Genomic DNA, 57,671 nt, shown 5'->3' with positions numbered 1-57,671 from the left:
GGAAGAAATTTAAGAGTCGGATGCTTATCGTGCATCAGGCATATAACCGCACTCTTATCAAAATGTTTACAGGTTGAACAGAGGGTGTTCCGGATAATTTCTTTATTCTCTTCAATAAAGAGCCGGTATTGAATAACCGACGGATGAATAATAACGCCGTAAATTGCCATTATGCCGAACCACCACCAGTATTTATACTCCATTAAACCCTGCATTAGCCAGAGCGCGGGAATTAATACTGCTGTTCTGATTATAGCCCAGAAAATAATTCCGCCCATAAACATCTTTCTCTTTCAATTAAACTTAGTTATTGTAACCTGCAGTGTCAAACCAATAAGAACGAATCTTTATTGAGGGGTTAAATTGCTTTTAGTAATCACTTATTTTAACTTTGAACAGCACAACAATTTTTAGATGATATTAGAAAAATTTCAGGAAGAACAAATTGGAAGATCAGCAAAAACCGGAAGCAGCAGCTAATCAATCCCGGCCTGAACCGCAAACCCGGTCATCATCAAATTCAGGAAAACAGGAACAGCAGAACCGGCGACCAGGCAGAAAAAATTATTATTACAGAAAAAAATTCAAACCGGCTCAGAGCCAGCAGGAATATCCGGTCAAAGAACAATTAAAATTTTCATTTAAAAAAATCTCGGTTGTTGTTCCTCTCTACAACGAAGAGGAATCCTTAAAACCATTTTATTCGGAACTCAAAAAAGCATTAAAAAGTTATTCATGCGATTGCGAAATAATTTTTGTGGACGACGGGAGTACCGATAAGTCGCTTTCTATAATCAAAGAACTGGCGCGAACCGACAATAAAATAAAATACCTTAGTTTCAGAGCCAATTACGGTAAATCGGCAGCGCTCCAGATGGGCTTCAGATACGCTACCGGTGATGCGGTTATTACAATGGACGCTGATCTTCAGGATGATCCGTCGGAAATCGTTAATCTGCTTCGTAAACTTGAGGAAGGTTATGATCTTGTATCGGGATGGAAAAAGAAGAGATACGACCCGTTTATAAAAAGATATTCATCGAGATTCTTCAATTTTGTAACCCGGATATTAACACGTATAAAGATTCACGATTTTAACTGCGGTCTGAAAGCTTACCGAAAAGACGTTGTTCAATCGATAAGTGTTTACGGAGAGCTTCACCGTTACATTCCGGTGCTTGCAAAGTGGAAGGGATTTACAGTTTCTGAAGTGATTGTAAAACACAATCCGCGCAGGTACGGAAAGACCAAGTTCGGCATTTCACGTTTCTTCAAAGGCTTTATAGATCTTATAACTGTAATATTCACTACACGGTATATAAAGCGCCCTATGCATCTGTTCGGTTTTGTAGGATTGATTGCCGCAATAGCCGGATTTTTAATAAGCCTTTACCTTACTTACGAAAAGTTCTTTCTTGGCAGAGGAATTAATAATCGCCCTGTCTTCTTCCTGGGAATTCTGCTTATTATTGTCGGCATACAGTTCTTTGCGATCGGATTAATCGGCGAGTTGATAGTTCATGCTAATCAGGACGAAAAGGAATACACCGTAAAAGAGAAAAAGTAAGAGCTAAAACAAAATCTAATTAATATTCTCCGGTAGATTCTACAAATCTGATCTCCTACTCAAACAGATTTGTAGAGCGGTAAGATAAATTTGATTCTCCGAGGCAAGACAGATTTCGAATAATTTGTTGCCAAATTAGGACAACATTAAACATCTTCATCCTCTGAATTACAACTAAAAATTGTAGAATATCGAATCGCCGATGTGACCAATTTCCTTCTTGAAACCTGCAGCAATAATGAATAGTATTAGGTTATTTCTCCCCCATCGACAGATTTATCCGTAACAGATCCTCTCCTTTATAGAATGAAGTGTATTTAGTTTTTCTCAATGCGCCGATAATCTAAACAAAAATTCTTATTTTTAAGCACAACAATGGATACAAATAATGAAATTTCATCTTGTTTCGGGAGGATGCGGATTTGTTGGACGTAATACGGTCAAACAGCTCCTCAAACGCACCAATGATAATATTTTAATGATTGATGACCTGTCGGTAGGGACTCACCCTTCAACGTGGTTTCCGGAATTCAAATCAAAAATGAAAAAGGATATTGAGGTTATAGGTAAGAATGAAAGGGTCTATTTCTGGAAAGGTGATTTTAGAAAATTTCTTCAACGAATTCAGGATGATACGGAATGGCTGACGAGAGAATACGGTTTAAAGATTGAGTTCGGCGACGCATTTCATTTTGCCGCAATAGTAGGGGGACGTGCAAAGATTGAAGGGGATCCGATGGCCGTAGCGCTCGACCTTTCAATTGATGCTGAGTTTTTCAACTGGATTGCAAAAGCACGGCCGGAACGGGTTCTTTATCCAAGTTCTTCAGCCGCCTACCCGATTAATATGCAGACAGAAAGCGATGCAGTTGCACTTAAAGAAGGTGATATAAATATTGACGGTTACACGCTCGGAATGCCCGATCTTACTTACGGATGGACGAAACTGACAGGTGAATTCCTTGCAAAAATTGCCGCCCGTAATTACGGAATATCGATTGTATGCATACGTCCCTTTTCCGGATACGGTGAAGATCAGGATCTCAGTTATCCGGTTCCTGCTATTGCAAGGCGGGCTGCAAAAAAGGAGAATCCTTTCGAAGTGTGGGGCTCTGGAAAGCAGGGCCGCGACTTTGTCCATATAGACGATGTTATGGATTGTATGTTCACGGCATTGGATAAAATTCACGACGGTACCGCAATAAATATCGGCTCCGGAAGATTAACTTCTTTTCTCGACCTTATAAAAGTATTCAGCGGCTTTGCGGGTTACAATCCGACTATCAAACCGCTGCTCGATAAACCCGTTGGTGTTCATTCCCGATACTGCGATATCAGTTTTGTAAAAGAACTTATTGGATGGGAGCCGAAAATTTCCCTGGAGGAAGGAATGAGAAGGGTTTATGATGTTGCTGTTGAAAATTTAAAACGAGAAAGTAAAATCCGATGATCGGCCAGATCGAAAAAATTATTTCGTCATTCATTCTGCAATTCTCTATTAAACTATGAAGAGAGTGGTAATATTCGGACCCGGTCCGCAGTTTAAAGGGGGGATTGCAAATTATACTACTTCGCTTGCAAGAGCTCTCGCTAGTCAGAAGGCCGAAGTGCATGTGGTCTCCTGGACACAGATGTACCCTTCAATATTTCCTCGCGATCTGATCGACCGGAGCAGTAAAAAAAATCTGCTTGAAGGATCGAATGTCACAGTTCACTATATAACAAATTATAACAATCCGGCTTCTTGGAGAAGGACTGTTAAACTGATTGAAGAACTTGAGCCCGATATCGTTGTTGTACAGTGGTCGGTTTCAATTCAGGGGCTTCCCATAGGCTATATTGCGGGTCAACTCAAAAAATCGGTCGGTGCCGAGATCATTTTCGATCTCCATGTAGTTGCTCAGAAAGAAGTGAGCCTTATAGACAACGTGATGCTTCGATATGCTCTTTCAAAACCGGATTCATTTATTGTCCACTCATTAAAAACTTTTGATGAATTAAAATTTGTCTTCCCCAAGAAGTCATTCAACCTGATTCAGAGCGGAACCCGTAAAAAAGACAGCAGTCTATGCAATGTAATTAAACTTTACCACCCCGTTTACGACATGTTTAAACCGGATCCGGATTTCAATAAGGAAAAAGTGAAGGCCGAGCTGGGACTTAATAAACATGTCTTTCTCTTCTTCGGTTTCATAAGGAAATATAAAGGCCTGCATAATGTAATAAAGGCCTTTGCCCTACTGGCAAGGGAAAGGGACGATGTTTCTTTATTAATTGTTGGGGAATCCTTCTGGGAAACACTTGATCCGAAAAAAATCTCGACAAAAATTAAAAAAAATCTATTCGGTATGCTGAAGAAGATACTTGTAAGAAAAGGCGATGACGAAAAAGACTACCGTCCGCTAGAATTGATAAGCCAGCTCGGCCTGGGCAAAAGCGCAGTTGTAGTAAACCGTTACGTTGGAAACGAGGAGGTCCACCGGTTTTTTCAGGTAGCCGACTGCAACGTGTTATTCTATCACGTAGCAACCCCCTCGGGTGTTGAATCGATCGCCTATAATTTCAGTCTTCCTTCAATTGCAACGCATGTAGGACATTTTCCGGAGACCATAAATGACGGTTACAATGGCTATCTTGCAGAACCGGAAAATATTGAATCTATGTATAATGCTATGAAAAAGTTTTTAGATAATCCGATACCGCCTGAAAGAGTTGATGAGAAAGCAAAAGAAATGAGCTGGAAAAATTACGCGGAGACAATATTATCTTAGCAAATCAGGGGTTTATTTAAACTAGTTAATTTTTTAAAGGAGTATAAATGACAAAGCAACAGAAAAAATCGGAAACGAAGAAGAGTACGGAGATCGGTTTTTCATTCAGCAGGATTATTCCGGAAAAATACCAGACACCCTTCTTTCTAATTCTTCTACTTCTGCTTATCGTACTTTTCTTTGCTCCGGTAATTTTTAGCAGCAAGACAATTGCTTCGGGGGATTTTTTACAGGGCAAGAGTCTTCGTGAGTATGCTACAAAAGAGAGGGACGGATTTTCATTATGGAATCCGCATATTTTCTGCGGAATGCCTGCAGTTGTTACGGCCGTCTCGCCAAGGTGGTTTGATCTTACATCTGCTACTTATTCAATAATTTCGCTCGGTTTCTACTCCATTACGAACGACTACAGCATTACATACATAGTAAGTTTCATCATACTTGCTTTTTCAACTTTCTTCCTGATGCGGGAATTCGGATTGAGCCGCGGTGTCAGTTTTCTCACTGCTGCGGCAGTAACATTCAGCACCGGTATAAGCGTTCTTTATTTCATCGGACATATTACGAAATTAAAAAGCCTCGCTGTTTTCCCATTTATAATTATGATGCTTTTCCGGTTCCAGAGAAAGATCAAACCGGTTGATATACTTTTCTTTATAATCGGTATTCACCTCCTCGCACTCGGAGCGCATGTTCAGATTGTATTTTATTTCCTGCTTACGATACTGATCTATTTTATTTTCTATTTCATCAGGTCATTTTTAACTAAAGACAAACCTCTTCAAAAACAGCTTTTTAAAACCCTTGGAGTTTCTTTCATTGCGGGAATTGTTGCTTTAATGATGTCGTTCGATACTTATTCGCAGCTATACGAATACAAACCTTACTCTACAAGAGGAACAAAAAGCGTAACCGAATTGCAGAATCCCGGCGCTCCTGCTCAGGCAAATTCGTATGAGTACAATACCAGCTGGTCGTTTTCGCCAGGTGAGGTAATGACATTTATTATCCCATCGTTTTATGGATTCGGAAAGTCTACATACAACGGTCCTCTATCCGGGAATCAGGATGCTGAAGTAAATACATATTTCGGACAAATGCCTTTTGTAGATGCGGCAATGTATATGGGTGTAATTGTATTTGCACTTGCAATATTTGCTATGATAGCAAGAAGGAAGGTGCCGGTAGTGCAATTCCTTGGAGGTGTTGTAATATTATATATACTCATTTCTTTCGGTAAGAACTTCCCGGTTATTTATGATTTCATGTATTACTACTTCCCTTTCTTCGATAATTTCCGTGTTCCATCAATGATTCTTCATGTTGTTCAGATAATAATTCCTGTCCTGGCGGGATTCGGTGTAATGAAACTGATAAATCTGAGAGAGGAGAAGAACGAGAAAATTCAGAAGGGATTAAGAGTAACTGCAATAACATTTGCCGTGATTTTCATTATCACGTTATTATTCAGCAGCAGCTTCTCGTCCTGGTTTACATCACGGGTATCGGAATATGCATCTTCGCTCGGGAACAATCAGCAGTCGCAGATGTTTCTCGCACTTCAGAAATATATGTCCGATATGTTTACAGGTGATCTTCAAATTGCATTCGGACTTCTGGCATTATCATTCGGATTGATGATTGCGTTTGTTTCATCGAAGATAAATAAAGAACTTCTTATAACCGGTATAACGATATTAATCCTTTTCGATCTATTCAGGATAAGTAATCGTGGTGCCGCCTATGAGGATATTTCCAATATCGATCAGCTATTCAGGGAACCCGATTATATCTCTGTTATCAAGCAGCAGAACGAAAAAGAACCGTACCGAATAATGAACATGAAACAGGATGGTACGATAGGAAGCATAGGACAAAATTCCAATTTCAATGTTTATTTCCTGATGGAGGATTTTTACGGTTACTCGGCTGCCAAACCAAGAAGTTATCAGGACTTAATGGACGTAATCGGTCCTACTAATTATACGCTCTGGAAAATGCTCGGCGTAAAATACCTTGTTACCGACAGGCCATTCCCTTTCGAGTTTTTTACTACTGTTTACACATCGCCGGATTCGACAACATTCGTTCACCTGAACGACAATTCTTTATCCAGGATTTATTTTGTTGATAGTGTCGGCCAGAAGGCACCGATGGATCTTCTCAACTCAATAAAAGAGAACCGGTTTGACCCCGAGAAAATAGCTTATGTGGAAAATCAGGATTTTAAAATTGATAAACCGGGTCCGGACGCTTTTTCAAAAATAACCGAATATAAGGATGAATATTTGTCGGCGGATGTTAACGCATCAGGAAACAACTTCCTTTTCTTCGGGACAACTTATATGCCCGGCTGGAAAGCTTATATCGACGGATCAGAGGTCAAAATTTATAAAGCTAATCATGGATTTCAGGGAATTGTTGTTCCGGAAGGAAAACACAAAGTAGAATTTATTTATCAGCCGGCAGGATTTGCTCTCGGAAAATATCTTTCGTTAATTCTGAATATCCTGGTAATTGGCGGAGTAATTATTCTTGTTCTTATCAATAAGAAAAAAGAAGGATGAAGGAAAAAGTACTAAGCACCTTTAAACACTCTGCAATTTACAGCATCGGTAATATTGCTCTTAAGGGAATGGGGATAATTACACTTCCTATTTACCTTAACTACCTTACAAAGGCGGAAGTCGGAATTTTCGGACTTCTAGATATCACAATAAATATAATTACCGAGGTACTGATTCTTGGTCAGGCTAATTCGCTAATACTGCTTGAGAACAAATCAGATTACCGCGAGAAAAAAGGTTCCGTTTTCTTTTCAATTACTTCTCTTATTTTGCTTGTAAATTTATTTTTTATTTTCGCAGCGGAGCTTTTCGGATTTTCATTATTAAATCTCTCCGGTTCAACACGCGACCTGGCTGCATATCTCCCCTTCATTATTTATATAAGTTTCATCCGCGTCCTCAACAATTTATTCCTTAATAAACTGAGGGCTGAAGAGAAATCGAAATTTTATACGTTTCTTACGCTGTTGAAGATAATTTCATTTGTCGGACTGGTTTTTTATACGGTTGTGTACCTGCAATTATCTGTCTATGGAATTTTTTATTCATACCTTATTAGCGAAGTGATTGTTCTTGTTGCAATTCTTCCCGGTATGATAATGAGAATGAAACCGGTTTTCGAATTTGGGGCATTGAAGGAGGCTTTAAAGTTCGGACTTCCCCTCATTTTCAGTACCATAGGAATAATGATATTGAATTTGAGCGACCGTTACCTTATTAACTTCTATCTGAACCTGGAAGAGGTAGGGACATATGACATCGCGTACCGGATTGCGGGGATTGTAAATATGTTTTTAATTCTTCCATTCAATCAGGCAATGCTTCCTTCGGCATTTAAGGAACAGAACAATCCTTCCGGTCAAAGGTACCTGAGTAAATTGATGACGTATATGTGCTTTTTAACCGTATGGGGCGGACTCGCTATTTCGATATTCAGTGAAGAGATAATTTTAATACTCGGCAACGAAAACTATGCCGCTGCAAATCAATACGTACCGTTGATTGTATTTGCATATGTTTTAAGCGCGATGAGAAATGTAGCTTCCAACGGTTTGCTCTTTTCTGAAAAGACCTACATTGTTGCTCTGATAACAATTTTTGCGGGCCTTTTAAATATTCTGCTTAATATAATCTTTCTGCCTATATACGGAACAATCGCCGCCGCATATACCACTCTTGTTTCGTTCGCAATATTCTATATTGTCACTTATATCTTTGCCGACAGAAATTATAAGATCCGTTACGAAAACTTTAAGATCTTCCGATTGATTCTAATTGCCGTACTTTTCTTTTCAGCTCAGGAAATGATAATAACCGGAAGTTCTTTTTTAACGGTTCTATTAAAACTCTTATTTGTTGCTTCCTTCCCGGTAACGCTATTAACGGTAAGATTTTACGAACAGGTAGAACTCGATACTATTAAGGTCAGCATTAAATCCTTAAAGAGTCCTTCCAAGATTTTCAGAGAGCTTCTTAACAGATGACAGGAACGCCCAAAATATCGGTTATAATATGTACCCGTAACCGGGAGAAATTTCTGCCGGGTGCTCTGAACGCTCTCGTAAAACAGTCGCTCATTCAATCTGATTACGAAATCATTATAATCGACAATAATTCAACCGACAACACCGAAATCATAAGCAGTAATTTCATTGAATCGCACCCTGAGCTTAATGTCAGGTACTTTCTTGAAAAGGAACCGGGATTATCATCTGCACGGAACCGTGGAATCAGGGAATCAGCCTCTGATCTGATTGCGTTTATCGACGATGATGCCGAAGTATCTTATAATTATTTAGAAACTGCCCTGGACTTTTTTAATTCCTACCCTGATATAGATGCACTCGGCGGGAAAATCACACCGGTTTACGAATCCGGAATAGAACCGGCCTGGCTCTCAAAGTATATGTGGGGACTTGTAACTAAAGCGGATTTCGGAAGCAAAATCATCGAATACCCCGATGCAAAATTTCCTTACGGATGCAATATGGCGTTCAGAAAAAAAGTCCTGTATGAAGCAGGCCAGTTTAATACCGAACTCCTTTTCCGGAGTGAGGACAAATATATCTTTGCCCAAATGAAAAAAATGGGGAAAAAGTTTTTATATCATCCTGAATTTTCGGTCAAACATCATATTGATAACAACCGGATTACTCATGATTCTATAATGAGTATTTCGCGGGCTGTAGGCGCCGGCGAACGGGACCGGCTGAAAAATGAAGGATTATTGGCAAATGTTTTAAAAGTTGTCGAATATATATTAAAATTGTGCGCAGCAGTTGTAATTGCTCTCGGCTTTTTTATTAAGTTTGAATTCAAAAAAGGCGAATACCTTCTCAAGAACAGATGGTTAACGTTAGCCGGCTTCTTTAAAAGGTAAATGAAGATGAACAGGATCCAGAAATTATTATCTGAAATATTTCAGTCATTATTTTCATTTGTTAAGATAGTATTGCTCTCACACTTTGCAGTTCAAATCAGAAAAAAGGATGTGGCTGCAAGCGAAGTGGTAATACTTGCAAACGGACCCGGACTTAAAAACGATCTATTACAATCCGGTTCTCTCATTAAAGAGAATCTAAAATTCTGCGTCAATTTCTTTGCTCTATCGAATGAATATCAATCGTTAAAACCCGAATATTATATTCTCGCTGCGCCGGAATTCTGGCTGGAAAAAACGAGTGAATATTTCCGGACTCAAAAAGAATCTCTTATAACCGCTTTGCTTACGAAGACCGACTGGAAGATGAATCTATTTATTCCATTCCAGGCCGTTGATTCCGAATTTCATTCAGCTGTAAAAAAAAATCCGAATATCAAATTCATCTTTTACAACAATACACCGGTAGAAGGTTTGAAGTCGGTTTCACATTTATTATTCAGAGTGAATCTCGGGATGCCCCGCCCTCACAATGTATTAATCCCTTCAATCTTCCTGGCGCTTAATCTCGGTTTCAAAAAGATTACGCTTTTCGGTGCAGATCATTCCTGGCATGAAGAAATTAAAGTAGACCCGCTCAACAAAGTAACTGTTAATCACGAACATTTTTATGACGGAGAGAAGATCCGGATGCCAATGTATAAACTCGAAGGCGAGGAATATTATATACACGACATTTTCCGCAAACTCCATTTTGCCTTCAAAGGCTATTTCGTACTAAAGACTTATGCCGAATCAATCGGCGCTTCAATTCTTAACGGCAGTAATAAAAGTTATATCGACGCCTTCGAAAGAATCATTTCTACCGATGTGCCGAAAAAGATTACCGACTGACCGGATTTCGTTTTAACTTCCGTTCAAAAATTATAATTTTGCACAACCCGATACAGACAAGGAGGTATTATTGAGTACAACAAAATTCGCATCCCGCATTTTCAACAAATCACTTGATTACATTGAAATCATTGGAAACAAACTTCCCCACCCGGCAACACTTTTTGGTATTCTTGCATTAATAGTAGTGGCCGTTTCATGGCTTGGAGATCTGCTGGTTTGGCAGGCAGCACATCCGGCGGACGGATCTATTATCAAAGTCAAAAGCCTGCTGGATGGAGACGGGCTTCGCTGGATTTACACTAATGTGACGCATAACTTCGTAAATTTCCCTCCGCTTGGATATGTACTTGCAGTGATGATCGGAATCGGTGTTGCTGAGGGCTCCGGATTATTTACATCAATGATCCGCTCGCTCGTTCTCAACGCACCAAGTAAACTTATAACCGGCACTATTGTGTTTGCAGGAATAATTTCACATCTGGCTTCGGAAGCCGGATATGTGATATTAATTCCATTGGGCGCGCTTATATTTCACGCACTCGGCAGACATCCAATGGCAGGACTGGCTGCCGCTTTCTGCGGTGTCAGCGGCGGATTCGGCGCAAATTTTTTGATTGGTTCTGTTGATCCGATTCTTGCCGGCCTATCGCAATCGGCGGCTCAGATAATTGATCCTAACATCACAATTAATGCGGCAGTTAATTTTTATTTCATGTTCGCCTCCGCTTTCCTGATTGTCGTTGCGGGAACCTGGATTACTGAAAAGATAGTTGAACCCCGATTAAAAAAATACGAGGGAAATGCTGAAAAGATTGCAATTGAGGAAATGACGCCGGTTGAAAAAAAGGGATTGCGATGGGCCGGAATCAGTCTGCTGGCTGTAATTGCATTACTTGCATTTACGATTATTCCGGAGAACGGGCTTTTCAGAAATCCAGAAACAGGCGAAGTACTTCATTCACCCTTCTTTGACGGTATTATTACAGGAATACTCGTTTTCTTCCTGATACCCGGACTTGTATACGGAATTGTTGTTAAATCGATACGTAATGATAAGGACATGATGAAACATATTATTAAGTCGATGGGTACTATGGCTACATACATCGTTCTTGTTTTCTTTGCGGCACAGTTCGTCTATTTTTTCCGTTACAGTAACCTGGGACTAATATTCGCGATTGAGGGGGCGGAATTTCTTAAGAATATCGGTTTAACTGGAATCCCATTGATAGTAATGTTTGTTCTCCTTGCAGCATTCATAAATATGTTCATGGGAAGCGCATCGGCTAAATGGGCAATTATGGCGCCTGTTTTTATACCGATGTTTATGCTGCTCGGATATCATCCGGCATTAACACAGGCAGCTTTCAGGATTGGCGATTCCGTTACAAATCTTATTACACCGATGATGAGCTACTTTGCTCTAATAGTAGCCTTCGCACAAAAATATGACGAGAAGTACGGTATCGGTACAATAATTTCCACAATGATTCCCTACACAATCCTCTTCACTATTTTCTGGACATTACTTCTCGTAGTCTGGATGTGGCTCGGGCTCCCGACCGGTCCCGACGGCCCCCTTTTTCTGAATTAACAAAATGATGAGGCGCTTTGAAGAGCGCCTCTCTTCTAAATATTTCTCCCATTTTAACGTCAATTAGACTGATAATTTTCCTAAATTTGCTCTTGTTCAAACAAGAGGATTTATGAACGGAAAGACAATTTTAATAACCGGAGGAACCGGTTCGTTCGGTAAAAAGTTTGTTGAAACGGTTCTTAAAAAATTCAATCCGAAAAAAATAATTATCTACAGCCGTGATGAACTGAAACAGTATGAGATGCAGAATGATCCACGGTTCCGTAAAGAAGGAGTCTTAATGCGCTACTTCATCGGCGATGTTAGAGACGAAAAAAGATTGATCCGCGCAACTGAAGGAGTTGACATTGTTATTCACGCTGCCGCGCTCAAGCAGGTTCCCGCTGCGGAATACAATCCGTTCGAAGCTGTTAAGACTAATATTATAGGCGGACAGAATGTTATTAATGCGTGTTTCGAATCAGGTGTAAAAAAAGTAATTGCTCTAAGTACTGATAAGGCTGCAGCACCTATTAATCTCTACGGCGCTACAAAACTTACTTCCGACAAATTGTTCATAGCCGCGAACAATTACAGGGGGACACACGATATCAAATTCTCGGTTGTCCGGTACGGAAATGTTATGGGGAGCCGTGGCTCGGTGGTTCCTTTCTTTCTGGAAAAGAAAAAGAGCGGAGTCCTTCCAGTTACAGACCAGCGGATGACCCGATTTAATATAACTCTTCAGGAAGGTGTTGATTTCGTTCTAGTATGTCTGGAAAAGATGTGGGGAGGCGAACTCTTCGTACCCAAAATTCCGTCATTCAAAGTTACAGATCTTGCCGCAGCAATTGATTCGAAATGCAAAATGGAAATAGTTGGAATCCGTCCGGGCGAGAAAATTCATGAAGAGATGATAACTGAAGCGGACGCTCTTAACACAATCGAGTTCGAAAATTATTTTGTTATTCTCCCTTCGGTTCAGCTTGGCGACAACGACGCTCTGAAATTATGGGATACCGAGAAATTCAGAATGGACAGCAATGGAACACAGGGCAAATTTTGTGATTTCGGATTTAAATACAACAGCGGTACAAATCCATGGTTTTTATCCATAAATGAATTGAAAGAATTGATCAGAAATAATGTGACAGGTTCTTAAATATCACACAACAATTAATTGATTAATAGATTCCTTAAAGACAAAATTCAAATGAAGAAAAGACTGGCTGATAATAAATCACAAATCCTAAAAACATACTATTACGGTAAACAGACTATTGATTCAAGGGATATAAAAAACGTAGTAGATGTTTTACCTTCTCAATTCATTACTCAGGGACCTGTTTCCAAACAATTCGAAAAAGCCTTGTGTGATTATTTTGGTTCTGCATATTCTTCTGTTGTTGCTAATGGCACAGCCGGCCTGCATATGATTGCATTAGGACTCGGTTGGAAAAAAGGTGATATCATAATCACTTCTCCAATTACATTCCTTGCCAGCGCAAACTGCGCTATATTTGTAGGCGCTACGGTCGATTTTGCTGACATAAACGAAAAGACATATACACTCGATCCGGTTAAACTTGAAGCCCGGTTAAAATATTATGCTGAACGGAATATAAAAGTGAGAGCCGTTGTGGCTGTTGACTTTGCCGGCCATCCGTGCGACTGGGAATCCCTTCTCAAATTAAAAAAGAAATTCGGATTTGAACTGGTTAATGATTTCTGCCACGCTCCCGGAGCAGAATATAAAAAAGATCTTCATTACGCCGTTAAGTATGCCGACGCAGCAAATTTAAGCTTTCACCCTGTTAAACATATTACTACGGGCGAAGGAGGCGCAATTCTGACTAATAATGAAGCTCTCGATAAAAGGATTAAGATACTCCGGACACACGGAATGACGAAAGATGAAACAACACTGGAAAAGAACGACGGGCCCTGGTATTACGAAATGCACGAGGTTGGATTTAATTACCGCATAACAGATTTTCAGTGTGCACTTGGAATAAGTCAACTGAAAAAACTTAGCAGATTTCTCAAGAAGCGCAGAGAAATTGCCGAGTACTACGATAATTTTTTTAGGGGCGATAAAAGATTTATTATTCCTCAAACGGCCCGTTACGCAAAGCATGCTTATCATCTCTATCCGCTTCAAATTAAATTTGACAAACTGAAAGTTGACAAGAATATTTACTACGAGCGATTGAAACAACTGGGCGTGGTTTTCCAGGTCCATTATATTCCGGTCCACCTTCAGCCTTATTACAGGAAGAATTTCGGCTTTAAGAAAGGTGATTATCCCGTCGCCGAAAAATTTTACGAAAGAGAGATTTCTCTTCCCCTTTACCCGGAATTAAACAAGAACGACCTTAAGAAGATAACCAGAGCGGTAGTAAAAGCTCTCGAGATCAAATGAAAGTATCAATTATTACCGAAGGATTCGTGAATACCGGTCACGGTCATATAACACGATGCCTTTCTATCTATCAGGCATTTACAGAGCACAATATTTTCCCCACAATTTATGTTAACGGCGACAGGCACGCTCAATCACTTCTTTTAAATTGCCGGTACGAAATAATAGACTGGCTTACTCATCCCGCCAGAATCGTTGCCGAAGTAAACAACAGTGATTTAATAATCATAGACTCTTATCTCGCCGGAAAGGAGTATTACAGTAACCTAACAAAACTAGCGGGTCATTCGCTTTTTATTGACGACAATTTGAGAATCGAGTACCCCGAAGGTACAATTCTTAACGGTACTATTAATGCAGAATCATTTCCTTATAAGAAAAACGGGAATGAGTTTCTTCTCGGTGCAAAATATATTCCGATAAGAAAAGAATTCTGGAATGTACCTGCGCGCAAAGTTAATAAAGAGATTGAATCTGTCCTCATTACTTTCGGAGGCCAGGATATCAGAAACCTGACTCCCGGAATTCTTAAGGATCTTATTGATAATTATCCTGCTGTAAAAAAAAATGTGGTAATAGGCAGCGGATTTAAAAATAGAGAAAGAATTGAAAAGCTTGGAAATGATTCAGTTGTATTTCATTATTCGCCCGATGCGAACCGGATGCTTGATTTAATGCTCTCATCCGATCTGACAATTACTGCGGCCGGTCAGACACTCTACGAGCTCGCCGTTACGGGAACACCTTCTATAGCTGTTGCCGTAGCCGAAAACCAGATGAATAATATCCGTGAATGGAAAAAGAAAGGATTTTTACTCGATATAATTCTTCACAGCGATCATTTTCACCTTCGTAAAATTCATGACCAGCTGAAGAAACTCGAGAGTATTACTTTAAGAAAAAAATTGAGCCGGATCGGCAGAGGAAGTGTTGACGGACAGGGCTCCAGACGTGCGGTAAAATACATGTTAGAAAGAGCATGCGGCACAGATGGATTCTATTTTAGAAAAGCCGTTGAATCAGACTCTGAAATGGTATTCAATCTATCTAACGATCCTGATGTAAGACAGAATTCAATAAACGTGGAACAGATTTGCTGGGAGGACCACCGGAACTGGTTTGCAGATAAAATAGTTGCGGATAATTACAGGTTCTTCCTTCTTTTTGACAGGAACGATGAGTTTATCGGCCAGATTCGTTTTGAATTATCCGATGATCAGGCAGTAACAAGCATTAGTATCTCCGGAAACTACCGTGGAAAAGGACTCTCTAAAAAAATAATTAAGCAGGGCTGTGCCAGAGTCTTCGCAGAGAAAAAATCACTGAAGAATATTATTGCATTTATTCGTCCCGAGAATAATGTTTCGATCAATAGTTTTACTTCTTCCGGATTTATACTGGCTGGGGATGAGATGATCAGGGGTCACATTTTTCTAAAATACATTTTAGAAAGGTCGAAGTGATGAAACTAAAAATCGGGGATTTCGAAATAGGCGAGAGCGGCAAAGTGTTTATAATAGCAGAGCTTTCCGCAAATCATAACCATGATTTCAATATTGCCGTAGAGTCAATAAAAGCAATTAAAGAATGCGGTGCCGACGCTGTTAAACTGCAGACTTATACGCCGGATACTCTCACGCTTAATAGTGAAAAAGACTGTTTTAAAATAAATCAAGGCACAATCTGGGACGGCACAACACTCTATAAATTATATGAAAAAGCTTACACGCCCTGGGAATGGCAGCCGGAGTTAAAAAAGATTGCCGATCAGCTCGGCCTTATTTGCTTCTCATCCCCTTTCGACAAATCCGCAGTTGATTTTCTTGAAAAGATGAATGTTCCCGCATACAAAATTGCATCATTTGAAATTGTTGATTTACCATTAATTGAATACACTGCTTCCAAAGAAAAGCCGGTAATAATTTCAACCGGAATTGCGACTGAAAATGAGATTGAAGAAGCGGTTGATGCCTGCCGCCGTGCAGGTAATAACCAGGTTGCATTATTAAAATGCACTTCCGAGTATCCGGCCAAAATTGAAGATGCAAATCTTAATTCAATCCCCTTTCTAAAAGAGAGATTTAAAACGGTTGCTGGATTATCCGATCACACTCCCGGAATAACAGTTCCGATTGCCGCCGCTGCCATTGGCGCACGAATAATTGAAAAACATTTCATAATTGACAGGAGAATCGGCGGGCCGGATTCCAGTTTCTCCCTGGAACCGTCCGAGTTTAAATTTATGGTCGATTCAATCCGTACTGTTGAGAAGGCGCTTGGCAAAGAAGGAATCGAATTAACCGAGAGAGTTAAAAAAAGCAGAAAATTTGCGAGATCCCTTTTTGTTGTTGAGAATATTAAAAAGGGGGAATTGTTTACAGAAAATAATATCCGTTCAATCAGACCGTCCGACGGCCTCCCGCCGAAGTTGATCAATGAGGTGATCGGGAAAAAAGCCAAGATGGATATAGAAAAAGGAACACCGCTCAGCACAGATTTAATAGAGTAAGTAAATGAAAAAAGTTGCGATAATACAGGCAAGGTCCGGTTCAACACGGCTCCCCGGGAAAATATTCAAGGAAATCTGCGGTAAGCCGATGTTGTGGCATGTAATCAACCGGCTCTCGTATTCCGTACAGATAGATAAGATGGTAATCGCAACCACTACGGCCCCCGAAGACGATAGTACTGAAAAGTTCTGTATCGAAAATAAAATTGAATACTACCGCGGAAGTGTTGAGAATGTTTTGTCGCGGTATTGTGAAGCGGCTCTGCAATCGGGAGCGGAAATTATTATTCGCATTACATCCGACTGTCCGCTTATCGATCCCTCAATTATCGATAGAATGCTCGAGCAATTTATTTCATCCGGTCAGACCATTGATTATATGAGCAACGTGGTTGAACGAACTTTTCCGAGAGGGCTCGACACAGAAATAATGACATTCGATTCACTCTCTAAAGCTGCCAAAGAGGCCGTTAGTACATTCGACAGAGAACATGTTACTCCATACATATACAATAATCCGGATAGATTTAAAGTGACAAACTTTAAAAATGAGAAGGATTATTCCCGTTACAGATGGACGGTTGATACAATTGAAGATTTCAATCTGATCACCCAGATTTATAATGAGCTATACGTCCCGGATAAATTATTTTTACTCGATGACATTATTGATCTGATGAACAGGAAACCGGAGCTGAATAAAATCAACGAAAATATTAAGCAAAAATCGAACTAATAATTAATTAAACTCCCGGAGAGAAAATGAAAATCGATCGCAGGAAATTTCTTAAAACCGGTGCCGTTGCCGGCGGCGGATTACTTCTAAACCAGTTGCCTACATCAAGGGTCTTTTCGAATACAGCAAGCGCCAATGAGTTGCCGATTGTAGTATCAACCTGGGAGCCGAATCTAAAATCGAATGCTCGCGCAATGGAATTGCTGAACGGCGGCAATTCCTCTCTCGACGCAATAGAACAGGGAATCCGGGTTACCGAAGCAGATCCAAACGATACATCGGTGGGATACGGCGGCCTCCCCGATGCCGATGGAATAGTCACGCTCGACGCATCCGTAATGGACTGGAACGGGAACGCAGGTTCGGTAGCTTTTCTTCAGAATATTATGCACCCGATTTCAGTTGCCAGGCTTGTAATGGAAAAAACAAATCATGTTATGCTTGCAGGAGAAGGGGCCAGAAAGTTTGCGCTTGAAAACGGATTCAAAGAGGAGAACCTATTGACTGACAGGGCGAGAGAGGCCTGGTTAAAATGGAAAGAGCAAAAAGAGAAAACAGAGAATCATGATACGATCGGTATGCTTTCAATTGATAAATTCAGAAATATGAGCGGTGGTGTTTCAACAAGCGGAATGGGGTTTAAACTTCACGGCCGCGTAGGCGATTCACCGATTATCGGAGCCGCAATGTTTGTAGATAATCAGGTTGGCGGCGCTGTTTCTACCGGAAACGGTGAATATGTAATGAGAACTCTCGGGAGTTTTTTAATTGTAGAAAAGATGAGGGATGAATACTCCCCACAGAAAGCTTGCGAACTAGCCGTTGAAAGAATCTATAAATCCAGCAAAAACCTCACGGATGTTAATGTTTGCTACATCGGATTATCGAAGAGCGGTGAAGTTGGGGCTTACTCGCTCCGCAAAGGATTTACTTATTGTGTTACAACTCCTGAATACAACAGGGCATTTAAAAGTGACTATTTAATAAAGTGAAAACCGGTTCATAACTGCTGCGTCTAAAATGGCGTAAACAAATCAGGGTTAGTCATGAGAAAAACACTTTTGATACTTTCGTTTTTTTTATTAGCATCAGTATTTACCAACGCACAAACAAAAGAAGACTCTCTTGCAATCAGACAGACAGCTATGAATTATATCCAGGGCTTTTATGAGGGGAATCCGGAAATGATGGAGAAAGCACTTCACCCGGAACTCGCAAAGAGAATTGTAAGAACCGACCCGCAATCTGGCAGACAGCGGCTCGATCAGATGAGCGCTTTAACACTTATCAACATTACAAGAAGCGGCGGTGGAAAATCGATTCCCACAGATCAGAGAATCTTTGAATTCAGAATACTCGATATTACAGGCAATAATGCGAGTGTTAGAACGGTTGCGAAAGGTTTCTTCGACTATATTCATATGAGCAAATGGAACGGCGAGTGGAGAATTGTTAATGTCCTGTGGGATTTTGTAAAGAATTAATCTTAAAAAAAGGCCGGTAGAGCAACCGGCCTTTCTATTACTTCAGAAAAATTAAAAACTGCTTTGAAGTTTTTCTGTTCTATCGGCAAGTTTAAGTTTTTCAACGAATTCGTCAATGTCTCCTTCCATAACTTCGGAAAGATTGTAAAGTGTTAATCCGATTCTATGATCAGTAACTCTGTTCTGGGGGTAATTGTAAGTTCTAATCTTATCGCTTCTATCGCCGCTTTTAACCATCAATTTTCTCTGCTGAGCAATTTCATTATTCTGCTCCTGGGTTTTCATATCATACAATCTGGCTTTAAGAACCTTCATCGCCTTTTGACGGTTTTTCAATTGTGAGCGCTCATCCTGGCATTGAACAACAAGTCCAGTAGGTAAGTGCGTTATGCGGATAGCCGTTTCAACTTTATTGACATTCTGACCGCCGGCACCGCCGCTTCTATAAACATCAATCCTTAGATCATTAGGATTAATTTCCACTTCAACGTCCTCAACTTCGGGCAATACGGCAACAGAAGCTGCAGAAGTATGAACTCTTCCGCTGGTTTCGGTAGCAGGAACCCTTTGAACTCTATGAACGCCGCTTTCAAATTTTAGATCACCGTAAACACCGGCTCCTATCAAACTGAATACGACTTCCTTTATTCCGCCCAATCCGCCTGATTCGTTTATATCTATCAATTCTTTTTTCCAGCCGCGTGTTTCGGCATACCTGGAATACATCCGGTAAAGATCAGCAGCAAACAATCCGGCTTCTTCACCTCCTGTACCCGCACGGATTTCCATAATTACATCTTTATCGTCATCGGGATCTTTTGGGATAAGAAGCAATTTAATTTCCTCTTCCATACTGATCCTGATTTCCTTAAGCTCTTTAAGTTCGTTCTCTGCAATCTCGTTCAATTCCCTGTCGTCGGATGTTTCCAGAATTTCTTCGTTTCCTTTAATATTTCTGATAAGAGTATCATACTTAATGAAAGCATCTACAATCTCAGTCAGCTGTGTTCTTTCCTTGCTCAAAGAAATATACTTCGACTGATCCGACATAATATTAGGATCGGAAAGTTGTTCGTTGATTCTATCGTACTTTTCTTTAATAGCTTTTAATTTTTGATGAAGCTCCATACATCCTCTATAAACATGATTTCCGTTGAAAAAGCGGGCAAAATATACGAAAGTTTAGTGTAACAAAATTGATGGCCGGCTATCAACGATTGTTAAGAATCCTTAACCCTTTTAAATATTCCAGCTGAATATCAATTGAAGGAATAGAATCGGTTCGGTTAAGGCTGATTTCATAGTTCATTCGTTTAAATAGAAGATCAAGGGCATCGAACATATTTATCAATGGATAGACATTGTCTCTAAGGTGATGGACAAGTTTCATTGTTCTGAATCCGTCGAACCAGATCATTTTTTGTTTTTTGATCTGATCCGGATTCCGAGAATTACTTATTATTGCATCCCACTGACTTTCGAACAAATTCTGTTTAAGAAATGCAGCGATCTCCGGATGAATCGAGTCTGCTTTTTGCAGGTATTCCGCAGCCGGCATAAAATCGGAACCGTAATAAATTTCCAGCCAGGTTTTAAGGAGATCGAACAGGCGCGGATCAAAAAGGAGATATTCGTTATGAGTACCCGCATTGAAACGGTTCATCCTCTGACCTGTACCGAAAGGAACGCGCCAGGACTCCCTGCTTGACGGATGTACCGTTGTACTCTTAATTTTTTTAATCTCGGTTATCTTTGCAAGTTTCTCCAAAAAATAAAAATCCTCAGCTGCTTTTCTTTTATTCATCCCGCCGACTTTGATATAACTTTCGTAATCGCAAACCATCGTAGAACCGACCGAATGATATGCAAACGGAGAGCCCGCATAGAACAATCCGGCCACATAATAACGCAGAAAAATCTCGTAAGCAATTATTCCTCTTCTATCGTTCTCGTTTTCCGGAAGCTGGTGCCTGTATTCTACAACAGCCGCGGAGATCTTTTCATTATTAAAATAATCAACTATTTCAGACAGATAATTAGCTTCTACTCTACAGTCGGCATCAAGACAGATCATCAGTTTTTTGCGAAGGGAGGAATAATCAAAAAGCGTAAGGGCAAGGTCCATTCCGATCTTTCTGGCAAGTCCAACTCCACCCTCTTTGACCGGCATAGAAAGTCCGTTTGAAGAAGCATCGATAAAACCGATTGACAGGTTATTACCGGTGTTGAAATTGTTTAGAAAGTCAATCGATTTAGAATTATCCGATTTCACATCTTCGGGGGAATCATCTTTCGCGTTGATAACAAAAAGAACTAATGTTGATTCAAAATGCTTATCGTCCGACTGTAGCAGAGAACCGGGAAATGATTTAATATTCTGATATTCAGAGATAGCGGGCACTACAATTATATTAAGGAATTTTTTTACTGACGGAAGTTTTACCTTCCATTTTGTGCCCGAGTATTTTCTGAGGTATTTTACAACATCCGGCGGAAGGTTATCCGGGTTAAGCGGGATTTCTATCATGCGAAGTAATTCCGGGCGATAATGTTTTCAGCGGCATGATAATCCGCACCGTCAATCCAGTTAATAATGATTCCCTCTTTTTCCATTTTCCTGAACCACGTCATTTGCCGTTTTGCAAAATTATGGATTCCGGAATTGAGTTGATTAAACATTTCGTCATATGATAGTTCGCCGGAAATATATTTGCCGATGAATTTGTATTCCAGGCCGAAGAAGAGAAGTTTATTCAATGTAATGCCGCCATTTATCAGACCCTGAACTTCTTCAATCATTCCGTTCTTCAATCTCTTCTTCAGTCTCTCTGTAATTCTTTCTTTAATAATGTTTCTCTCATTTCTCACTCCAATCGTCAGGGATTTCATTTCAACTTTATTATCGACAGGCGAAAAACTTTTATTCTCGGCAATCATTACAGCTTTTACAATTCTTTCTTTAATGAGAAGATCCGTACTGTTGTGAAGTTTTGGATTCAAAGAAAGGAGCATCTCTCTCAGCTGTTCAATCTTCAGCTTGGATAATTCATTAAATCGTTTCTGGCTGAATTCAATCCGGTTTAACTCATACCCGGTAAGGATTGAGTGTAAAAAGAGTCCTGTTCCACCTACAAGAAAAGGGATTTTATTGCGGTTAACTATTGAATGGCAGGAATCAAAGAACATCGAGTTAAAGAGGAAGAGATTGAACTCACCGCCCGGATCAATAACATCGATTAAATGATACGGAATATTTTTCCCATCAACATTATAATCATCCAGATCTTTCCCCGTACCGATATCCATCTTTCTGTAAACCTGCCGGGAGTCGGCAGAAATAATTTCGCCGTCAAATTTGTTGGCCAGCAGTGCGGCTAATCCTGTTTTTCCCGAAGCGGTAGGTCCCAGAATTGTAATCAGGTTATACGACATAGTCTTCAATTTAATTCAGGAATGTGAACTAATTTGTTTAAAAGGAAAACCGCTATCATATTGAAGAAGCAGTTGGAAGCGTAATAATAAATGTGGCGCCTTCGCCCAGAGAGCTCTGAACATCAATTTTACCGTTGTGGCTTTCGACGACCTTTTTAGTTATGGAGAGGCCGAGGCCGGCACCTTCTTTTTTACCCTGTGTAAAAAACGGTTCGAAGATTTTTGATTTCAGACTATCGGCTATACCGAGGCCGTTATCCCTTACAAATATTTTAATCTTTTTCTCTTTATCGTCCCGTTTAGTAGAGACATAAATATTGCCGCCGTCAGGCATAGCATCGCAGGCATTTTTAACGAGATGCATATAACACTGATAAAATTCTTTCACGTCAAGTTTAACAGTAATATCCTTATCATATTCTGCAACAATCTGGCAGTTTCTGGATTCAACATAAGCTCCTATTCTCGAAGCATAGTCGGCCAGCGTATTATTAATGCTAACCGTAAGAGTGCGCAGAATCGTTTTTCCTTCCGAATAGCTTGATGTAGTCTGAACAAGATCCGCCACCTGACTCAACTGTTCGTGAAGCATATCGACAATCTGAGCGTTATCGGGAGAAAGGGATTTACTTTTAAGGTGTTCAACATACCGTTTGCTAACGAGAATCGGCTTTTTAATATCCTGAATAAGGAAGTTCGCCATTTTGCCAAGAGACTGAACTCTTTCCACCTGAAGAAGTTTTTCAACCATTTCGGCATTCTGAAGAGCGAGAGCCGAATGAATCGACATAGCATTCAACAACTCTTCATCAAGTTTGGAGAACTCGCCATTTCTGCTGTTCAGCAATTGCAGAACGCCAATAATTTCGTCTTTATTATTATGAATCGGAAATGTTAGAGCGGTTTTTGTAACATATCCGCTTGTTTTATCAAAATCCGAGCGCCATCTCGGATCGCTGCGTGCGTCTTTTATATTTAATATTTCTCCTGTCTTAGCAACAAATCCGGATAATCCTTCGCCTAATTTTACCCGAATCTCCTTCCGTTCGCTTCCCATGGCTATAAGAGACCAGAGTTCGCCCTTTTCTCTGTCAACCAGATATAAAGTTCCCCTGTCTGCATTAGTAAGATTACTTGCAACCTCAACAATGTTTTTCAATACTTCATCGATCTTGATAGTTGAATTAACAAGCTCGGCGGCTTTTATAATCATCTGAAGCTGATCATTATTCATAGCGTCTTCCTTATTAAATGATGGAAGTATTTTTTCCGGTTCATCTGGTTGAATAAGCTGAGCAAGGTTCTTATCTGCTTCCTCAAAAATTTCTTCGGATTCAAAATCGTTAAACGATGGAAAGGTCTCAACCGGTTCAGAGGATTCAGAAATTGGTTCCGGCTCTGGAATAATTTCTTTAATTTCTTCCGGTTCAACAATTTTCTCCAACGGTTTTTCAGCCGGTATCCGGTTTACATCGAAGAATTCCTCTGCCGGGTTTGCATCGTGTAAATTTCCGGTAACATCGGGTTCAGGGAGAGTCGCTTCACCGCTAAGCAGGCTGAACAGAGCTTCATCAAGATCATTAAAAACCGGTTCGGGCGGAGGTTTTATATTTTCTGTTTCGGGTAATTCAAATTCAGGTTTTGGAATACCGTCTTCATTCAGCATGGTGTATTCATTGAACAGAAAATCTTCCTCTTTCTGTAATACTGATCCGGTTTCAGCCGGAGTTGAAGATTCTTCTGTTTCAGTAAGGTCAACTTCCGACTTTGGGATCCCGTCTTCATTAAGAAAGGCATTCAGTTCAAAATCCGGGCTTTTTTCGTCAACCGGTTCCGGCGTTGTCTGATCCGGAACGCTCGATTCTTCTATAGGTTGAATCAGGTTAGATGTATCGGGTCTGGTTGTATCGGCAATCGATTTAAAAAAATCTTCGTCCCCGGTTGCCGGTTTACTCTCTTCCGAAAGCTGAAAATCCTCCTTTGTAGAACTTCCGATTTTCAAATCATCTACTGAGGAAGTTGGTTTTAGATTTTCTATTTCAGTGTCGATTTCAACAGCCGGCAAACGGAGATTTTCATAAACCTGGTCATCCTGTTCAATCAGGTTTTCAATCTCATTTTTCGAAAGTGCGATTATGTAAGAGTCCCTTAATGCAACGGCGGTTGAGAATCGGGATGTTTCTTCAAAATATTCATCGTTGCCAACAAATTCATCCTGTGAAAAGATATATGATTTAGGTTTGCCCAGCATTCTTTTTTTAAGGAGATTTATTTCGCCTGAAATAATCAGGTAGATGGTATCTGCATTGTCTCCCTCGCGGTACAGGATTTGTCCTTCTGAAATTGTCATAAGTTTTCCCTTAATACCGCTGTAGTCGATTCTATTAATATCAACATTTTTTAGTAATTTGTTTCTGCTCAACACTATAGATAACTGATTTTCCATCTAACCCGGTTTTGAAAGTTTATTAATGAATAATTCCGAAATAAATAATTCCTTAAAACATCTCTCAAGAAACGACAAAATTATGTCGTCATTAATCAAAAAGTTCGGCAGGTGCAATTTACAACCTCACGGGCAATACTTCAATTCATTGTTGCGCTCAATCATAGGCCAGCAGTTATCTGTAAAAGCCGCAGACTCAATTTATAGGAGGTTTACAGAGCATTTTAAGGGAAATCCTTCTGCCGGTAAAATTCAAAGAGAAGACGATCTAATCCTCCGGCGGATTGGACTGTCGAATGCAAAAGTAAAATACGAAAAGGATCTTGCGCTGAAGGTAAAAGAGGGAATAATAGATATGGATAGTTTAGCAAAAAAGAGTGATGAACAGATTATAGAAGTGCTTACAAAGGTAAAGGGAATCGGATTATGGACCGTACAAATGTTTCTGATATTCACGTTAGGAAGATCGGATATACTTCCTGTAAATGATCATGGAATACGCCGGTCAATTATGCTAAATTACGGACTCAAAAAATTACCCGACGGCAAAAGAATAGAACAGCTTGCTAAAAAGATGGGCTGGCACCCGTACTGTTCCATAGCAAGTCTTTATCTCTGGAAAAGCCTGGATAGTAAATTTGAAACTATAATGGAGTAAGAGCATCATATTGATGGAAGAATTAAAACTAATTGAACTTGCACAGCGCGGCGACAGGAAAGCACTGACCGAACTTGTAAAGAATTACGAACAGACGATCTACAATTTCTCGTTTAAAATCTGCCGTAATAAGGATCGGGCCGAACACACAATGCAGGAGACATTCTTAAGCATGGTTAAGAATATCGGCCAGTTCAGCGGACAATCGAAACTTTCCACTTGGTTATACCGTGTTGTTGCAAACCACTGCCTGATGCTTGCGCGCAGTGAAACAAAATCGGGATTCACTTCATTCGATGACGATGAAGCTTTCATCGACGAAAAGAACATAGCCGACTGGAAAGTTACTCCCGACCGTGTAACAGAGAACAACGAGCTAAAGAATATACTGGACGAATCAATTAACAAACTGGCGCCGGAGTACCGGATTGTTTTTCTTTTGAGGGACGTTGAAGGATTATCGACTGAGGAGACTGCTAAAATTGTAGAGCTTTCTGTACCTGCTGTTAAATCCCGGCTTCACCGGGCGAGAGCTTTTTTAAGAGACGAATTAAACGAGAGATTTAAGTATGAACGACTATAAAACAACAATAAAAACCGAATTGCCGACATGCAAGGATGTAATGACTCACATCTGCGACAACCTCGGCGAAGAATTAAATTCACCAAAGTGCATCGAGATAAAAGCTCACCTTGAAAAATGCGATAACTGTCAGCACTATTTTAAATCGGTTGAAACGACAATTCAGTTTTACAAAAAATATAACGTTGAGCTTTCAGATGATGCACACAACAGACTGCTCGATTTTTTAGGATTGAAGGAATAAAAAAACCCGTACAGCATTGCCGTACGGGTTAAATAAACAATACTTCGGTTTCAACCTTTCTTCAGATAAACATTTCCGTTAATAGTATTGATCTTAACTTTATGTTTACCGCCATCCACAGATGCTTTTCCGGTCAATATTTTACGCGCGGAACCTTTATTTTTTATCCATTCTTTCGACACTTCTTCGTTCAGTTTGAAATCGCTTATAATTTTCACATCTCCTTCATATTTTTTCGTAAAAGCTATTTCAACTTCTATGTCCATCGAAAGGCCTGCAGGAACTGTTAAAGTAATATCGCCCCCCATTGATGTGAGAGAAACGCTTCTTTCCCCTTTATCGGGATCGCCGATCATCCGGGCTTCAATGTCTCCGCCCATTGTCCGGGCTTTAATTGATCCATCGACAGATTTTATTTCAATATCGCCACCCATAGTTTCGGCTTCCACAAATTTTTCGGCATGGTTAATAGTAATTTCGCCCCCCATAGTTTTAACTTTAGCGCCGTTGAGAGCGCGGTCTACTTCTATCGGGCCTCCCATAGTAGAAATATTTACTTCGCTGCCGGTAGATCCGCTGCTGCTTTTCACATTTACCTGTTTAACTTTACCGCCCATTGTTTTAGCGTTCAGATCGCCTGTTACATTTTCAACAAGTACATCACCGCCCATTGTATGAACTTTTCCGTTCACTTCGCAGTCTTTAACGCTAATTTCGCCCCCCATAGTAGAGAGATCGAGATTGCCTTTAAGGTTTTTAAGGTCAATTTCGCCACCCATAGTTTTGCCGCTCATTTTTCCATTCACATTATAGATCTTTACTCCGCCGCCCATGGTATTAAGTTCAACATTATAGTTATTCGGTACTTTCACCACGACTTTTTCATTTGAATTGTAGCTGTCGTCATCACCGTCATAATAAGAGCTGATTTCAACGTCATTACCGCTTTGTTCCATTTCTACAATAATTTCTTCTGAATCGCGGCCTTTAACCGTAACATCCGCGCTTACTACATCTTTATTCCACCCTTCAATAGAAATAGATCCTCCGGTTCTGAGGTCGATTGTAAGAACTCCTCCTGGTTTTACATTAAAATCCTTCTGATATTTTTTCTCGGCCATGAAATTGTTTAAGCCGCTTTTCCTTGAAAGCTTCATCGGATTTTCAAAAGAGAGTGATGCCGGCACAGCCGCAATAAAGACAACACCGATTAATGTAATTACGAATATTAGAATTAACTTTTTCATGATTGGTCCCCCGTCCATTATTACTTAGATAGCTTTTTAATAATTATGTTTTCGTTATTCGAACTCGCATAGATTTTACCGCCACCGCCGTTTATATCATAAAGGGCTCTTATTTTACGCTCCTTATCATCGGTGGTATATGATTTTGCTTCAAACTCGGACTGGATTTTGAAATCATTTTTCATATACTTCCAGTTGCCTCTTACTCTTATTTCAGCCTCGACAGTTGCTTTAGCGTTCGGCAGAAGATTAATTTCTATCCTGCCGTTATTAACCTGGATATTGCTTGAACTGCCTGCCGAAGGATTGATACTAATCGAAACATTTCCCGACGTTGACCTTGCATTCACATTGCCTGAAATATTTTGAAGAATTATATCGCCTGCATTTGTGGAAGCATCAACGAATCCTGAACCGCTTTTAACAACAAGGTTTCCTCCGAAAGTCTGCATTGCGACCCTTCCGTTAAAATTCTCAATTTCAACGCTACCGCCCATAGTCTTAAGCTGGGAATCACCTCCAAGATTTTTAACATCGATATCACCGCCGTAGGTAACTGCTTCGATTCCGGAAAGCGCTTTCGACACCCTAATATCCCCGCCCATCGTATTTACTTTTGCAGTTTCGCCGATAACTTCACCAATAGTAATATCTCCGCCCATTGTTGAAAGAAGTAGTCCTCCTTCAATATTTCCAACAGAGAGGTCACCGCCCTGCGTATTAATTTTTACTTTTCCCTTAACATTTTTTGTTGAAATATCGCCGCCCATCGTAATGAGTTCAACATTTCCTATAACATTTCCTTTTACTAATATGTCCCCGCCGGTAGTTTTAGCATCTATGTTGAATTGCAAAGGAATATTTGCTTCGAGCTCAATTTCCTCGCCCCATCCCCACTCGGAGCTGTATTTTACAACAACATTATTTCCTTCCAGAAACACTTCAACGTTTTTCACTTCATTGCTTTCAACATTTTTAACTTTGACATAGACTTCATTTTTATCCCATGTTGTTAAACTTATCGATCCGGGATTAATATCGATAATCATTTTGCCTCCCTTATTCACCTTAAAGGATTTTGTAAAATCCTGAAGGTCATTACCAATACCGCTTGTATAGACAGCGGAACAGAGGAGTACAAAAAGCACGGTTAGAAAATTTCTCGTTTTCATATTAATTAACCTCCTTAATTAGCGATGCGGCTCTCAGTCTAATAAAATCACTCTGATCACTTTCCGCTTTTCTATTTAACACGTTGATTACTTTTTCATCCAGCGAATTACCCTGAACTTTCAGATTAGCAAGAGCATTGATCGCTGAAACACGAAGTCCGGAATTAGTATCGTTCGAAAGAACGAACAGGTATGCATCGCGGACTTCCGGATCGAATGGAAATTTTTGAAGAACATTAAGTGCCTCTCTCCTGACGGCCGGATTGTCGTCGGTCTTCAGCGCGGTTATAAGTGCTTCTTTAACCTTGGGATCGGGAATAAACTGTTCCTGTTCGATCTGCGTAGCAATTGTATTTACTGTTCTTAATTTTAAACCGGGATTCTCCTGTGTTACAAGGGCGGTTGCCAGAGCACGCTGTATTACCGGGTCGTCTGGTCTCCCTTTATAGCTGATCGGTGAGGTCCCCCCGACTCCGCCGAACAAAACTTCTATCTCTCCACCTTCAAAGAAAGGATTTGGAATTTTTATGTTGGATATTCTGGTTTCGTAGGATTCAATATTATCCAGGTCCACCGATTGAGTATTAGTAGCTACGGGAAGATTATTTGATGAATAAAAGAGGAAGTAACCAACAAAGACGCCGATAAACAGCAGGGTTAAGGAACCGAAAGAGATTTTATAGTTCACAACAAAAATATTTTTGAGCCATGCAAGAATTTTATTCTCTGCAGGTTCCTTTGCCGCTTCATTTCTTATTGACCGCATCAGTTCATTCCTCGCAGATACAAGAAGCCGTTCATCTGTTTCAGGGGGACGGTTCGACTGAAAAGCCTCATAAAACTGTTTCAGTGAATCGAACTCTCTACTAAACTCATCGTTTTCCAAAATAATATTCTCAACTTCGATCCTTTTTTCATTATCGAGTTCGTTCATCAGGTAAAGCTGAGCAAGTTCCAAAAATTTTTCTCTTTTCATTTTATTACTCCTGCCATTCACCTACAATCAGAATGACAATGTTACTTATTTCAAACCTTTTAATTTTTCTCTCATTTTATTTGTTGCTGTAAAAAGGTACCGTTTAATTGTTCCTTCGTTGCACTTCATAATTTCGGCAATTTCTTTAATCTTATAATCCTGATAATATTTAAGAGTGAAAACCATTTTCTGCTGAGGCGGCAATGTTTCGAGAGCATTGTTAATATGTTTCGACAGATCCGATCCCACAGCCTTATCATCTGTTCTCAATTCTCCCGGCAGCTGCTCCGCGAAAGTTGTTGTCGTCTCGTCATCGTAACCGATTTCCCTGTCAATCGATTCATGCTGCTTTTTCCGGTTCTGATATGTGATACAAACATTTGCAGTAATTCTGTAGAGCCAGGTTGAGAACTCGCTTTTGAACTGAAAATTTTTCAGTCCACGGTACACTCTTATAAAGACCTCCTGATAGATATCCTTGGCGTCGTCATCGCTGTTTCTGAACGATTTGGCCATGTTGAGAACATGTTTATCGTACTTAAAAACCAGCTCTTCAAAAGCCGCCATATCCCCCTTCTGTGCATTTGTGATTAATTGAGTATCGTTCAAGCTCATCTTTTTACTTTTCTATTTTGTTTGACTTTGTTGCCAGAAAAAAGGTTGTATATAAAATGCAGAAATTTAGACGCAGAATGAAGAATATTATGGGTTTAATGAGAAAATGTTTAGAAATTAGGGTAAAAGTGAAGGATTTTGAGGAAAAGCTCTTCTTTTAAGTTAGAATTTTTATGCTCTCAATAAAGCAACCTGTATTGCTAGTATCTTCTCTCCGGCTCATAAAAAATCCCACCATTATTATTTAAGCAAGATGTTGACCATAAAAATCGAAATCTCATACTTGAAATTGCAGAAATAATTTCATCTCGCGTAAACGAAAATTAATTATTTCCCCTTACCTTGATTTGCACACTTAGCTATATTTGTATCATTCAATTGGAAAAGTTATCATGAAAAAGAAATTATACCTCTTAACTATCCTTCTATTTATTATTTCTTCTATTATTGCAGCACAGACCGTAAAACTAAAAATTATTGAAAGCACAGATGAACACGGAGCAATTTTTCCATATGATTTTACAGAAATGCGCGGGACAAACAGCTCGGTCGCTCATATTTATTCCTATATAAAACAGGAGAGATCAAAGACTGATCAGGAAGTAATTTTACTGAGCGGGGGTGATATTCTCCAGGGAACACCTGCTGTTTATTATTATAATTTTGAAAAAACAGACGCATCCCACCTGCTTGCCGATGTAATGAACTTTATGAAGTATGATGCAGCTGCCATTGGCAATCACGATATTGAAACGGGTCATCCTGTGTATGACAGATTTAACAAGCAATTAAACTTTCCCTGGATGGCGGCGAATGCAATCGACGCAAAAATCGGCAAGCCGTATTTCACACCATATACCGTTATAAATAAACAAGGCGTTAAAATTGCTATTCTTGGTTTAATCACTCCGCATATTCCTTACTGGCTGCCTGAGAACCTCTGGGAGGGAATTGAATGGGAGGACATGATTAAATCCGCACAGAAGTGGATTGAGATAATTAATGAAAAAGAAAAGCCGGATTTGATAATTGGATTATTTCACAGCGGTATTGATTACACTTACGGAGATCAAAATGGAGACGACGATAAAAACGAAAATGCATCTAAATTAATTGCACAACGCGTCCCCGGTTTTGATATTATTTTCGTAGGACATGATCACAGAGGATGGAACTTTAAGGAGAAAAATCCGCTCGGTGAGGATGTTCAGATTCTGGGAGGATTAAATTCCGGCCGAGATGTTGCTGTGGCTAATTGTGTTTTAACTTTTAACAAAGAAGAGAATAAATGGGAAAAAGAGATAACCGGTGAAATTGTTGAAGCACGAAACTATAAACCGGACCAGGAATTCCTGGATAAATTCAATAATCAGTTTGAAGAAATAAAAAAATATGTCTCACGTCCGATCGGCATATTTGCAGAGGATTTAAGCTCACGCCCGGCTTTGTTCGGAGATAATTCTTTTGCCGATTTTGTTCACGATTTACAGCTTTCTATTACCGGCGCACAGGTTTCATTCACGGCTCCGCTTACTCTTAATGCTCTTGTTAAAAAAGGCGAGGTAAACGTCGGCACTTTGTTTAAACTCTACAGGTACGAAAATCTCCTTTACACAATGCGGTTAACAGGAAAAGAAATAAAAAATTATCTCGAGTTTTCTTACCGGCTCTGGTTCAAAGAAATGAAAAATGCCGATGACCATCTTTTATTGTTCAGCACAGACGAAAAAGGAAACATTAAATATGATTCGCGCAACCAGTCGCCGCAATTAAAAGAACCTTTTTACAATTTTGATTGTGCTGCGGGAATAAATTACACAGTTGACGTTTCGAAAACTGTCGGAAGCAGAATTTCAATTTCGACGCTAAGTAGCGGCGAACCATTCGACTTGAATAAAACATATACGGTGGCGGTAAACTCTTACAGAGGAAACGGTGGCGGAAACCATCTGATTGCCGGTGCAGGAATTGCTAAGGAAGATATTACAAAAAGAATTATTACTTCGACAGATAAAGACCTCAGATATTATGCTATCAAATGGATTGAGAAGATGAGGGTTTACACTCCAAAGACAACTGAAAACTGGAAGGTTATACCGGATGAATGGTGGCAGAATGGAAAAGAAAAAGATTATAAAATTTTGTTTGGCAATTGATTTTAATGAGATAGCAGGAATAAATGCCTTCATTCAATTCATTCGTTCGGTATAGGAAAAAAATGTTTAAAAAAAGCATTAAACCTCTTCTATTTACTTTTTTTGTTCTGCACTCATCTCTCTTAGCTCAATATTCGGTTTCTACATTTGCCGGCACAGATTCCGGATTTGTTAACGGAACTTTAACCGGATCAAAGTTCAACGGTTCATTCGGAATTTGTATTGACAAGGAAGGAAATATCTACATAGCCGATTCAGGCAATAACTGTATCAGGAAAATCAGCATTGACGGAAAAGTATCTACATTTGCCGGAATCGGAGAGGCCGGGAATAATGACGGTGACCGCCTGTCAGCAACTTTCAATTCGCCGACAGGAATTTGTACCGACTATAACGGAAATTTTTTCGTTGCCGACTTTCTTAATCACACAATCCGCAAAGTAGATAGCGATGGAATTGTTACGACTTTTGCCGGATCAGGTCAGCCCGGATTTGCAGATGGATTTTCAGGCAAGGCACAATTCAATTTTCCGCGGGGAATCGCAATAGACGGCTACGGGAATTTATTTGTGGGGGACAGCTGGAATCACCGCATTAGAAAAATTGCTCCCGATGGGAATGTTACGACTTATGCGGGCGGCGGCAGTGATATTGGTCCTGATAGCAAAGGTAGTTGCGTTGATGGTCATTCTGACCAAGCCAGATTCTTTACTCCTTGCGGAGTTGTATGCGACCTTTATGGAAATGTTTATGTTGCAGATGCGCTTAATCATAGAATCAGGAAGATCGATAACTTCCGGAATGTTACAACTGTTGCCGGGTCAGGAGAATCCGGATGGAGTAACGGGAGATTCTCTGACGGTGATTATGAGTCCTCAATGTTGAATACACCAACAGAACTTTCGGTATCGTTTGATGAAGAAATCTATTTCAGCGATACGTTCGGTAATAGGGTTAGAAAAGTAAATCTTGATGGAATCGTTACAACAGTTGCCGGAGATGGGACACCCGGATTTGCTGATGGCGATGGAATGTTATCCAAATTCAATTACCCTCGCGGAATAGTTCTGGATAATGCAGAAAATAAAATTTATGTAATTGATTCAAAAAATTTTAGAATAAGAGTAATAACCTCAGATAAAAAAGATTAGCACGCGAAGATCGCAGAGTAATACGCAGAGTTCGCGGTGAATTATAAATAGATGCTCTATTAGGCATAACGTAAACAGATTAATTGATCATTTATAAAGATGCATATACTTATGTCCGCTTCCCGTATTGAAGAGAATTACTGTTTCGTCATCTTTGATCCAATTGATTGATTTCATTTTTTTCATTGCAGCCAGCGTTGCGCCTCCCTCAGGAGAGGCGAAGATTCCGGTAGTTCTTCCGATCTGTTTTGCGGAGTTTACAAGCTCTTCATCGGTAACAGATACTGCTGTTCCGTTACTTTCTCTTATTGCTCTCAGTATCAGGAAGTCGCCTATAGCGGCCGGGACACGTAATCCGTCGGCAACCGTCTTAGCGCCTTTCCACATTTCGGCAAATTCTTTTCCTTCTTCAAATGCTTTTACCATCGGAGCGCATCCGGATGATTGAACAGAGACCATACGCGGACGTTTAGAGCCGATCCATCCTAGTTTTTCCATCTCGTCAAACGCTTTCCACATTCCTACGAGTCCGGTTCCGCCACCTGTCGGATAGATTATTACATCGGGAAGATTCCAGTTCAACTGTTCTGCAATCTCATATCCCATTGTTTTCTTCCCTTCAATTCTGAAAGGTTCTTTCAGAGTAGATACATCGAAGCGGCCGAATTCTTTTACGCCTTCGGCGGCAAGTTTACCGCAATCATTAATTAATCCATTAACAAGAGTTACTTCCGCACCAAGAGCCTTACATTCAGCAATAAAAGGTTCAGGCACATCTTTAGGCATAAAGACAAACGATTTCATTCCGGCAAGAGCCGCATATGCGCTCATCGCGCCCGCAGCATTTCCCGCAGATGGTATAGATACTTCCCTGATGCCGAGTTCATATGCTTTGGAAATCGCGACACATAATCCTCTCGCTTTGAACGATGTAGTCGGATTTAATCCCTCATCTTTTATGTAAAGATTTTTTATTCCTGATTCGAAACCAAGAGTTGTGGATTTAATCAGTGGAGTAAATCCTTCGCCCAAAGACAATCTGAATTTCTGATTTTCGAGAGGAAGCATTTCAGAATACCGCCAGAGAGTTTTTTCTCTCTCCTTCAATATTTCTTTTTTAAATACTTTTCTTGCTGAATCAACATCATACCTTGCAAGCAGAGGTTTCCCGCAATCGGGGCATAAATTCCAGATTCTGTTTTTATCAAAAGTTTTTTTGCAATAACCGCATTCAAGGTGAGAATAGTAATTCATGAAATTCCCCACATTATTCATTTGGAAAATAATCAAATCAAAGGAATTTTCTAAAATTTCCACATTTTTCAACCATATAGGGGGTAATAAAAAAGGTACCGGATTTTTTTTCGCATACTACGAAACCTTTCGTATAACCGGGCGTCTGAATATTCAAAGATCCGGAGTTTTATATGAGTAAGAAACAGATTCCGAAGCCGACTGATTCTGAGCTTGAGATACTTCAGATTTTATGGAGGAACGGACCTTCTACAGTTAAAATAGTAAATGAAAATCTGAATCAGAAAAAAGATGTCGGATACACAACTACACTCAAGCTGATGCAGATCATGTTCGATAAAGGTCTGGTTAAAAGGAATGAGGAGGAAAGAAGTCATGTCTATTCAGCTTCGCTTGAGGAGGATCAGATTCAGACGGCATTAATCGATAAACTTCTTGAAACGGCTTTCAGCGGATCGGCGGCCAAACTTGTTATGCAGGCTCTCGGCAACAGCAAACCTTCCAAAGATGAATTGAATAAAATCAGAGAACTGATTAATAACATTGATCGGGGGGATCAATGAACTTTATTTACAATTTAATCCCGGAAAATTTTATTGAAGCCGTCGGATTAACAATTTTTCATTCAATCTGGCAGGGACTCATTATTTCCCTTGTTCTTGGAATAGCCCTTTCAATTCTTCAAAAAAAGAATTCGAGGCTGCTCTATAAAATATCTGTCGCTGCTCTTTTATTCTTCGTTATATGTTCAATGGCTACGTTTTCAGAAGTATATTCAACCGATAAGAATCCCGGTCCGGGTACTCAATCAGAAGAAACGAGAGTACAAGTCTTAGGCTTAATTGAAATTGAAAATGAGACAGAGTCAGGCACATCTTACGTCTTCTCGAATATTTTTAATGAATCGAAATCTTTTTTTGACTTTTACAGAACAGAAATATTTTTTGTATGGATAGCAGGGCTATTGTTTTTTTCGTTCCGGTTTGCCGGCGGCGTGATTTATGTCCAGAGATTACGAGGCTCGGGCGTTAACCATCTACCGGATTTCTGGGATCAGAAAATTAAATCACTTTCTGCCCGGGCAAAAATTAATCGGCCTGTCTCGGTATTGGAATCGGTTCTTGTTAATGTTCCGGTTGCAATCGGGTATTTTAAACCGTTAATACTGCTGCCGATAGGAATTCTTGCAGGCATTCCGCATAATCAGGTTGAAGCAATAATTGCTCACGAACTGGCTCATATCAAACGTTATGACTTTCTGGTTAATCTTTTTCAGAGTTTAGCAGAAGCAATTTTCTTTTACCATCCAGCTGTCTGGTGGATCTCATCAATAATACGCCGGGAGCGGGAAAACTGCTGCGATGATATCGCATTGCAACTATGCGGCGATACAGTTTTATATTCAAATGCACTATTAAACATACAGGAGTTTCGCGGCAGGCGGTCAACTCTAGTCCTTGCCGCCAATGGAAATGGAAAACAACTTTACAGGAGGATAAAAAGAATGAACGGAAAAACCAACAACCGTCTCTCCTACGGGATTAAATTCGCCGCCTTTGCTGCACTTATAATTCTTCTGGCGGTAGCTTCTTTATACTCAGGCAATTCATTTGCAAACTTGAAGGGAAAAACTAACTACGCATCCTTCTTCAACAATCCGATCGAACCGGAAATCGATAATAATTCGAATACTGAAACTTACCCAAACTTTTTTTCAGCACCGGATACAAGCGGGTTGAAAAAGGGAAAACGGACTTTAAGATTCACGGAAAAGGAAAATGGCGAGAGGATCCGTTATAAGGCAAGATTGGAGGATGGCAAACTAATCAGTCTTTCAATTAACGGCGAAAAAGTACCGGACAACGAGTTGAACAGATACGAATCCAAGATTCAGAAAAAATTTGACGAATACGAGTATGAATTGCAGGAATACAAAAAAAATAAAGAAGAGTATCAGAAGATCGCTCGGGATTACAAAGAAAAAATGAAAGAGTTACGGGATAAAATGAAAGATCTTCAGAAAGATAATTTTGACTTTGATTTTGAGTTCGATATACCACAACCGGACTTATCCGAACTTCGCGAAGCGATGAAAGACCTGAGGAACGAACTGAAGGATGGATTTGCAGATCACTCTTTCGTTGTACCACCGATTCACATCCCGAAAATTGAAATCCCCCCAATTCATATTCCTCCGGTTCCTCCAATTGCATTCGACGAGGAGGAATGGGATCAATGGAAAGATGACTTAAAAAATAATATGGAAGAGTTCCGCGAAAAAATGAAAGAACATAAGTGGAATATGGGAGAGTTTAATGAGAACATGAAAGGTTTCAACGAAAAGATGAAAGAGTTCAGTGTCGAAATGAAAAAATTCGGAGCTTTTATAAAAGAAATGAAAGCTGAACTTGTTGTGGATGGAATTATCGGCAGCGATGACGAAATAGACGAGTTGGTTCTCTCGGAGGATAAAATGGAAGTGAACGGTAAGAGGGTTTCGGCCGATTTACATAAGAAATACAAAGATCTGTATGAAAAACACACCGGGAAAAAAATAGAAGGGAAAAACAAAATTAGAATTAATGATTGAGTAAAAATTAAACTGAAGCGTCAGTCCAGGCATACCATTCCTAGAGTGACGCTTTTTTTAATTATTCAGAATTGCCAAAGATTCCTTAACTAGGTCCTCAATTGATATATTGGGATTCCTGTCAGTAACAGCACGTACCGCACGGTCCGCAACTTTCTGATTATAACCGAGATTAACAAGTGCCGCGATCGCATCTCCCCGGACACTTGAAATCCCTATCGATGAGTCACCGGAGCTTCCTGCCAGGGATTCAACTTTGTCCCGCAATTCAACCATCATCCGCTCTGCGGTTTTTCTACCAATTCCGGGAACTGAAATTATTCGAGAAAGGTTTCCGGTTTTAAGTGCTTCTTTTAATTCGTCAATTTGAATACCCGATAAAATACTCTGAGCCGTTTTAGGACCGATTCCGCTTACACTAATTAACAGTTCAAACATCTCCTTTTCGGCAATAGAATAAAATCCATAAAGATCGAGTGCGTCCTCTTTTACACTTAAGTAAGTGTAGAGAGAAACTTCTTCCCTGTCTGCAATTTTTTCGAAAGTACTTATCGAGATATTTACGAAATAACCTACACCACCTACATCAATAATAATCTTTGTAGGTTTTTTCGAGATTATTTTTCCGCTGAGATAGCCAATCATAATTGTAGACCTTAATTATTACCCGATTAATTTTTCAGGATTCGATTCAACGAATTCTTTCCAGTTTCTGCTTTTCTTATTTGGAGCCGAAACCTTAAAAGCATGACAGACAGCAACGGCTAATGCATCGCTCTCATCAAATTTAACTTTCGCCTTACGTATAAAAAGCAGTTTTCTTATCATATACTGAACCTGTTCTTTAGAAGCAGCGCCGTTGCCCACAACAGCTTTCTTAATTTCTCTCGGCGAATATTCTCTTATTTCAAGATTATTATTAATTGCCGCAAGAAGAGAGACTCCTCGCGCATAACCTATCTTTAGAGCCGACTGAACATTCTTTCCGTAGAATGAGGTTTCCAGAGAAAATTCCTGAGGGATAAATTTCTTGATGAGTAAATCAAGCTCATTATAAATCAACTGAAGTCGGGGGGCAAATTCCTTTGTGGCAGGAATTTTAATTATTCCGGAAGCAACATGAGCAAGCTCGTTCCCTTGAAAATCAACAATACCATAACCTGTAAAAAGTGTTCCGGGGTCAACACCAAGTATTCTCATAATGGTCAGTCTATAAAATCCGCATTAGTAAATACATTTTGAACATCGTCGCATTCTTCAAGGGTGTCGATCAACTTCATCATTTTTTCAGCTGTATCGCCTGAAAGAGGGAGGTGATTTTTTGCAACCCACTGCAATGATGCGTTTTCGATATTGAATTTTTTATCAATCAGCATTTTTCTAACCGGCTCAAAAGACTCTAGCGAAGTAGTGATAACAAAAAATTCTTCCTCTGTTTGAAGATCCTCTGCGCCGGCTTCAAGAACAATCTCCATCATTTCATCTTCCGACCTACCTTCTCTTCCGACAGTAATAACGCCTTTATGTTCAAACATCCAGGCAACAGATCCGGTCTCACCCATATTTCCGTTTCCTTTGCTGAAGATGTGCCGTATCTCCGCAACAGTCCGGTTTTTATTGTCTGTAGCGACTTCAACAAGCAAAGCGGCGCCGCCCGGTCCGTAACCTTCATATGTAAGTTCGCTAATCTGGGATCCTTCAAGTTCGCCGGTAGCTTTTTTAATTGCGCGTTCTATATTATCTGCGGGCATATTAGCGGCTTTGGCATTATCAATAGCCAGACGGAGACGCGGATTTCCGTCCGGATCTCCTCCGCCCTGCCGGGCAGCGATTGTAATTTCTCTGATCAGCCGCGTAAAAATTTTTCCGCGCTTAGCATCGAGCGCTCCTTTTTTACGCCTTATGGTAGCCCACTTTGAATGTCCGGACATAAATTAACTCCCGGTTCTAATTTTCTATATTTCTTTTATCTGAAGATCCTTGAGTCGGATCTGAGGATACGATTTTCCATCCTTCGTGGTCGATTCAATGGTGTACACAATATCAACCAAATTTTTTTCTTTATCAATACGGCTCGCGAAACCGCCGAGATTGAATCCGATAGCATCAAAAACTTTATCATTACCATTCTGCTTGAAACAGGTGACAAGATGGTTAGTGCCAACAATTCTCGGAGGATAAATAAGAGATACATTCTCGCTGACGAATACAGGCCTTAGATTACCCGGTCCGAACGGAGCAAACTGATCCAGAATGCGTAAAAATTTTGGGGATATTTCTGAGAAGGCAAGCTTCGCATCAATCTGAATCTCCGGAAGAATATCGCTCTCCCTCATATTAGTTTTCAAAATGGAATTGAATCGTTTTCTGAACTCATCAATTTTCTCTATCTCTACCGCAAGTCCTGCGGCTGCTTCATGACCTCCGAATTGCAAAAGAAGATCCTCGCATCCCTGCAGTGCTTCATAAATATTAAAACCGGGTATACTCCTTGCAGATCCTTTAGCAACACCGTCGATCGTTGTCAGCATAACCGACGGTTTATGAAACTTTTCTACTAGTCGCGACGCAACAATTCCGATTACGCCCGGATGCCAGTCGTTATCATGAAGAACAATTCCCAGATCGGCGTCCAGATTCACGGAAGTTTCAACAATGTCGATTGCGTGTGAAAATGTTGCCTCATCGATAGTACGCCGTTTTGTATTTTCATCTTCGAGAACCTGCGCAAGTTCAACAGCCTTATTCGGATCGCCGGTTGTAAAAAGTTCTACCGCCCTGTTTGCGTCGCCCAGTCTTCCCACAGCATTTACTCTTGGTGCTATAGTAAATACTATTTGTCCCGCGGTTAGATTACCCGGTTCCATTCTTGCGCTTTTTATTAATGCGGCAATCCCGGGTCGCGGATTTGCGTTGATCAAATCGAGCCCTTCTTTTACAAGCACTCTGTTCTCATCAACAAGAGGTACAATATCTGCCGCACCTGCCAAAGCTACTAGGTCGAGGTACTTAAGAGCCATGTCCTTCTTGCCGATCCTGTCCCCTACCGCCGAAGCTAATTTAAATGCAACACCGGCACCCGAAAGATGTTTGAACGGGTAATTACATCCCGGTTTAATCGGATCAAGAATTGCATAAGCTTTCGGGAGTTCTTCTTTCGGCTGATGATGATCGCATACTATTACATCAATACCGAGTGAATTAGCGTGTTCGATTTCTTCAACCGCCGTTATTCCGCAATCAACAGAAATTATGAGATCCGTCTTTTGTTCTTTAATATAATCGATGCTCTGAATCGACATTCCATATCCTTCTGTAAGACGGTTCGGAATATATGTTTCAACATCAGCGCCGAGTTCTTTCAGGAAAAGATACATTAACGCGGCAGAACAGGTTCCGTCTACGTCATAGTCGCCGTAGATATAGATTTTTTCATTATTTGTTAGAGCATTAATAACGCGGATAGATGCTTCCTGCATTCCGTTCATTAGGAATGGATCGTGAATCGTTGTAAGCGACGGGCGGAAGAAATTCTTTGCTTCAAAGAAATTTGTGATATTCCTTTGTATCAGGATTGAAGCAAGAGCATGGGAAATATTTAAGCTGTCGGATAATGCAAGAATCGATTTCTCATCCGGAGCTTCTTTCAACTTCCATCGGGTTTTTGCCATATTTCAATTTATAGAAGAACACCGATGATGATTCAGCGTCTGTAAGCCGAATTCTGTTCCCCGGTATAACCGAGGCGGCAGTTATTTATCTAGCCACGGCATTGCTGCCGTAATCCAGCGGTCCACCCGAAGGCAAATCTGTTTTGCAACAGAATTTCAAGGCGAACAACCCTGCCCCGATTGAAAGATCATAAGACCCATCAGATCGGGGTACCTTCTGCTTGACCTTGCACCAGGTGGGGTTTGCCCTGCAACGATGTTACCATCGAAGCGGTGAGCTCTTACCTCGCCTTTTCACCCTTACCCCTCGCTATCAACTCGGGGCGGTATGTTCTCTGTGGCACTTTCCGTGACTCAAGACTTGCGTACTTGAGCCCCCGGGAGTTACCCGGCACCTCGTTCTGCGGAGTTCGGACTTTCCTTCCTCCCGTCTAAAACGGGAGGGCAACTGCCCAACGCGAATCATCAACTGTTCTTCTACTTACTCTTTTATTTAACATATTTTTTACCAACTGTCTCAAATATAATAAATTTTAGTTCTGACTGCATTACAAATAATTTGCCATACTCGAGCACCACGATGTATCTTTGACAAACAAAATTTAATCGATTGGGAGTTTTATATGGATTCCGGGCAAATAAGGACATTTCTGAATAAAATAGAGCTTTTTTTTGATTTGAACGACGACGAGAAAGAATTACTTACAAAAAACTTTGAGGTAAAGGATTACCTTATCAACTCGCATCTTTTCGTTGAGAATACACAGAGAAAAAATCTCTATATCATATTTGACGGCGAGGTTGAGTTATACAAGAAAACTCCATTCGGCGAGGAAAAACGGTTATCAATTTTTTCCAAGCATGATTTCCTGGGTGAAGGAGCCTTAATAGACGATTCCCCTCACTCAACTTCAGCGCGCGCTACGTTGAATACTACCGCCCTGGTTTTGCCGAGAGAAAAATTCAAGGAAGTACTTAAAATTGAACCGGACATTCCTATTAAGATTTTTTCAAGGATGGCTAAAGTAATATTCCGCAGAATGCAGTTTGCTAACTCACGGGTTATCAACCACGGCGCGCAGTATCAGTCAGGCCGATCCAGAACCGAACACGATCTTCTCGGTGACAGAGAAGTTCCTCAGGAAGTTTATTACGGCATTCAGACTCTGCGCGGGATGGAAAACTTTAATATAAGCGGAGTAACAATTTCATTTTATCCTCTCCTGATCGAAGCGCTTGCTGCTGTCAAGATGGCCGCTGCCAAGGCAAATTACGATCTGGGACTTTTATCGAAACCAATTACCGATTCTATTGTTCAGGCATGCCGTGAAATAATGAGCGGTAAGTATCACGGTTATTTCGTAATCGATATGGTCCAGGGCGGGGCGGGAACATCGACTAACATGAACGCTAACGAGGTAATTGCAAACCGCGCTCTCGAAATTTTAGGTTATGAAAAAGGGGATTACAAATATTGTCACCCCAACAATCATGTTAACCTGTCGCAATCTACAAACGACGCATATCCTACCGCAATAAAAATTGCAATCATAAACAGTAATAAAAAACTTGTTGAGGTACTGGGTAATTTAATCGAATCGTTTCATAAAAAAGCCAGGGAGTTTTCCGGTGTTATCAAAATGGGAAGAACCCAGCTTCAGGATGCTGTGCCAATGACACTCGGACAAGAATTTGAGGCCTATGCCGTTACGCTTGAAGAAGAGATATCGCGCCTTGAAGAGAATGCACGACTTTTCCTTGAAGTTAACATGGGCGCCACTGCGATAGGTACAGGGATTAATTCCGATCCGGATTACGGGAAAAAATGCGTTGAACATCTACGCGAATCAACAGGGTTAAATGTTGTACTCGCAAGAAATCTTGTAGAAGCGACTCAGGATACAGGCGCCTTCGTAATTTACTCCTCGGCGGTTAAACGTTTAGCGGTCAAACTTTCCAAAATCTGTAATGATCTGCGCTTGTTATCCTCCGGCCCCCGGACAGGGTTACACGAAATTAATCTTCCGCCGATGCAGCCGGGTTCCTCTATAATGCCCGGTAAAGTAAATCCCGTTATTCCCGAGGTGGTCAATCAAATAGCATTTAAAGTTATAGGGAACGACCTTACCGTTACACTCGCCGCAGAAGCAGGACAGCTTGAACTGAACGTTATGGAGCCTGTAATTGTCCAGAGTATTTTTGAATCGATTGAAATGCTTAAGAACGGAATGAATACCCTAAAGTATAAATGTATAGACGGAATTACGGCAAACGAAGATCATTGCCGTCAGCTCGTACAAAACAGTATCGGGCTCATAACCGCTCTGAATCCTTACCTGGGATATGAGATGTCAACAAAAATTGCCAAGGAGGCAATGGAGCAGAACCGCGGTGTTTATGAACTTGTTCTCGAGAAAAATCTTCTAAGCAAGGAGGAACTCGACCGGATTCTTTCTCCCGAGAATATGCTCAAACCTCAAAAGATGAAATAATTTTATTAATTACTCATCAGATTTGAAAAGAAGCGCATATTCTTAGAAGATGAATTGCTTATTATTATTTTGATTACGGCAGTAAGTGGTACGGAAAGAAACATGCCGATTATGCCCCAAATATAACCCCAAAGCATCAACGAAAAGAGTATTACAAGCGGATTTAAGCCGAGACGGTCGCCGAATATCTTCGGTTCTATAATGTTCCCTATTATATTCTGAATAAGAATAAGAGTTGCCATAACAAGCAGAGCATATCCAAAAGATTCATACTGAAGCAGCGTCATCAACGAAATAAGCATAACGGCTATTACAGAACCTATGTTGGGAATGAAATTTAACAGAATCGTAAGCACCGCCCATACGATAAAGAATTCAACACCGAACAACCATGTAACAATACCAACGATTATTCCGAGTACAAGACTTATCACGAATTTTGTAATTATATATTTCTGAACTTTCTCTGTAATATCTTTAAATGTTTTCTGGAGCTTCGATTCCCGCTGAATAGTCATAGTAGCAAAATCTTCATCGTTAGTAGAATTCTGTACTGTCTCTGATTCTTTGTTGTATAATTCTTTCTTTAATTTCTTAAGTGAGGATTTCACTCCCTTTTCAACATAGCGAACCCTGATTGCTTCAACAATTCTGTCGTGCCCGCTGCTTATAAATATGAAGAAAAAAAGTATAAGGAATATATAAGTAACAACATCAAGCGTTGAGGAAAAAACACCTCCGGCCAAACCTGTAAGGTCAGATGAGCCAATAAATTCGAATAAATTAAAATCACTAAGTGTTTTTTCGTCAATACCTATTGAACCGGCTGCCTGAACTATCAAATTGTTCAGTTTAACTTCGAACAGAGGAAGTTTTTTTCCGAACTCAATAAATGCATCGACTACAAGTTTGGAAGCAAACCAGATAAATCCAATAGATATAAGAATATTTATAAATATAGAAATGCCGTGCGGAATCCTGATTTTTAACAAAAGTTTGTTTAGAGGCTCGAAAAGAAAAAAGAGGAAATAGGCAATAACAAGAGGGAGAAAAATATGCTGAAGCTCTCTCAGGACAAATAGAATGATAATAATTCCGAGGACAGAAATAAAAAATTTAATTACTGGATCTGTTCCGGTCTTTTTCATATCAATATCCTCTTTGGTAATTTAAAATAATCAAAAAATGAGATTTTTCTATAGATTAAATTTCTTAAATTGAAGTCCGGATAAGTCAGCTAACACTATAGCGGGGTATGTGCTTGAAAAAAAATATTTTTTTAATACTGCTTCTTCTCTTTTCAATTTCCCTATTTATTTCTTCTGGTTGTGAAAGTCGTGAAAATTCCGATCTATTAAATGAACCTGTATCTTTTCAGCCGCCGGACTGGAGTTACAACGCATCAATATATGAAGTTAATCTTCGTCAATACACGAAAGAAGGGACATTCAAAGCATTTGCCGATCATCTTCCAAGATTAAAGGAAATGGGAATTGATATACTCTGGTTTATGCCGGTTCATCCGATTGGAGTTAAGAACAGGAAAGGAAGTCTCGGCAGTTATTACTCCGTACAAAACTTTAAAGAAGTGAATCCGGAATTCGGGTCGCTTCAGGATTTCAAATCTTTAGTCGATAATGCTCATCAGCTCGGCATGTATGTTATTTTGGATTGGGTGGCAAACCATACTTCCTGGGATAATGTTTGGGTTGAATCTAATCCGGAATTTTACACACGGGATAAACAAGGCAACCTGGTTTCCCCATTTGACTGGTCCGATGTAATAGATCTTAATTATGAAAATAAGGAACTCTGGAACAGCATGCGCGACGCAATGAAATTCTGGGTTGATGAATACGATATTGACGGCTTCAGGTGCGATGTGGCCGCGATGGTTCCTCTCGAATTCTGGAAGTGGCTTCGTCCCCAACTTGAAACTAATAAGCCGCTTTTTATGCTTGCAGAGGCTCATGAACCTGAACTTCACAATGCATTCGATATGACTTATAATTGGCAGCTGAAAGATCTATTTGTGGGAATTGCCGAGGGAAGGAAGAGTGGAGTCGATCTGCACCGGTATTTTTCAGAGGAAAAAACTACCTATCCTGCCGGTTCTTTCCGGATGACCTTCACTACAAACCACGATGAAAACTCCTGGCACGGGACAGATAATGAGAGATTCGGCGATTTTGCGAAGCAATTTGCGGTAATTTCCTGCCTGGTAAATGGCATGCCTCTTGTATACTCGGGAATGGAGGGGGGCTTGAACAAGAGACTTGCTTTCTTTGAAAAAGATCCGATCGATTGGAAAATAAGCGAGTACAGTTCAATTTATTCCAGACTCTTCGAATTAAAAAAAGAAAATAAAGCTCTCTGGAACGGAGCGAAGGGAGGTGAAATGCTGGCGGTCGATTCGAATGACCCTGACATTTTTGCGTTTGTTAGAAATAAGGATGAGAATAAAGTATTCGCGGTTTTCAATTTGTCCGGCGATAATAAGAATATACATATAACTAATGATCTAATTAAAGGTGAATATAATAATCTGTTTACCGGTGAAAGAACAATGATTGAACAGGAACTGAACTTATCAGTTGAACCGTATTCATATTTAGTTTTATACCGGTAATTTATCGAAATCGGAAAATTATTCTGAATGGGTCATCGAAGTAAAATCGGCAAAACATCAAAAGGATTATATTTTTTCATCCTTATAGCTGGAGTCCTGGTATCTGTTGCGGTTCTCTATATTATGCTTCTGGGATTCAGAATAAATTTTATTTTCAGCAACCTTATCGATTCGGCAACAAAGGTCAAGTTAAGCGTTGCTAGCGCGAAGTTCGAATTTTTTAACAGTTCAATCGACACAACCAACACCTCCCTAATTAACGCCTGGGAACATCTCAGTTTTGCAGAACTCTATGCCGGAAAGCTTCTTGAAGAGAAGGATCAGATGTCAATAATCGCTTTACCGATGTCCAACAAGGATATTCAGGTTAAAGTACAAAAGCTGCAGACCAATCTGCTTGAGTACAGAGGGGTTTCAAGTTCTCTCTTGAAAGGCAAAATAAAATCCGATCCGAAAGCTGAACTTCTTTTTAAAAATATAGTTGTAATTTCGGATGATATCGAGAATGATGTGCGCAATCTTCTCAATTCCGAAATTCAGATTTTCAGAATTTCGTTATTCGGGCTTATCGGTTTTTGTGTGCTGCTTCCGTTTGTAACGGTATTTATTCTTTATCGTTCCGAGAAACAGCGAAACACATTTATAAAACAGATTGAATCCGCAAGTATCACGCTCGAAAGAGGTCTTCATAAAAAAACCAGGGTTGAAGAGGAACTTCAGGAAACACAACGCCAGCTGACAACACTTATCCAGAATCTTCCCGGAATGGTTTACAGATGTAAATACAACACCGAATGGACAATGGAATTTGTTAGCGACAAATCCTATCAGATAACCGGATACAAACCTGCAGATCTAATTGACAACCGTTCAGTCTCATATAACGATTTGATTCATCCGCAGGACAGGACCAAAGTATGGGATCAGATTCAGAAAGCGGTGGAGCAGAGAAAGACATATCAGCTGGTCTACAGAATTACAACTGCCTCCGGCTACGAAAAATGGGTCTGGGAGGAAGGTGTCGGTATCTTTTCCGAAGAGGATGAACTTACAGCACTCGAAGGATTTATAACCGATATAACAGAACAGAAAATTGTTGAGGATCAGCTTCAACTACAGAGTAATGCACTGGAGGCTGCTGCAAACGGAATCGTAATTACTGATAAAAATACTAATCTCATTTGGGCTAACAGCGCTTTCTGGAATCTGACCGGTTATGCGCTCGGCGATTTTTCCGACGGACGCATTAATGTCTTCAAATCCGACCAGCACGATCTCTCCTATTACGAGCATATGTGGGATACAATTAAGAACGGGGACATCTGGCGCGGTGAAATGATAAATAAGAAGAAAGACGGTTCGGTTTATTTTGAGGAAATGACAATTACCCCGATACGTAATTCTGCACATGAAATAATTTATTACGTTGCAATCAAACAGGATATTACCGAACGCAAAAAGTCGGAAGAAGCCCTGCGGGAAAATGAGTTCAGGTTCAGAGGACTCTTCGAAAACGCTACGGTAGGAATTTACAGAACCTCCCTGGCCGGCAAGATTTTAATGGCCAATCCAACACTGCTTAGAATTCTAGGTTACGATTCTCTTGAGGAAATTTCTAAAATTGACGCCAGAGATTCATACGCCGACTCCAACACGAGATCTGTCTTTACAAAAGAACTGAACCTGAAAAACAAAGTTGTGGGATTTGAATCGAAATGGAAGAAGAAGGACGGGACAATTATTTATGTAAGAGAGAGCGCTCGCCTGGTAAAGGATGATGACGATAAACACCTTTACTATGAAGGAACCGTCGAGGATATAACCGATAAGAAGATAGCGGAAGAACAGCTTATAAGTGCAAAGGAACGCGCCGAACAATCGGACCGTCTCAAATCCGAATTTCTTGCCCAGATGTCGCACGAAATAAGAACACCCTTAAATGTTATTCTAAGCTTTACGAGCATGATGAAAGATGAGCTGCAGGAACAGGTTGATGAGGATCTGAAAAAAGGATTTGATGTTATAGACGAAGAAGGAAAGAGAATTATGCGTACGATTGAATTGATTATTAATATGTCCGAACTTCAAACCGGCTCATACAATTTCAGGGAAAAGGAATTCGATATTCATAAAGAAATAATAAGGAAGCACTACGAAGCTTATCTCCCGGTAGCAAAGCAGAAAAAAATTGCGTTTAATGTTGTCGCAAATACGGATAAGACGATGGTAACAGCCGACGAATACTCTACCAACCAGATATTCTACCACCTGATTGATAATGCAATAAAATATACTCAGACCGGCAAAGTTGAAATAAGCCTTGAGTTAGATCCCAGAAATAATCTCTACGTCGATGTATCCGATACGGGAATTGGAATTTCCGAGGAGTATATGGGAATGTTATTCACTCCGTTTACACGTGAGGAGAAAGGATATACAAGAAATTACGAAGGAAACGGTTTGGGACTCGCACTTGTAAAAAAATACTGCGAATTGAACCATGCGGAAATTAAAGTTACAAGTCGAAAGGGAAAAGGATCTGTATTTAGAGTTACCTTCCAGAAAAAATAATCGCTGAACCATGAAATTGAAAATTCTTCCTTTAACCGAAAGCAGATGGAATGATTTCGAAATTCTATTCGGACGGAAAGGCGCTTGCGGCGGATGTTGGTGTATGTGGTGGCGGATTAAGAGATCCGAATTCAATAATTCAAGAGGAAGCGGCAATAAAAGAAGGATGAAAAAAATTGTGAAGGCCGGATCCGTCCCCGGACTTCTTGTTTACTGCGACAGTAAAATTATAGGATGGTGCTCCGTAGCTCCGCGCGAGGAATTTCCTGTCCTGGCTAATTCAAGAATTCTAAAACCCGTAGATGAGCTAAAGGTCTGGTCGATCGTCTGTTTTTTTATCGATAAAAATTTCCGCGGTAAAGGAATTTTAACTGAGATCATTAAGAAAGTAATTGAATATGCGCGGAAGAAAAAAGTCGGAATTCTGGAAAGCTACCCGGTCGAACCAAAAAAAGGGAACATCCCTTCAGTATTCGCGTGGACGGGATTTGCATCGGCTTTCAAAAAAGCCGGATTTACAGAATGCGCCCGGAGATCTGAAACCCGGCCTATTATGAGATATTTTATTCACCAATAATGGATTAACAATGAAAACTAAAATCATTTATCCTATTCTGTTCTTCTTCGCCTCAACATTCATAATCGCACAGGATGATATTGAGAAATCGACTCTTCTTAAGAAAGGAGATCCGATGCCTGCCTTCTCTGCAGAAGCTTTATCGGGTGAATCCGTTTCCTCAGAGAAACTGACCGGAAAGGTTATTCTTATCAACTTCTGGGCTACATGGTGCGGACCGTGCCGCGCTGAGTTTCCCCTTCTTCAAAAGGATATTTACGATTCTATTAAGGATACGGACTTTCTTGTTATGGCAATTTCCCGCGGGGAGGTAACAGATACTGTTAAGAAATTTATCGAAAAAAATAAATATACATTCCCTGTTTATGTTGATAAGGAAGCCAAAGTATATAATCTTTTTGCGAATAAATACATACCCCGTAATTTTGTTATTGGTAAAGACGGAAAGATTAAATGGATTTCCACTGGATTTCAAAAAGAGGAATTTTATAAAATGGTAGAGTTGATTAAGGAAGAATTAAAAAAATAAATTTGTTCGGAGGATCTTCAACTGAAAAACAGGTTGAAGATCCGGATTTATTCTTTTTACTTCATTATTAAGTAATGGAATATTTCATCATTATTCACTGCAGCAATTCCTTTGTCGGTCATGTTCCTGCCTGCCTTTGCAGCAATAAAATTATAGATCCAGAAAACCCATTCCCGGAAATTGATTTCCTCTTTGTATTTCGACTGTAAATATTCTTTTACAAAAACCGGCCGCTGTTTATCGAGATAACCGACTAATGATTCGGATATGATTCCGGCCATCTCATAGAGCCTCAAATTATCCTGACTTGAAATGAATTGCAGTTTCAGCTGACTATTCCTGAGGATTCCATATTTATTCAATCCGGCCGTATAAGATGGATTTGCCGTGGATAGTTCCCCGTTATAAAACCTGACGAGGTCACCGAGCAGTTCTTTTTTGAAACCTAACGGATCCGCAGATTGACTCATGCCGAAATCTCTGATCAATTGATCCGCGCCCGCATCGAATAGATTATTTTCCTTACTCATCCTGCCAAAACTGCAAAAATAATATCCGTTCATTTCAATAGATCTGTTTACTGCCCATTTATCTATTCCTGTAGTATCGGAATTAATCTGCCGTAGTAATAAATAGTACCGGTCGGTTATTCTCTGTGTAGGTTCCGCCCGTATGAATCTCTCTTCAATATTTTTAATCTGCCATTTCGCCAGCATAACATTGTAGAGTATGAAGAAAGCTACCTCTTCAAAAGAAAGATTTGAAAACGAATCGATCCGGCCGAAAGATTTTTTAATTGACGGAAGTTGTTGAGCTATTAGAGAAATAACATCAGCACTCATCTTGGTTATAAATTTGTCAATGGCAATTTCGTCTTCGTATCCGGCCACCATGCATGCCGGTATAAAGGTTCCGTCATCTTTCCGCTTGATAAGCCCCTCAGCAAACAGGGAATTAATCAGCCGGTCAAATTCAGTTTTTCCGATGCTAAGATTTTCTAAAATTGATTCTTCATCAATTCTGTTGTGGAGGAAAATCAGAAGTTGGGCGGCTAGTTTATTTTCCACAAGTACTGTTGGAAGTTCCTTTTGAGGGTATACTTCAATTTCAGTTTCGCCTTTAAGCAGTTCTGAAAGATCCTTCTTCGAAGTACACGAGACAATTGCAATCAGAAACACTAAGGCAGCAGTAATCCTTTTCATTTTTATTCTTACCTGTTTTTTTTACCGATTAGAAGATGCGAGCCGAAACTTGTTTCTTTTTTTACAATGTCGGTTATTCCTGCATTGTTAAACCATTCGGTCATTTCCTGCTCCGTAAAAGTATCTCCGCATTCGGTTGCAACAAGCATATTAAGTGCGAAGAAAGCACCCGTTGCCGGTTCCGTTCTGTCTTCCGCCATTATAAAATCACGTATGATAATCTGTCCGCCCGGATTCAGTGCAGCGGCACATCTGGCAATCAGGTCCTTATTCTGATCGTAACTGTTAATATGAACTATGGCGGAAAGAAAAATCATGTCGTAATCATTTCCGAAATCATCGGTCAGATAATTCCCTTCTAGATACTGAACTCTATCCCCCGTATCAGATTCTGAGTCGTATTTTTTGGTTATCTTTATTACCTCCGGTAAATCGAAAATCACAGCAGACATTTGAGGATTAATAGAGAGGAATTGATATGAGAACGCGCCGGAGCCGCCTCCAATATCAAGCATCCTCTTAACGCCATAAAAATCGATCATCATAGAAATAATTTTTGCCTCGTGCTGCGCCCTGTAGTCCATTGCAGATATAAAATCCTCCCGCCAATTCTCTTTTTTAGATTCAATTCTTTTGTAAACGGACGTTCCCTGTCTAACCGATTCCGTAAGCGTACTCCATGAATCCCAGATATGATTAGTATGATGAAGATTTCCCATATAATCCGGCTTCCCCTTTACAAGGTACTTTTTAGATAATTCCGAATTATAAAATTTACCGTGGAGTTTTTTTAACAGTCCTATTGAGGCCAGCGCATTCATCAAACGGTCGGTCGCTCTCGGGTCCGATCCGATTTTTTTAGCAACTTCCGAAGAAGGCAAAAGATGAGTATCAATTATTGTAAATATTTCCAGTTCAACTGCCGTAAGGAGAGCCCTGCTTTGCTGAAATGAATTAGCAATAAGCCTGATGCTTTCCGGTGTAACCGAGTCATTATTCTTCATAGTTAATCCGTTAGTTTTCGCTACAACAAAAATAATATTTGAAATACGAGTATGCTCTTCGTAAACGGGGAAAAGAATTAAACAGTAATAGAGTTAGAGCTTTCCCTGCTTGTAGAGGAACTGCGTTTTTAAACGGAGCATCTGGCGTTCAATTATCAGATCCGCTATTCTTTCGGTAATTGTAGTCTTATCTCTGGAATGCAAAATTTCCTGTACTTTAGATTCGCTAACATCAATCCGGTAGAGACTGTTTAAAAAACGGTCATAATCCCGGGACATCAGAATCGTTATACGTTTAATAAGAAAATCTCTTATTACACTAAGGTCGGCAGTAACCGGAAGCGAGGATCCTTCAATTGAAAAATCTTTCGATAATTTTGCAATCAGTGCGGTGTATAGCTCTTTCTCTTCCATAAAAATTTCCGGGACGGGAATAATTCAATCCCCGTCCCGAAAATAAATCAATACTTATATTTAATCCACTTTACAACTTCTGACCATTTAGGTTTTTTACCTGTTCTCAGGACTCCAATCCTATAAATTTTGCCCGCTAATGGGAAGATTGTAATTAATGTTGCTACACTAATAAAGAGAGAGAGGAACAACTGAAAGACCGGTACATCTGCAATCGTCATTCTGGCCGGCATTACGATTATATTAGCAAAAGGTACAAAAGAGGATATTCTTGCAATCGCACTATTAGGATTCTCAATCATGGAGAAAGCAATAAAGAACGGAATAATTATTAGCAGCATTACGGGCCACAACCCAGATTGAGCATCTTGCGGATTATCGAAAATAGCCCCAACAGTAGCAAATAGTCCGAGGAATATAACCAATCCTAAAAAGAAGTTGATTAAGAAATAAACTATTTGAAAAGTTGTAAGACTTATTGAAACTTCCGGGGGAAGCATAAACCATGTAGTTGAAGCCACCATTATTACAGGTGTTAGCCAAATAGCCATTTGAAGCAGTCCGGTAACACCGGAACCAAGTATTTTACCTATCATCAGTTCTTTAGCGCTTACAGATGAAAGAATAACTTCAACAATTCTGCTCGATTTCTCTTCAATAACCGACTGCATAATCATCTGACCCATCATCAATAAACTGATGTAGAGTAAGAATGTAAAGAGATATGTTAATATTAAGCTTCCATAGCCGGCTTCTTCAAATCCTTCCTCCTTAGAAACTTTAAATCCGGTAACATCCAGGCCCTGTCGTGCAAAATTCAATTCCTCCATAGAAAGAGCTCGGTTACTAAAATAAGTATCAATTAAGACCTTGTTTATGGGTCTATTAAGTAATTCAGATAAACGTCGGTTTTGAGGCGTTTTTGAATAATATTCAATTTTCTTATCCTTAAGCGCGGATTCCGGTACATACAGAATTCCGGTTACTTTTTCATCCAGAACATCCTGCTTCTTGCTAGTTAGAAAGTTTCTAAAATCTTCCTGGCTCATTGTATTGAATTGTAAAATTACATTTCCTTCTTTTACCGCATCCGAAAGCAGTAATTCGTTCTGCAGTTTGTTTGTTAAGTCTAAAGATTCGGAAATAATTGTTATATTAAATTTTGTTGAATCTTCCTTCATTAAAAGAACCTGTATACCGATTAAACCGAACATAAAAAGTGGCAACAGGATTGTCATAAGTATAAAGCCTTTGGAGATGACTCTTTCTCTCACTTCTCTTTTAAAAACGGCGATAATTCTATTATTTAACATTTCGCACCTCCTTCGATTCAATACTTTCATGACCCGCGAGTTCAATAAAAATCTCCTGGAGAGAAATATCATTGGCATCAAACTTTTTAATTACAACACCTCTTTCAATAAGCAATTTGAGCAGAGTCTGAGCCTGGTCCGGTTCTTTTACTCTAACTCCGGTTGTATTACCAAAATTTTCTATCTTATCAATTATAGGGTGTCCTTTAAGGAATGAGATGTCCCCTTCATAATTTAAGCTCACGTTTCTCTGTGCATACCTGGATTTAATTTCGCTTAATTTTCCTTTAAGAATAATTTTTCCGTGATCGATCATAGCAAGGTGATCGCAAAGTTTTTCGGCGAATTCCATCAGGTGGGTTGAAAAAATTATTACTTTACCGCGTTCCTTCATTTCAAGAATAATATCTTTTAACAGATTTGTATTAACAGGATCAAGTCCGGAGAAAGGCTCATCGAGAATTATGAAATCCGGGTCGTGAAGAATTGTGGCTATAAACTGGAGTTTCTGCTGATTCCCTTTTGAAAGGTCTTCAACTTTAGAAAGCCGGCGGTCGTAGAGTTCAAACCTTTTTAAATACTCATTAGCTTTTTTATGAATATCTCTTCCGCTCTTCCCTTTGATCTCGGCAAAATAATTGAGAGTATCCATCACTTTCATTTTTTTATAAAGTCCGCGTTCTTCAGGAAGATATCCGACTTTGTTTTTAAACTCCTGACCAACTTTAACTCCTCTCAGGTTAACTTCTCCTTCGTCAGGTAAATAAATACCCATCATCATCCTGATAGTAGTAGTTTTTCCGGCTCCATTTCGTCCGATCAATCCGAATATCGATCCTTCCGGTACTTCAAATGATGCCCGGTCGACTGCGACAAGGGACCCGAACTGCTTAGTCAGGTTTTTTACTTCGAGTGCATGCATTTTTCCCTCTTTATACTAAAAAAAATGTTTATTTGTTAGTTCAGTTGTCATTAGAGCGAGAAGCTAAATCAGGATACTAAAAAATAGAACAAGAGTATGAACAAGGTCAAGTTTTAATTAAAAATTTAACATAAAAATAAAACAAGCCCCGTTCATACTCCCGAATATTTCATCACCAGATCTTGACTATTTTTCCGTCAGGAAGTCTCATCGGATCCCCCGGTTTAATATCGAAAGCTTCGAAGAATTCCGGAAGGTTTCTGAGCGGGCCATTTACACGAAATCTGCCCGGCGAATGAACGTCGGTCTTTAGCTGGAGTTTCAGATACTGATCTCGTGAGTTCTCGGCCCAAACCTGCGCCCAGCCGAGAAAGAATCTCTGCTGAGGTGTAAATTCGTCGATCTTTTCACCTGACTTATACTGATTAGTTTTCTTGAAGGCGTTATAGGCGATAGTAAGTCCGCCGAGATCTCCTATATTCTCTCCTAGCGTCAATTTACCATCAACCCTGAAAGTATCGATTGCAGCAAAACCGTTGAACTGCTCAACGAGAACATTAGCGCGGGCGATAAACCGCTCGCTGTCTTCTTTGGTCCACCAGTCTTTAAGATTTCCATTTGCATCATATTTCCTTCCCTGGTCGTCGAAACCATGCGTTATTTCATGACCGATAACAGCACCCATCGCGCCGTAATTAATTGCGTCGTCGGTATCCTTATCGAAGAAGGGCCATTGAAGAATAGCAGCGGGAAAAACAATTTCGTTTATAGTAGGATTATAATAAGCATTAACTGTTTGCGGACTCATACCCCATTGAGTTTTATCGACCGGTTTTCCGATCTTCTCAAGGTTATCTTTCGAAGCCCAGTAATTAGCCCGCATGATATTCCTGAAGTAAGTATCACGTTTAACTTCAAGCCCGGAATAATCCTTCCATTTGTCCGGATAGCCGATCTTAACTGTAAATGTGCTCAGCTTATGCAATGCTTTTTCTTTGGTTTCAGCACTCATCCATTCCAAATTTTTAATGCTTTCACCCATTGATGCAAGAATATTCGTTACTGTTGAGCGGGCACGCTCTTTAGCTTCTGGAGGGAAATAATCTTTAACATATATTTCACCTACAAGTTCACCCATAGCTCCGTTAACCGACTGAAGAATTCTCTTCCATCTCGGTTGAATGACTTTGGCACCCGTTAGAAATGTACCGAAGAAGTTGAATTTTTCATTTACGAAATCCGAGCTGAGGGAATAAGCTGCGCCATTTATATAATGCCATCTCAGGTATGTCTTCCATTGATCGAGCGGGATCTCTCTGATCATCGAAGCAACTTCTTCAAGGAATCCGGGTTGCGAAATAACAATAACCGGCGGATTGGAAATTTCCATTCCCGAAAAGTAGAGTTCCCAGTCAAATCCCGGTGTAATGTTTTTTAATTGATCCATTCCCATTTTATTATATGTTTTTTCAGGATCTCTATTTTGAAGCCTGGTATTGGAAGCTTTTGCAAGCCGTGTTTCAATTTCAAGAACAGTTGCAGCATTTTTTAAAGATAATGCCGAATCATCACCAAGTAAACCGAACATATTGGCAACATGCTGAAGGTATTTTTCGCGTATCTCCTTCGAACGCGCATCGTCTTTAGTATAGTATTCAACATCAGGAAGAGCCAGTCCCCCCTGATAAATTCTTGAAACCATAAAGTCGCTCTTCTTGGCATCGGTTCCCACAAAGAAATTGATTGGAACCCGAATACCGTAAAGCGCCTGCTGACCGAAAAGTTTTACCAGGTCTTTAGAATTTTTTAGCCGTTCAATTTTAGCCAGCTCGGGTAAAAGCGGTTTAATTCCGAGCTTTTCTATTTGTAGAGAATCCATTCCGGTTGAATAAAAATCGCCAACCTTCTGTTCTGCAGAACCGGATTTCCAGTCCTGACTAGCCGCAGCTTTTTCAACAATAGATTTTACGTTCAGGTTTGTTCTCTCGGCAAGCTGTTCGAACGCTCCCCACCGGCTGTAGGCATCCGGTATCGGATTGTTCTTTCTCCAGCCCCCAATTGCGTACTGATAAAAATCAACTGCGGGATTAATACTCTTATCAAGATTACCCGGATCGAATCCTTTTCCTTTCTGACTCTGAGCGGTTAATGTGAAGCTAAAAAGAAATAAAAAAATAAAAGACATAAAACGAATTATTGGGGATTGATACTGCATGATATGAACCTCGCGATTAGTGGAAAATATAGCACTAATTGGACGATTTTAAGGTCAATGTGGTTAGGAATACTTTAGGATAAATTAAATTATTTTATAAATCGGTGGCTACCGGTATGAGAAAATAGGCTTCTGTGTCGGAAATTTATTTATTAAGAAAATATTCTAATTCCGCAGATTTTTCTTCCAGAATTTTAACTGGCGGAGTATTTCAGAGGGTGAAGTACTTCCGGCCGATTTTTTATTCTTGATACTTTTCTCTGCTTTTAAGAGCGGAAAGAGATCTTTTTCAAATGCTTCAGAAATTTTTTTATAATCACGCAAAGTTATTTCATTTAATTTTTTTGATCTTGACAAAGCAAGAACCACAACTTTACCAACGAGCCGGTGCGCTTCTCTGAACGGAATTTTTTTTCTCACCAGATAGTCTACCAGTTCAGTAGAAAGCAGAATATCTCCGTCGAGTTCATTTACAAAACGGTTTCGTTCAAAATCAGTATGTTTTAATAAGTCCGCTGTTATTTCCAGGCATTGCTTTGTAGTTTCAACAGCTTCAATAATGTGGAATTTATCCTCCTGCATATCGCGATTGTAAGCAAGCGGAAGCGATTTCATCACTGTAAGTATACCGACGAGCGCGCCGTAAACTCTTCCTGTTTTTCCTCTTACAAGTTCTGCGATGTCTGGATTTTTTTTCTG

General features: G+C 40.0%; 49 protein-coding genes and 1 other RNA gene (2 of these 50 running past the window's edge). 27 read left to right on the top strand and 23 right to left on the bottom strand.

All coding sequences use genetic code 11. The annotated features are described in order from the left end of the window. Window positions 1-278: the 5' portion of a hypothetical protein gene (locus tag PLZ15_06540; GenBank protein ID HOI29405.1), read on the bottom strand. Its footprint begins 64 nt before the window's first position; the window shows 278 of its 342 coding nt (coding positions 1-278); its start codon is at window positions 276-278; the stop codon falls past the left edge of the window. A 167-nt stretch (window positions 279-445) separates the two neighbouring features. Here PLZ15_06540 and PLZ15_06535 point away from each other — a divergent pair, with 167 nt between their 5' ends. The 15 genes from PLZ15_06535 to PLZ15_06465 all read left to right on the top strand — a co-directional run bounded on the left by PLZ15_06535 (window position 446) and on the right by PLZ15_06465 (window position 18,909). Continuing rightward, a complete protein-coding gene (locus PLZ15_06535; GenBank protein ID HOI29404.1) occupies window positions 446-1,567 on the top strand; it encodes a glycosyltransferase in 1,122 nt (373 codons plus the stop codon). A gap of 388 nt (window positions 1,568-1,955) precedes the next feature. Further along, a complete protein-coding gene (locus tag PLZ15_06530) occupies window positions 1,956-3,017 on the top strand; it encodes an NAD-dependent epimerase/dehydratase family protein (GenBank protein HOI29403.1) in 1,062 nt (353 codons plus the stop codon). A 55-nt stretch (window positions 3,018-3,072) separates the two neighbouring features. Next, on the top strand, window positions 3,073-4,338 hold the full coding sequence (locus PLZ15_06525; GenBank protein ID HOI29402.1) for a glycosyltransferase family 4 protein: 1,266 nt from the start codon (window positions 3,073-3,075) through the stop codon (window positions 4,336-4,338). Window positions 4,339-4,385: 47 nt separating this feature from the next. Continuing rightward, window positions 4,386-6,905, top strand: coding sequence for a YfhO family protein (locus tag PLZ15_06520; protein HOI29401.1), 2,520 nt, complete (start codon window positions 4,386-4,388; stop codon window positions 6,903-6,905). Further along, window positions 6,902-8,389: an oligosaccharide flippase family protein gene (locus PLZ15_06515; GenBank protein HOI29400.1), complete on the top strand. Its 1,488-nt coding sequence runs from the start codon at window positions 6,902-6,904 to the stop codon at window positions 8,387-8,389. Before PLZ15_06520 ends, PLZ15_06515 begins: the two co-directional genes overlap by 4 nt. Beyond that, complete coding sequence (locus PLZ15_06510) at window positions 8,386-9,285, top strand: glycosyltransferase (GenBank protein HOI29399.1); 900 nt, start codon at window positions 8,386-8,388, stop codon at window positions 9,283-9,285. The genes PLZ15_06515 and PLZ15_06510 overlap by 4 nt, the downstream gene beginning before the upstream one ends. Further along, a complete protein-coding gene (locus PLZ15_06505; GenBank protein ID HOI29398.1) occupies window positions 9,286-10,179 on the top strand; it encodes a hypothetical protein in 894 nt (297 codons plus the stop codon). 70 nt (window positions 10,180-10,249) lie between these two features. After that, window positions 10,250-11,776 (top strand): AbgT family transporter, encoded by a 1,527-nt coding sequence (locus tag PLZ15_06500; protein ID HOI29397.1) that lies wholly within the window; start codon window positions 10,250-10,252, stop codon window positions 11,774-11,776. Window positions 11,777-11,888: 112 nt separating this feature from the next. Further along, window positions 11,889-12,920: a UDP-N-acetylglucosamine 4,6-dehydratase (inverting) gene (pseB, locus tag PLZ15_06495; protein ID HOI29396.1), complete on the top strand. Its 1,032-nt coding sequence runs from the start codon at window positions 11,889-11,891 to the stop codon at window positions 12,918-12,920. A gap of 51 nt (window positions 12,921-12,971) precedes the next feature. Then, window positions 12,972-14,180 (top strand): UDP-4-amino-4,6-dideoxy-N-acetyl-beta-L-altrosamine transaminase, encoded by a 1,209-nt coding sequence (pseC, locus tag PLZ15_06490; protein HOI29395.1) that lies wholly within the window; start codon window positions 12,972-12,974, stop codon window positions 14,178-14,180. After that, window positions 14,177-15,643, top strand: a complete 1,467-nt coding sequence (locus PLZ15_06485; protein HOI29394.1) for a bifunctional UDP-2,4-diacetamido-2,4,6-trideoxy-beta-L-altropyranose hydrolase/GNAT family N-acetyltransferase — start codon at window positions 14,177-14,179, stop codon at window positions 15,641-15,643. Before pseC ends, PLZ15_06485 begins: the two co-directional genes overlap by 4 nt. Further along, on the top strand, window positions 15,643-16,689 hold the full coding sequence (gene pseI / locus PLZ15_06480) for a pseudaminic acid synthase (protein HOI29393.1): 1,047 nt from the start codon (window positions 15,643-15,645) through the stop codon (window positions 16,687-16,689). The genes PLZ15_06485 and pseI overlap by 1 nt, the downstream gene beginning before the upstream one ends. 4 nt (window positions 16,690-16,693) lie before the next feature. Continuing rightward, complete coding sequence (locus tag PLZ15_06475; protein HOI29392.1) at window positions 16,694-17,425, top strand: glycosyltransferase family protein; 732 nt, start codon at window positions 16,694-16,696, stop codon at window positions 17,423-17,425. Between the two features lie 26 nt (window positions 17,426-17,451). Then, on the top strand, window positions 17,452-18,417 hold the full coding sequence (locus PLZ15_06470) for a N(4)-(beta-N-acetylglucosaminyl)-L-asparaginase (protein HOI29391.1): 966 nt from the start codon (window positions 17,452-17,454) through the stop codon (window positions 18,415-18,417). Between the two features lie 54 nt (window positions 18,418-18,471). After that, window positions 18,472-18,909 carry a nuclear transport factor 2 family protein gene (locus PLZ15_06465; GenBank protein ID HOI29390.1) on the top strand — a complete coding sequence of 146 codons (438 nt, stop codon included), beginning with the start codon at window positions 18,472-18,474 and terminating at the stop codon, window positions 18,907-18,909. Between the two features lie 51 nt (window positions 18,910-18,960). On the opposite strand, the gene prfA is transcribed toward PLZ15_06465, so the two are convergent. The 4 genes from prfA to PLZ15_06445 form a co-directional block, all read right to left on the bottom strand. Further along, window positions 18,961-20,037 (bottom strand): peptide chain release factor 1, encoded by a 1,077-nt coding sequence (prfA, locus tag PLZ15_06460; protein HOI29389.1) that lies wholly within the window; start codon window positions 20,035-20,037, stop codon window positions 18,961-18,963. 82 nt (window positions 20,038-20,119) lie between these two features. Then, entirely contained in the window at window positions 20,120-21,436 is a 1,317-nt protein-coding gene (locus tag PLZ15_06455) for a glycosyltransferase (protein HOI29388.1), read from the bottom strand. Further along, window positions 21,433-22,341: a tRNA (adenosine(37)-N6)-dimethylallyltransferase MiaA gene (miaA, locus tag PLZ15_06450; protein HOI29387.1), complete on the bottom strand. Its 909-nt coding sequence runs from the start codon at window positions 22,339-22,341 to the stop codon at window positions 21,433-21,435. Before miaA ends, PLZ15_06455 begins: the two co-directional genes overlap by 4 nt. A gap of 55 nt (window positions 22,342-22,396) precedes the next feature. After that, window positions 22,397-24,787 (bottom strand): ATP-binding protein, encoded by a 2,391-nt coding sequence (locus PLZ15_06445; protein HOI29386.1) that lies wholly within the window; start codon window positions 24,785-24,787, stop codon window positions 22,397-22,399. 25 nt (window positions 24,788-24,812) lie between these two features. On the opposite strand from PLZ15_06445, the gene PLZ15_06440 reads away from it, so the two are divergent. Genes PLZ15_06440 through PLZ15_06430 form a run of 3 tightly spaced genes read left to right on the top strand, consistent with a single transcriptional unit; the run spans window position 24,813 to window position 26,272 of the window. Then, on the top strand, window positions 24,813-25,445 hold the full coding sequence (locus PLZ15_06440) for a hypothetical protein (GenBank protein ID HOI29385.1): 633 nt from the start codon (window positions 24,813-24,815) through the stop codon (window positions 25,443-25,445). 13 nt (window positions 25,446-25,458) lie between these two features. Further along, window positions 25,459-26,028 carry a sigma-70 family RNA polymerase sigma factor gene (locus PLZ15_06435; protein HOI29384.1) on the top strand — a complete coding sequence of 190 codons (570 nt, stop codon included), beginning with the start codon at window positions 25,459-25,461 and terminating at the stop codon, window positions 26,026-26,028. After that, the gene (locus tag PLZ15_06430) at window positions 26,015-26,272 is read left to right on the top strand and encodes a hypothetical protein (protein ID HOI29383.1); all 258 of its coding nucleotides are present in this window, start codon (window positions 26,015-26,017) and stop codon (window positions 26,270-26,272) included. Before PLZ15_06435 ends, PLZ15_06430 begins: the two co-directional genes overlap by 14 nt. Window positions 26,273-26,322: 50 nt before the next feature. On the opposite strand, the gene PLZ15_06425 is transcribed toward PLZ15_06430, so the two are convergent. From PLZ15_06425 to PLZ15_06410, 4 genes are read right to left on the bottom strand one after another with little or no spacing between them, the layout of a single operon-like run. Next, on the bottom strand, window positions 26,323-27,519 hold the full coding sequence (locus PLZ15_06425; protein ID HOI29382.1) for a hypothetical protein: 1,197 nt from the start codon (window positions 27,517-27,519) through the stop codon (window positions 26,323-26,325). Window positions 27,520-27,539: 20 nt separating this feature from the next. After that, complete coding sequence (locus PLZ15_06420) at window positions 27,540-28,691, bottom strand: DUF4097 family beta strand repeat-containing protein (GenBank protein ID HOI29381.1); 1,152 nt, start codon at window positions 28,689-28,691, stop codon at window positions 27,540-27,542. Between the two features lies 1 nt (window position 28,692). Next, complete coding sequence (locus tag PLZ15_06415) at window positions 28,693-29,667, bottom strand: HEAT repeat domain-containing protein (protein HOI29380.1); 975 nt, start codon at window positions 29,665-29,667, stop codon at window positions 28,693-28,695. Window positions 29,668-29,712: 45 nt separating this feature from the next. After that, window positions 29,713-30,282: an RNA polymerase sigma factor gene (locus tag PLZ15_06410; protein HOI29379.1), complete on the bottom strand. Its 570-nt coding sequence runs from the start codon at window positions 30,280-30,282 to the stop codon at window positions 29,713-29,715. Between the two features lie 392 nt (window positions 30,283-30,674). On the opposite strand from PLZ15_06410, the gene PLZ15_06405 reads away from it, so the two are divergent. Both PLZ15_06405 and PLZ15_06400 read left to right on the top strand, forming a co-directional pair. Then, window positions 30,675-32,438: a bifunctional UDP-sugar hydrolase/5'-nucleotidase gene (locus tag PLZ15_06405; GenBank protein ID HOI29378.1), complete on the top strand. Its 1,764-nt coding sequence runs from the start codon at window positions 30,675-30,677 to the stop codon at window positions 32,436-32,438. Between the two features lie 62 nt (window positions 32,439-32,500). Then, window positions 32,501-33,589: an NHL repeat-containing protein gene (locus PLZ15_06400; protein HOI29377.1), complete on the top strand. Its 1,089-nt coding sequence runs from the start codon at window positions 32,501-32,503 to the stop codon at window positions 33,587-33,589. A gap of 87 nt (window positions 33,590-33,676) precedes the next feature. Here PLZ15_06400 and PLZ15_06395 read toward each other — a convergent pair whose 3' ends face one another. After that, the gene (locus PLZ15_06395) at window positions 33,677-34,843 is read right to left on the bottom strand and encodes a threonine synthase (GenBank protein HOI29376.1); all 1,167 of its coding nucleotides are present in this window, start codon (window positions 34,841-34,843) and stop codon (window positions 33,677-33,679) included. A gap of 173 nt (window positions 34,844-35,016) precedes the next feature. Here PLZ15_06395 and PLZ15_06390 point away from each other — a divergent pair, with 173 nt between their 5' ends. Both PLZ15_06390 and PLZ15_06385 read left to right on the top strand, forming a co-directional pair. Beyond that, the gene (locus tag PLZ15_06390; GenBank protein ID HOI29375.1) at window positions 35,017-35,406 is read left to right on the top strand and encodes a BlaI/MecI/CopY family transcriptional regulator; all 390 of its coding nucleotides are present in this window, start codon (window positions 35,017-35,019) and stop codon (window positions 35,404-35,406) included. Beyond that, window positions 35,403-37,433: a M56 family metallopeptidase gene (locus tag PLZ15_06385; GenBank protein HOI29374.1), complete on the top strand. Its 2,031-nt coding sequence runs from the start codon at window positions 35,403-35,405 to the stop codon at window positions 37,431-37,433. Before PLZ15_06390 ends, PLZ15_06385 begins: the two co-directional genes overlap by 4 nt. A 57-nt stretch (window positions 37,434-37,490) precedes the next feature. On the opposite strand, the gene ruvA is transcribed toward PLZ15_06385, so the two are convergent. The 5 genes from ruvA to rnpB form a co-directional block, all read right to left on the bottom strand. Continuing rightward, window positions 37,491-38,078 (bottom strand): Holliday junction branch migration protein RuvA, encoded by a 588-nt coding sequence (gene ruvA / locus PLZ15_06380; GenBank protein HOI29373.1) that lies wholly within the window; start codon window positions 38,076-38,078, stop codon window positions 37,491-37,493. Window positions 38,079-38,096: 18 nt separating this feature from the next. Then, window positions 38,097-38,633, bottom strand: coding sequence for a crossover junction endodeoxyribonuclease RuvC (gene ruvC, locus PLZ15_06375; protein HOI29372.1), 537 nt, complete (start codon window positions 38,631-38,633; stop codon window positions 38,097-38,099). Between the two features lie 5 nt (window positions 38,634-38,638). Then, window positions 38,639-39,364, bottom strand: coding sequence for a YebC/PmpR family DNA-binding transcriptional regulator (locus tag PLZ15_06370; protein ID HOI29371.1), 726 nt, complete (start codon window positions 39,362-39,364; stop codon window positions 38,639-38,641). A 24-nt stretch (window positions 39,365-39,388) separates the two neighbouring features. Then, the gene (recJ, locus tag PLZ15_06365) at window positions 39,389-41,104 is read right to left on the bottom strand and encodes a single-stranded-DNA-specific exonuclease RecJ (protein HOI29370.1); all 1,716 of its coding nucleotides are present in this window, start codon (window positions 41,102-41,104) and stop codon (window positions 39,389-39,391) included. 24 nt (window positions 41,105-41,128) lie between these two features. Continuing rightward, window positions 41,129-41,569, bottom strand: an RNA gene (rnpB, locus tag PLZ15_06360) — RNase P RNA component class A. A 158-nt stretch (window positions 41,570-41,727) separates the two neighbouring features. Here rnpB and aspA point away from each other — a divergent pair. Continuing rightward, on the top strand, window positions 41,728-43,596 hold the full coding sequence (gene aspA / locus PLZ15_06355) for an aspartate ammonia-lyase (protein ID HOI29369.1): 1,869 nt from the start codon (window positions 41,728-41,730) through the stop codon (window positions 43,594-43,596). Between the two features lie 5 nt (window positions 43,597-43,601). Here the strand turns inward: aspA and PLZ15_06350 are convergent, their stop codons facing one another. Continuing rightward, window positions 43,602-44,744, bottom strand: coding sequence for an AI-2E family transporter (locus PLZ15_06350; protein HOI29368.1), 1,143 nt, complete (start codon window positions 44,742-44,744; stop codon window positions 43,602-43,604). Window positions 44,745-44,857: 113 nt separating this feature from the next. Between PLZ15_06350 and PLZ15_06345 the strand changes: the two genes are divergently transcribed. Genes PLZ15_06345 through PLZ15_06330 form a run of 4 tightly spaced genes read left to right on the top strand, consistent with a single transcriptional unit; the run spans window position 44,858 to window position 49,902 of the window. Beyond that, entirely contained in the window at window positions 44,858-46,225 is a 1,368-nt protein-coding gene (locus tag PLZ15_06345; GenBank protein HOI29367.1) for an alpha-amylase family glycosyl hydrolase, read from the top strand. 27 nt (window positions 46,226-46,252) lie between these two features. Beyond that, on the top strand, window positions 46,253-48,796 hold the full coding sequence (locus PLZ15_06340) for a PAS domain-containing sensor histidine kinase (GenBank protein HOI29366.1): 2,544 nt from the start codon (window positions 46,253-46,255) through the stop codon (window positions 48,794-48,796). A 10-nt stretch (window positions 48,797-48,806) separates the two neighbouring features. Next, a complete protein-coding gene (locus PLZ15_06335; GenBank protein HOI29365.1) occupies window positions 48,807-49,373 on the top strand; it encodes a GNAT family N-acetyltransferase in 567 nt (188 codons plus the stop codon). A gap of 10 nt (window positions 49,374-49,383) precedes the next feature. Next, complete coding sequence (locus tag PLZ15_06330; GenBank protein HOI29364.1) at window positions 49,384-49,902, top strand: TlpA disulfide reductase family protein; 519 nt, start codon at window positions 49,384-49,386, stop codon at window positions 49,900-49,902. Window positions 49,903-49,958: 56 nt separating this feature from the next. Here PLZ15_06330 and PLZ15_06325 read toward each other — a convergent pair whose 3' ends face one another. The 7 genes from PLZ15_06325 to argH form a co-directional block, all read right to left on the bottom strand. After that, window positions 49,959-51,104 carry a hypothetical protein gene (locus tag PLZ15_06325; protein ID HOI29363.1) on the bottom strand — a complete coding sequence of 382 codons (1,146 nt, stop codon included), beginning with the start codon at window positions 51,102-51,104 and terminating at the stop codon, window positions 49,959-49,961. A gap of 8 nt (window positions 51,105-51,112) precedes the next feature. After that, a complete protein-coding gene (locus PLZ15_06320; protein HOI29362.1) occupies window positions 51,113-52,108 on the bottom strand; it encodes a methyltransferase in 996 nt (331 codons plus the stop codon). Window positions 52,109-52,201: 93 nt separating this feature from the next. Beyond that, window positions 52,202-52,522: a hypothetical protein gene (locus PLZ15_06315; GenBank protein HOI29361.1), complete on the bottom strand. Its 321-nt coding sequence runs from the start codon at window positions 52,520-52,522 to the stop codon at window positions 52,202-52,204. A gap of 47 nt (window positions 52,523-52,569) precedes the next feature. Beyond that, window positions 52,570-53,835, bottom strand: a complete 1,266-nt coding sequence (locus tag PLZ15_06310; protein HOI29360.1) for an ABC transporter permease — start codon at window positions 53,833-53,835, stop codon at window positions 52,570-52,572. After that, window positions 53,825-54,757: an ATP-binding cassette domain-containing protein gene (locus PLZ15_06305; GenBank protein ID HOI29359.1), complete on the bottom strand. Its 933-nt coding sequence runs from the start codon at window positions 54,755-54,757 to the stop codon at window positions 53,825-53,827. Before PLZ15_06305 ends, PLZ15_06310 begins: the two co-directional genes overlap by 11 nt. A 172-nt stretch (window positions 54,758-54,929) precedes the next feature. Continuing rightward, window positions 54,930-56,972 (bottom strand): M13 family metallopeptidase, encoded by a 2,043-nt coding sequence (locus PLZ15_06300; protein ID HOI29358.1) that lies wholly within the window; start codon window positions 56,970-56,972, stop codon window positions 54,930-54,932. Window positions 56,973-57,137: 165 nt separating this feature from the next. Continuing rightward, window positions 57,138-57,671, bottom strand: the final stretch of a protein-coding gene (gene argH, locus PLZ15_06295) for an argininosuccinate lyase (GenBank protein HOI29357.1). Its footprint extends 840 nt past the window's final position; the window shows 534 of its 1,374 coding nt (coding positions 841-1,374); its start codon lies off the right edge, out of view — the gene reads right to left on this strand; it ends in the stop codon at window positions 57,138-57,140.

The organism is Melioribacteraceae bacterium, assembly GCA_035362835.1.
Lineage (GTDB): Bacteria > Bacteroidota > Ignavibacteria > Ignavibacteriales > Melioribacteraceae > DSXH01.
The sequence above is the reverse complement of the archived record's forward strand: the minus strand, read 5'-3'. Positions and strand labels throughout refer to the sequence as shown.

Coding starts and splice junctions, on each gene's coding strand:
- PLZ15_06530 (HOI29403.1), top strand. CDS start 1,956: ATGAAATTTCATCTTGTTTCGGGAGGATGCGGATTTGTTGGACGTAAT.
- PLZ15_06525 (HOI29402.1), top strand. CDS start 3,073: ATGAAGAGAGTGGTAATATTCGGACCCGGTCCGCAGTTTAAAGGGGGG.
- PLZ15_06520 (HOI29401.1), top strand. CDS start 4,386: ATGACAAAGCAACAGAAAAAATCGGAAACGAAGAAGAGTACGGAGATC.
- PLZ15_06515 (HOI29400.1), top strand. CDS start 6,902: ATGAAGGAAAAAGTACTAAGCACCTTTAAACACTCTGCAATTTACAGC.
- PLZ15_06510 (HOI29399.1), top strand. CDS start 8,386: ATGACAGGAACGCCCAAAATATCGGTTATAATATGTACCCGTAACCGG.
- PLZ15_06505 (HOI29398.1), top strand. CDS start 9,286: ATGAAGATGAACAGGATCCAGAAATTATTATCTGAAATATTTCAGTCA.
- pseB (HOI29396.1), top strand. CDS start 11,889: ATGAACGGAAAGACAATTTTAATAACCGGAGGAACCGGTTCGTTCGGT.
- pseC (HOI29395.1), top strand. CDS start 12,972: ATGAAGAAAAGACTGGCTGATAATAAATCACAAATCCTAAAAACATAC.
- PLZ15_06485 (HOI29394.1), top strand. CDS start 14,177: ATGAAAGTATCAATTATTACCGAAGGATTCGTGAATACCGGTCACGGT.
- pseI (HOI29393.1), top strand. CDS start 15,643: ATGAAACTAAAAATCGGGGATTTCGAAATAGGCGAGAGCGGCAAAGTG.
- PLZ15_06475 (HOI29392.1), top strand. CDS start 16,694: ATGAAAAAAGTTGCGATAATACAGGCAAGGTCCGGTTCAACACGGCTC.
- PLZ15_06470 (HOI29391.1), top strand. CDS start 17,452: ATGAAAATCGATCGCAGGAAATTTCTTAAAACCGGTGCCGTTGCCGGC.
- PLZ15_06465 (HOI29390.1), top strand. CDS start 18,472: ATGAGAAAAACACTTTTGATACTTTCGTTTTTTTTATTAGCATCAGTA.
- prfA (HOI29389.1), bottom strand. CDS start 20,037: ATGGAGCTTCATCAAAAATTAAAAGCTATTAAAGAAAAGTACGATAGA.
- PLZ15_06455 (HOI29388.1), bottom strand. CDS start 21,436: ATGATAGAAATCCCGCTTAACCCGGATAACCTTCCGCCGGATGTTGTA.
- miaA (HOI29387.1), bottom strand. CDS start 22,341: ATGTCGTATAACCTGATTACAATTCTGGGACCTACCGCTTCGGGAAAA.
- PLZ15_06445 (HOI29386.1), bottom strand. CDS start 24,787: ATGGAAAATCAGTTATCTATAGTGTTGAGCAGAAACAAATTACTAAAA.
- PLZ15_06440 (HOI29385.1), top strand. CDS start 24,813: ATGAATAATTCCGAAATAAATAATTCCTTAAAACATCTCTCAAGAAAC.
- PLZ15_06435 (HOI29384.1), top strand. CDS start 25,459: ATGGAAGAATTAAAACTAATTGAACTTGCACAGCGCGGCGACAGGAAA.
- PLZ15_06430 (HOI29383.1), top strand. CDS start 26,015: ATGAACGACTATAAAACAACAATAAAAACCGAATTGCCGACATGCAAG.
- PLZ15_06425 (HOI29382.1), bottom strand. CDS start 27,519: ATGAAAAAGTTAATTCTAATATTCGTAATTACATTAATCGGTGTTGTC.
- PLZ15_06420 (HOI29381.1), bottom strand. CDS start 28,691: ATGAAAACGAGAAATTTTCTAACCGTGCTTTTTGTACTCCTCTGTTCC.
- PLZ15_06415 (HOI29380.1), bottom strand. CDS start 29,667: ATGAAAAGAGAAAAATTTTTGGAACTTGCTCAGCTTTACCTGATGAAC.
- PLZ15_06410 (HOI29379.1), bottom strand. CDS start 30,282: ATGAGCTTGAACGATACTCAATTAATCACAAATGCACAGAAGGGGGAT.
- PLZ15_06405 (HOI29378.1), top strand. CDS start 30,675: ATGAAAAAGAAATTATACCTCTTAACTATCCTTCTATTTATTATTTCT.
- PLZ15_06400 (HOI29377.1), top strand. CDS start 32,501: ATGTTTAAAAAAAGCATTAAACCTCTTCTATTTACTTTTTTTGTTCTG.
- PLZ15_06395 (HOI29376.1), bottom strand. CDS start 34,843: ATGAATTACTATTCTCACCTTGAATGCGGTTATTGCAAAAAAACTTTT.
- PLZ15_06390 (HOI29375.1), top strand. CDS start 35,017: ATGAGTAAGAAACAGATTCCGAAGCCGACTGATTCTGAGCTTGAGATA.
- PLZ15_06385 (HOI29374.1), top strand. CDS start 35,403: ATGAACTTTATTTACAATTTAATCCCGGAAAATTTTATTGAAGCCGTC.
- ruvA (HOI29373.1), bottom strand. CDS start 38,078: ATGATTGGCTATCTCAGCGGAAAAATAATCTCGAAAAAACCTACAAAG.
- ruvC (HOI29372.1), bottom strand. CDS start 38,633: ATGAGAATACTTGGTGTTGACCCCGGAACACTTTTTACAGGTTATGGT.
- PLZ15_06370 (HOI29371.1), bottom strand. CDS start 39,364: ATGTCCGGACATTCAAAGTGGGCTACCATAAGGCGTAAAAAAGGAGCG.
- recJ (HOI29370.1), bottom strand. CDS start 41,104: ATGGCAAAAACCCGATGGAAGTTGAAAGAAGCTCCGGATGAGAAATCG.
- aspA (HOI29369.1), top strand. CDS start 41,728: ATGGATTCCGGGCAAATAAGGACATTTCTGAATAAAATAGAGCTTTTT.
- PLZ15_06350 (HOI29368.1), bottom strand. CDS start 44,744: ATGAAAAAGACCGGAACAGATCCAGTAATTAAATTTTTTATTTCTGTC.
- PLZ15_06340 (HOI29366.1), top strand. CDS start 46,253: ATGGGTCATCGAAGTAAAATCGGCAAAACATCAAAAGGATTATATTTT.
- PLZ15_06335 (HOI29365.1), top strand. CDS start 48,807: ATGAAATTGAAAATTCTTCCTTTAACCGAAAGCAGATGGAATGATTTC.
- PLZ15_06330 (HOI29364.1), top strand. CDS start 49,384: ATGAAAACTAAAATCATTTATCCTATTCTGTTCTTCTTCGCCTCAACA.
- PLZ15_06325 (HOI29363.1), bottom strand. CDS start 51,104: ATGAAAAGGATTACTGCTGCCTTAGTGTTTCTGATTGCAATTGTCTCG.
- PLZ15_06320 (HOI29362.1), bottom strand. CDS start 52,108: ATGAAGAATAATGACTCGGTTACACCGGAAAGCATCAGGCTTATTGCT.
- PLZ15_06315 (HOI29361.1), bottom strand. CDS start 52,522: ATGGAAGAGAAAGAGCTATACACCGCACTGATTGCAAAATTATCGAAA.
- PLZ15_06310 (HOI29360.1), bottom strand. CDS start 53,835: ATGTTAAATAATAGAATTATCGCCGTTTTTAAAAGAGAAGTGAGAGAA.
- PLZ15_06305 (HOI29359.1), bottom strand. CDS start 54,757: ATGCATGCACTCGAAGTAAAAAACCTGACTAAGCAGTTCGGGTCCCTT.
- PLZ15_06300 (HOI29358.1), bottom strand. CDS start 56,972: ATGCAGTATCAATCCCCAATAATTCGTTTTATGTCTTTTATTTTTTTA.